The sequence below is a fragment of the Hymenobacter sp. genome, assembly GCF_036388155.1.
GTDB lineage: Bacteria > Bacteroidota > Bacteroidia > Cytophagales > Hymenobacteraceae > Hymenobacter.
Genome location: NZ_DASVSI010000098.1, coordinates 1 through 49,655 on the forward strand (window position 1 = coordinate 1; position 49,655 = coordinate 49,655).

The window sequence follows — 49,655 nt, forward strand, 5'->3', positions numbered from 1 at the left end:
CTCGCTCGGGGCGGTAATCAATGATTAGTGGTAGCACGCGAGATGTCTCGGCTGCGCTCGACACGACGTTTTGATTTAATAAAGTAACCCTTCCCGTGAAACACCAAGTTGCTCGTATCCACCCCGCCGACAACGTTCTGGTTGCCCTCGTCGACTTGCCCATTGGCACCGAAGTGCCTTGGGAAAATGGCTTTGTGACCACTGCCGAGCCTATTCCGGCCAAGCACAAGCTGGCGCCGCTGGGCTTGAGCCCCGGCCAGCCCGTGACGATGTACGGCGTGCTCGTCGGCAAAGCCAAAGAAGTTATTCGTCCCGGCGGCCGCCTCACCACGGCCAACATGCAGCACGCCACCAACAGCTACGACGAACACGCCCAGCAGCGTGCCGCGTGGCAAGCGCCCGACGTGAGCGCTTGGCAGCAACGGACCTTCATGGGCTACCACCGTGCCGACGGCCGCGTGGGTACCGCCAACTACTGGCTCGTTATCCCATTGGTGTTCTGCGAAAACCGCAACATTCAGGTGCTTCAGGACGCCTTGATAACCGACCTCGGCTACGCTCGCCGCAAGAACTACCAGCCCGAAACCCGCAAGCTGCTCAGCCTCATGCAGGCCGGTAAATCAGTCGAGGAAATTCTGAGCGCTGACCTGGAAGCTTCGGCTGACACCGCCAAAAGCCAACGTCCTTTCCCGAACGTGGACGGCATTCGCTTTCTCTCCCACGAAGGTGGCTGCGGCGGCATTCGCCAGGATGCCCAAACGCTCTGCGGCCTGTTGGCCGGCTACATCACGCACCCCAACGTGGCCGGCGCCACGGTGCTTAGCTTAGGCTGCCAAAACGCGCAGGCCACCATGCTGCAGGAGGAAATTGCGAAGCGCGACCCCAACTTCAGCAAGCCGCTCTACATTCTCGACCAGCAGCAGCTAGGTACCGAGGAAAACCTCATCAGCACGGCCCTGCGGCAGACGTTTGCCGGCCTGATGATTGCCAACCAAGCCCGGCGCGAACCCGCTCCGCTGCGGGCCCTCAACATTGGCTTGGAGTGCGGCGGCTCCGATGGGTTCTCTGGCATCTCGGCCAACCCGGCGTTGGGGCACGTGTCTGATATGGTAGTGGCCTTGGGTGGGTCGGTGATTTTGGCCGAGTTTCCGGAGCTGTGCGGCGTGGAGCAGGAACTGGTGGACCGCAGCGTGGAACCAGCCATTGCCGAACGGTTTAGCAGTCTGATGAAGGCCTATGGCGACAGCGCTGTGGCCGTGGGTTCGGGCTTCGACATGAACCCCTCCCCGGGCAACATCCGCGACGGCTTGATTACCGACGCCATGAAGTCGGCTGGTGCAGCCCGCAAGGGCGGTTCGTCGCCGGTAGTGGCCGTGCTTGATTACCCAGAACTGGTCACCAAGCCCGGCTTGAACCTGCTGTGCACACCCGGCAACGACGTGGAATCGACTACGGCCGAAGTGGGCTCGGGGGCCAATATCGTGCTGTTTACCACCGGCTTGGGCACGCCCACCGGCAACCCCATTGCGCCAGTGGTGAAAATTTCCAGCAACACGGCCCTGGCCAAGCGTATGCCCGACATCATCGACGTGAACACCGGAACGGTGATTGACGGCGAGGAAACCATTGAGCAGGCCGGCGAACGCATTCTGGACTATGTCATCCGGGTGGCCAGCGGCGAGGAAGTCGCCGCCGTGCGCCACGACCAAACCGACTTCATTCCGTGGAAGCGCGGCGTCAGTCTATAAGCGGCGTCAGTCTATAAGATTAAGATAATCACAAAGGAAAGTCATGTCGAGCGCAGCCGAGACATCTCGCTCGGGTCGTCTTCACGATTGGTTTACTACCACACGCGAGGTGTCTCGGCTGCGCTCGACATGACGGACTGATAATTATTTACGCAACCGTTTTCACTAATAAATAGCTAAATCAGGAGTCTGCATGAGAGTTTGGGTCCTTGCACGGACCTACCTTCGGCTCCTGAAAATGTAGCATTCATTGGGGTTCGCCCTGCATTCTTCGTTGACCATGAAGCCTTTCCTTTCCGACGACTTCCTGCTGCAGACGGCCACGGCTAGCACGCTCTACCACGAGTATGCCAAGCAGATGCCCATCATCGACTACCACAACCACCTGCTGCCCGACCAAATAGCGGAGGACAAGCAGTTCGAGAACATCACCCAAATCTGGCTCTACGGCGACCACTACAAGTGGCGCGCCATGCGGGCCAACGGCATCCCCGAGCGCTACATTACCGGCGATGCTTCGGACTGGGAGAAGTTCGAGAAGTGGGCCGAAACCGTGCCCTACACCCTGCGCAACCCGCTCTACCACTGGACGCACCTGGAGTTGCAGCGCTACTTCGGCATCACGGAGCTGCTGAACAAGGATAGCGCCCGCCGCATCTACGACGAGTGCAACGCCAAGCTGCAAACGCCCGAGTACTCGGTGCAGAGCTTGCTGAAAAAGATGAACGTGGAAACGCTCTGCACCACCGACGACCCGGCCGATTCCCTGGAACACCACCAGGCGCTGGCGGCTGCGGACTTCGGGGTGCGCGTGCTGCCCACCTTCCGGGCCGACAAGGCCATGGCTGTGGACGACGCACCCAGCTACAACGCCTACCTGGACAAGCTGGGCAAAGTAGCCGAGGTAGAAATTCGCACGTTTGCGGACTTGGAAACGGTGTTGCGCCGCCGGCACGACTTCTTTGCCAGCGTGGGCTGCCGGTTATCGGACCACGGCTTGGAGCAGATTTATGCGGCGCCTTACACCGCGGCTGAAATCGAAACCAGCTTCTCGAAAATCCGCGGCAGCAGCGAACTGACCAGCGTAGAGAATATGCAGTTCAAGTCGGCCATGCTGGTGCTGCTAGCTGAGATGGACTGGGAAAAGGGCTGGACGCAACAGTACCACATCGGCGCGCTGCGCAACAACAACTCGCGCATGCTGCGTGAACTGGGCCCCGACACGGGCTGGGACAGCATCGGCGACTTCCCGCAGGGCCGCGCCCTCTCCACCTTCCTCGACCGTCTCGACGGGCAGGATAAGCTGGCCAAAACCATCATTTACAACCTGAACCCCGCCGACAACGAGTTGATTGCCACGATGATTGGCAACTTCAATGACGGCTCGGTGGCGGGTAAAATTCAGTTCGGTTCCGGCTGGTGGTTCCTCGACCAGAAAGACGGCATGGAGAAGCAAATCAACGCGCTTTCGAACATGGGCCTGTTGAGCCGTTTCGTGGGCATGCTCACCGATTCGCGCAGCTTCTTGTCGTACCCGCGCCACGAGTATTTCCGCCGCGTGCTGTGCAACCTATTCGGCAACGACGTGGAAAATGGCGAACTGCCCGCCGACATGGAATTGCTCGGCCGCACCGTGCAAAACATCTGCTACGGCAACGCCAAGGAGTACTTTGGCTTCGGCAAAGTGGCCGAAGCAGCGGTTGTAACGGCGTAGTTGCTGAATGAAAATACCGTCATGCAGAGCGCAGCGAAGCATCTCGCGTGCTTCAAGTAATTAGTTTGCTCGAGCGAGATGCTTCGCTGCGCTCTGCATGACGGTCCAAATACCCAATCCACCTCATAGAATGAAGCAAGTTGTCACGTTCGGCGAAATCATGATGCGGCTTTCGCCGCCGCTGAATAATCGGTTCGCGCAAACCCAGCGCCTCGAAATCACCTACGGCGGCGGCGACGCCAACGTGGGTGCCTCGCTGGCCGGCTTGGGCGTGCCCGCCGCTCACGTTACTTGCTTTCCGGCCAACGACCTGGGCCACGCCGCGGCCCAGCACTTCCGCGCCCTGGGCGTGAACATGGACGCGACCGTTTTCCAGGGCGACCGCCTGGGGCTGTATTTCCTGGAAGTGGGAGCGGGGATGCGCCCCAGCAAGGTGGTGTACGACCGCGCTAACTCGGCCTTTGCTTATCTCGACCCGGCGGCCTTCAACTGGGATGAAATCCTGAAAGACGCCGGCTGGCTGCACTGGACGGGCATCACGCCCGCCGTATCGGCTGCTTCGGCTGAGGCCACGCGCCAGGCCATTGCCGCCGCGCGCCGCTTGGGCATCACCGTATCGGCCGATGTGAACTACCGCCGCAACCTGTGGCAGTACGGCCAAACGGCGCAGAGCGTAATGACAGAACTGGTGGCGGGCTGCGACGTGATTGTGTGTTCCGAGAACGACGCCGACGACTTGTTCGGCATCAAGCCCTTACCCGGCACTGACAACAAGTTCGTGTCGATGGCCCAGCAGGTAATGGCGCAATTTCCGCAGGTGAAGCAGGTCATCACCACCCGCCGCAAAACCCACAGCGCTTCGCACAACGGCCTGAAAGGCTTGTTCTACGACGGCCAACAGTTCCTCGAAACCATCACCTACGACATCAACCCCATCGTCGACCGCATTGGGGGCGGCGATGCGTTCATGGCCGGCTTCATCTACGGTTCGCTGGCCTACACCAGCCCCCAACAGGCCCTTACCTTCGGCGTGGCGGCTTCGGCCCTCAAGCACACCGTGCACGGCGACATCAACCTGGTCACCGTGCCCGAGGTGGAAGACATCATGCGCGGCAACACCAGCGGCCGCCTTTTACGCTAAGCTATTAAAAGAAAAGAACGTCATGCTGAGCGGAGTCGAAGCATCTCTACCTCAATACTAATTAATTACTTGTACTTGCGCGGTAGAGATGCTTCGACTGCGCTCAGCATGACGTTCTTCTTAATTTTTATTCTGATTAAAAGCAAATGCCCCGACATAACGCCACCGATACCCTTGCCACGCTGCTCCGCCACCCGGTGGTGCCGGTGTTTTACCACGCCGATGCGGCGTACACCCAGCGCATCCTGCAGGCGTGCTACACCGGCGGCATCCGCGTGTTTGAGTTTGTGAACCGTGGCGAGCGGGCGCTGGACGTGTTTCGGCAGCTGCAGGACTTTGTGCGCCAGCAGTGCCCCGACATGGTGCTCGGCATCGGCACCATTTACAAAGCCGCCGAAGCCGAGCTGTTCATTGCGGCGGGCGCCGAGTTTGTGGTGCAGCCGCTGGCCACTGCCGAAGTAGCCGCGGTTTGCAACGCCCACGACATTCCCTGGCTGCCTGGCGCCCTCACGCCCACCGAGATTTACAACGCCACCGAGATGGGCGCTGCGGTGGTGAAGATTTTCCCCGGCAATATTGTCGGCCCCGACTACGTGAAGGCCTTGCGCGGCCCCATGCCCCACGTCAAACTGATGGTGACGGGCGGCGTGGAGCCCACCCAAGAGAGTGTCAGCGCCTGGTTTGGCGCGGGCGTGAATGCGGTGGGCATGGGCTCGCAGCTCTTCAAGAATGCCGACGACACCGATGCCTTGGCCGCCCGCATTGGCGAGCTGATGCAGTTTGTGGACACGCTGAAAAAATAGTCGCCGCCGGTGCGTGCCCCGCGCCGCTGGTTAGTTTTTGAGTATTGCCCTGGTTTCAAATTCCCGAACTCGATGAACCCTACTTCCGCACAAGCGCCGCCCGATTCCCCGCTGGCCACGGCCAACGCCGTCATAGGCAAGTTTCGCTGGACCATCTGCGCTCTGGTGTTTTTTGCCACCACCATCAACTACCTCGACCGGGCGGTTATTTCGCTGCTGAAGCCCTACCTCGAAACGGAGTTTAAGTGGAATTCGGGCGACTACGCCAACATCGAAATTGCCTTTAAGCTGGCTTATGCCATCGGCATGGTGGGCGCCGGCCGCATCATCGACAAGCTGGGTACCAAGCTGGGCTACGCCCTCTCCACAGCGCTGTGGAGCATAGCAGCCATGGGCCACGCGCTGGTGAGCAGCACGATGGGTTTTGGCATTGCGCGCGGCTTTTTGGGCATCACCGAAGCCGGTAACTTTCCAGCGGCCATCAAAACCACGGCCGAGTGGTTTCCGCAGCGGGAGCGGGCCCTGGCCACAGGCATCTTCAACTCAGGCTCCAACGTGGGTGCCATTGTGGCGCCGCTCACCGTGCCGCTCATTGCCGAAAACATTGGCTGGAAATGGGCTTTTCTGATAACTGGCGCGCTGGGCTTTGTCTGGCTGGTGCTGTGGATGAAGTACTACGAAACGCCCGCCAAGCACGCGCGCCTGTCCAAGGCCGAGTTCGACTACATCAACGCTGACATTCCCGCGGGCCTGCCAGCCGAGGGCGTGACGGAAGAAAAACCAAAGGCTTCGTGGGTCACGCTGCTGGGATTCAAGCAAACCTGGGCCTTCGTGATTGGCAAATTCCTAACCGACCCCATCTGGTGGTTCTACCTGTTCTGGTTGCCTGATTTTCTGGGCAAGCAGTACAACCTCAAGGGCACGGACATTGCCCTGCCGGTGGCGGCGGTATACGTCCTGTCGAGCATTGGCAGCGTGGGCGGCGGCTACCTGCCGATGGGCTTCATCAAGCGCGGTATGCCCGCGTTTCAGGCCCGCAAAACAGCCATGCTCGTCATTGCTTGCTGCGTGTTCCCCATTGTGTTTGCGCAGTGGCTGGGCCAGATGAACATGTGGCTTGCGGTGTTCGTCATCGGCATTGCCGCAGCCGCGCACCAAGCCTGGAGCGCTAACATTTTCACCACCGTGTCGGACATGTTTCCGAAACGGGCCGTGGGCTCGGTTACTGGCATTGGCGGTTTTGCGGGAGGTATGGGCGGCATTGCCCTCACGGCGCTGGTGCAAAAGCGCATGTTTGTGCACTTCGAAAGCATTGGCCAACTCGACAAGGCCTACTACATCATGTTCTTCATCTGCGGCGGGGCCTACCTGCTGGCCTGGGTGCTGATGTTCACGCTGGTACCGCGCATGGAGCCCATCAAGCTCGACGACGAAAACTAACCTCTAACGAGTTGTCAGTTGTTGGTTGTTAGTTGTCAGGGCGTTCTCGCTAACAACTGACAACCAACAACTAACAACAACCCTTTCTCCGATGAAAAAACTGATGACCTTGGCCTTGCTGCTGGTGTTAGGCCTGGCCGCAGTGGCAAACTCACCCGCCGACGACAAAAACGCCAAAGCTGTAAAGGAAGTGGAAGCGCTGGAGCGCCAGCGCTTTGCGGCGCAGGTGAGTAAGGACTACGCCTTCCTGGAAAAAGTATTCGCCGACGACTTGGTGTACACGCACTCCAACGGCAAGCAGAACGACAAGAAGGAGTACATCCAGAGCATTCGCGACGGCAAAAGCGTGTACGACAAGATTGATGTGGAAAACATCAACGTGCGCGCCTACAACGACGGCAAAGCCGCCGTGGTCAACGGCCAGATTGTGATTTACCAGCCCAACAAGCCCGACGGTACGCCCAACATGGCGCACATCAAGTACGTGGTGGTGCAGGTGAAGAACAAGCAAGGCTGGCAGGTGGTGCTGTGGCAGTCGCAGAAACAAGCTTCCTGATGTGTAGCGCGGACTCTGTAAGTCCGCGCGAACAACACCCCAACGCCCCCGCGGACTCGCAGAGTCCGCGCTACATGTCCCACCCATGTCACAGACCACTGAAAATACCCTGGCCACGCCCGTTGGCACTACTCTGGAGCGCTACATCATGCGCAAGCAGAGCGAATTTGCTTACGCAACTGGCGAGTTGAGCCAACTGCTGCGCGACATTGCGCTAGCCGGCAAGATTGTGAACCGGGAGGTGAACCGCGCCGGTCTTTCCCGGATTACGGGCGCCATGGGCGGCGAGAACGTGCAGGGCGAGAAGCAGCAGAAGCTCGATGTAGAAGCCAACATTCGTTTCATCCGCGCGCTCACCAACGGCGGCGAAGCCTGTGCCGTGCTCTCCGAAGAAGACGAGGACATTATTCAAACCGGCAACAAGAACGGCAAGTACGTGGTGGCCATCGACCCGCTCGACGGCTCCTCCAACATCGACGTGAACGTGAGCATCGGCACGCTGTTCAGCATCTACCGCCGCGTGTCGCGCATTGGCGGGCCGGCGCGCAAAGAAGATTTTTTGCAGGGCGGCCGCGCCCAGGTGGCGGCGGGCTACGTGCTGTACGGGTCGAGCACCATGCTGGTGTACACTACGGGCCACGGCGTGACGGGCTTCACTTACGAAAACTCGTTGGGCGAATTCTTCCTCTCGCACCCCGACATCAAAATTCCGCGCCAAGGGCCGGTCTTTTCCTGCAACGAGGGCAATTGGTTTGACTACCCCGAGTTTGTGCGCACGTTTCTGATGACGTGCAAGGAGCGCCGCCTGACGGCCCGCTACGTGGGCTCGCTGGTAGCCGACTACCACCGCAACCTCTTCACCGGTGGCATTTACATGTACCCGCCTACCGTGGAAAAACCCGGCGGCAAGCTTCGCCTGCTCTACGAATGCTACCCGCTGGCCTTCCTGATTGAGCAAGCCGGCGGCATGGCCGTGACCGGGGCCGACGTGGTGCTCGACGTGCACCCCACGACCGACCTGCACCAACGCGCCCCGCTGTTTGTAGGCTCAGCCGATTTGGTGGAGGAACTCCAGGCAGTGGCTGCCCAGTAGAGTAGCAAATCGGCTGAGCCTCAATGAAAAGTTAGGCCATGTTGCCGAGACGCTATGAATGCCTCGCGACAGGAGCTTCCAGCAATTCGTTTTGCCAGAGCAATTGCTCGGTGGTGATGGGGTAGAGTACACCCTGACGAATGGTTTCAAACACGGCCTGAAACAACCCCAAGTAATTGCCAGGGGCTGCAGCGTCAGGCTGCGTAGTGAGGTTGCCATCGGGACCAGCTAGCGTGAGGCGGCCCTCTTGGCCGGGCGTCTCGCGGCCGTATTCAGGCGAGAGTGGCGACATACCTTGTAGCAGTTGGGTTTCCTGCGGGTCGGTGCGGTCTTTTTGGTAGCTGCCCAGGGTGCCATGTAGCACGTAGGCCGGGCCAGGCGCCGCCACAAGCAGGCTAGAAGTCAGCCAGACGTTTAGGCCAGCTGGATAACGCAGAAGCAGGGAGAAGAAATCGTCGACCTGACTGGCCGCCCGGTGCCGCCCGGTGGTTTTATGGACGCTGAGCGGCCGGCCAAATAAACTGATGGCTTGGTCTACCAGGTGCGGGCCCAAATCATAGAGCAGGCCACTGCCGGGCACAGGTTCCTCTTTAAACTTCTTGGAGTTGAGGGCCGGCTTGTAGCGGTCGAAGCGCATGTGCACCTCGATAAGTTGGCCAAGCTGGCCGCTCTCAATCACCCGGCGCACGGCGCCAAAATCGGTGTCCCACCGGCGATTCTGGTAGGCCAGCAAGTGCCGACCCATGTGGAGGGCAAAGCCCCACAGCTCTTGAGCCTGAGCCGCCGAAGTGGCCACCGGCTTTTCCAGCAGCACATGCTTGCCGGCACGCAGGGCTTGCTCGGCCAGTTCAAAATGCGTGTGGCTGGGCGTGTTCACCACCACAAGCTCGATGGCCGGGTCGGCCAGCAGGTCGGGCAGGCTGGCGTAGCTCCGAATACCAGGGTAGTCGCGCTGCATGCGCTGCTCGTTCCGCTCCAGCACGGCTTGCAATTCGAAGCCGGTGTGGGCCGTTAGAAAGGGGGCGTGAAAAAGCTTGCCCGACATGCCGTAGGCCAGCAATGCGGTACGAATGGGAGCGGTGGTCATGTGTCAAAATAACGGGTTGTGTCGTTGATGAATTAGTGTGTAGCCGTTTCAGAACCCTGAAACTGAACGGTTATTCACCCGGAAGCATTTGTCAATTGGGACAATACGAGGGTGACAAAAATGGCATTATCAAGAAAGTAATTGATTATCAGTGGATGTTTCGCACTTAGACAAATGGGGAGTAAATTACTTTTTTGATTCTGCCTAACTTGTACCGGTTTTTTAGCGCGCCGCGGGGCACTATCTTCCGCACCAAGCGTTTGCGTTGAAAAAGCAGCCCGTTGGGCAGCCTTTGCGTCGTTTTACTTCTACCACCGGCTAGCATTCGGCCAGCCAACCCATTACCTATATAATCGGGGCAGCTCGCAGTAGGCGGAGCAGGCCACCATTCCAGTTCAACTAGACTTTATGAAGCAATTAGTTCTCTTAACGGCGTGGGTAGGTATGTTCTTGGGTGACCAGCTGGCGGCTCAGGCGCAAACCAAAGCTCCGGCGCCGGGCGCGGCAGCACCCGCCGCCCCGCCGGCATACCGCGTGGGCAAGCTCTCGACCGACCCGGCCCAGTACATCGCCGACGTGCAGAGCATGATGGCCGCCACCAACAACGCCGCGGCCAAAGCCACCGCCGCGCGCCTAAAAGAACTATGGGCTTCCAATCGCCTCACCGCGTCGCAGCAGGCCCGCATCGTGGCGCTGTCGCAGGCAATGCTGGCAAAGAAATTCCGGCCCCGGCCGCACTTCGAAACCTTGTTTGGCGCCATTCTCGGTGGGGCCACCACGGCCAAGCTCAGCGACGCCCAGATGGACCAGTACCTCGACGTATTTGGCCAAACCCTGGAGAAAGAAGCTCCGCAAGAAACCGAGAAGTTTATGGCCAGCACCAACCGTTTCCTGAACGGTGGCTACCTCTACCGCTCGGGCTATAGCCGCCTGCGGGCCGTAGGCGGCACGGTGTCGTTTGCTTACTCGCCCATTGAGGCACCGGTTTCTAACCTAGAGTTTGGGGCACCGGCCCCCGCGCCGAAACCAGAACCTTTACCGGCCGCCAAACCTGCTGCCAAGCCAGTAGCCGCCAAAGCACCGGTGAAAGCAGCCCCCAAACCCGCTCCAAAGAAGAAAGCCAGCAGCAGCGGCTGGGACACGGCCGACCTGTGGTCGTCGCCCTCCGGGGGCGGCTGGGGCGACACCGACGACGGCTGGGGCGCGCCCGTGAAAAAGAAAGCACCCGCCAAAAAGCCCGTCGCGAAAGCCGTCGCCAAGCCTGCGCCCGCGGCCGCCAAGCCCGCCGAACCGGTGGTGAAGGCGTCTGATTTTGACGCGCCCACGGCCTCGTTTACGCCCTCGGCAGTGCCTTATGACGACTACCAGGCGCCGCCCGCTCGTGGTGCGGTGATGGTGATTAAGGACGCCGACTTGGTGGTGGCCACGGCCGGAGACTCGGTGGTGTTGAAAAAAGTGAGCGGCACAGCCGTGCCCAATTCGGGCCGGTTTTTGGCCACGGGCGGGCAACTGGCTTGGTCGGTGAAAGGCAACCCGGTAACGGCCGACATGACGGGGTTTGACTTTGACATGACCAAGCCCGAGTTCGCGGCCCAACCCGTGACGCTGACGTACCCGGCCGTGCTGGAAGCGCCCGTAAAAGGCGCGCTCAGCTACAAGAGCGTGCGCCGCAAGCCCAACGCCACCGACACGGGCTACCCGCGCTTCATCACCCTCACCAACGACGCCCGCATCAAAAATCTGGGCGAAAACATCAAATACCGCGGGGGCCTCTCGATGGCCGGCGGCAAGGTGCTAAGCGCGGCCCTCGACGGCTCGTTGTCCAACCTCACGGTGAGCCGCGACGGCAAGCCCAAGTTCAAGGCCGCGTCGCGGGCGTACGTGCTGGGCGACTCGCTCATCACGGCCAACCGCGCCGCCATCACCATTTACCAAGGGGCCAAGGATTCGGTGACGCACCCCGGCGCCCAACTCAAGTACGCCAAGGGCAAGCAGCAGCTCAAACTGTCGCGCGAGGAAGGCCTATACAAAAACACGCCTTATAGCGACTCGTACCACCAGATGGAAATCCGGACGGAGGCCCTGACCTGGAACCTGGCCCAGCCCACCATCGACTTCGCGGTATTGTCGTCGAAAAACCAGCAAACGGCTGATTTTGAGAGCAAGGAATTCTTTACCAACACCCGCTACCAACAGCTCAAGAGCATCAACCGGCTGCACCCCATGCAAATGCTGGTAGGCTACAGCCAAACGCACGGCGACGCCAAAACCATCAACGTGAGCGACTTGGCGGCGCAGCTCAAGACGTCGGAGCCCAACATGCGCAGCGCCATGGCCGGCTTGGCCCGCGACGGCTACGTGGCCTGGGCGCCCCAAACCGGCGAGGTGACCATCTTGCCCAAGGGCGCGCACTACGTGGCCTCGGCCCGTGACAAAAAGGACTACGACCACATCGCCATCAAGTCGCTCTCGGGCTCGGGCCGCAACGCTACCCTGAACCTGAACACCAACGAGTTGACGGTGCGCGGCGTGGAGCGTTTCAACTTCTCCGACGACTCGGCCACGGTGTTTGTGAAGCCGGACAGCGCCATCATCCGCATCCAGAAAAACCGCAACATCGATTTCAGCGGCACGGTGGTGGCTTCGGCCATGCGCTTCAAGGGCCGCGATTTTAAATTTGACTACGACGGCTTCTACGTCGACATGGCCAAGATTGACTCCATTGTTATTCGGAGCGAGGCCAAGGACGCCAAGGGCAAGCCCACTGGCAAAAAAGCCGACTTTGCCCTGACCAACAAGGGCAAGTTCTCGACGGGCCGCCTGTTCCTGAACGACCCCAAAAACAAGTCGGGCCGGAAGAAGAAGGGCCAGTACCCCGCTTTCGACTCCAAGAGCGGCGCCAACGTGTACTTCGGCAAGCAGGACGTGCTGGGCGGTGCCTACGACTCCACGATGGTGTTCGACATTCCGCCGTTCAAACTCGACTCGCTCAACGGCATCGGCAAGTCGGCCTCGGGCTTCGACGGCACGTTCCGCAGCGGCGGCATCATCCCCGACATCAAAACCAAGCTCACGGTGCAGGAAGACGGCTCACTGGGCTTCACCTACGACGTGCCCAAAGACGGCTTCCCGCTGTACAAGGGCCGCGGCCGGGTATACAATAAGGTAAAAATGGACGGCCGCGGCCTGCAAGCCGATGGCACCGTTAATTATCAGTCGGGCACGTTCACGTCAAACAGCTTCGTGTTCTACCGAGACTCGGTGGTGGCGGTGGGCAAGACCGGCGCCATTGCCGCGAAAAAGGCGGAAGGCGTGGACATCCCCAAAATGAGCCTGCCCGCGGGCTATGTCATGAACTGGGACGTGCGCCGCGATTCCATGTACCTGACCACGCCGCGCACCGGCGAGGCCATTCGCATGTACGCCACGGCCGACCAGAAAACCAAGACCGTTTCTTCGTACAACTTTAAAGGCACGGCCGTGCTGACGCCCAAAAACGCGGGCGGCGACGGCCGCCTCGACGGGCCGCAGTCGTTCATCAAGTCGCCCGCGTTTACGTTCAAGTCCGACAGCTACGCGGGGCGCAAGGCCACGATGAGCATCAAGTCGGCCGAGGCGAACAAGCCCGCTCTCACGGCCAACGACGTGGCGTTTGACTATGACTTGAAGCGCGGCTTTGCCGACTTCAAGCGCGAGCCCGGCAGCAAAGCCAGCATCGACCTGCCGTATTCGCGGTTCAAAACCACGCTGAGCGGCGGCCATTGGGACTTCAAAAAGAAGCAGGTGCAACTGCGCGTGGCGGCCAACGCCGACTCGACCAAGTCGTACTTCTACTCCACCAACCCCGACCAGCAGGGCCTGAAGTTTAAGGCATCGTCGGGCGTGTACGACCTGGCCAAGTACCGCATGCAGGTGGGTGGGGTGCCCTACATCGCCGCCGCCGACGCCTGGGTAATGCCTGACTCGGGCAAGGTCAGCATCGGGGCCAACGGCAAAATTCAGCGATTCAAAAACGCCACCGTTGTGCTCGATTCCCTGGCCAAGTTTCATCGTCTGGTGAAGGGCAACATCGAGGTGCTCTCCAAAGCCGCCTTCGCGGGCAATGCCGAGTACACTTTCAAAACCGCCCGCGATTCGGTGGCTTTGCGCTTCTCCAACTTCGAACCCGACCCGGCTGCGCTGCTGGCCAGCACCGACAAGGGCAAAGGCGTGCTGCGCCGGAAGAAAGACGAGTTTGGGTCCGGCACTGCTCCGGCGGGCCCGGCCACCGTGGCCACGGCCGTGGTCAATGCTACGTCTAAATTCCAGCTCACGCCCCGCATCGGCTACCGCGGCAACGTGCAACTGAACTCTCAGCGCCGGGGCTTTGCCTTCGACGGCGAAGTGCAGCTGCAGTTTGGTTCGGAGCGCAAGCTGGCCGAATGGGTGGCCGTGAAGGACTCCATCGACCCCAAGAACTTTAGCCTGAACCTGCAGGACATCAAGGCGGCCGATGGGGCCCCGCTGGTGACGGGCCTGTTCATGTCGGACCAGAGCAACAAGGTGTACCCGCTGTACGCCGCCACGCTGCCCAATTCTACCGACGTGGCCGTGTTTAAAGTGGACGGCAAGCTGCGCTACGACGACAAAAAGGGCCTGTACACCATTTCGCGCAACGACCCCACCGACGTGAACGCCTACGAGGGCTCGTCGCTCACGTACACCGACGCCACCAACTCGCTCAGTTTCCGTGGGCCGATGACGTTCATCAATTCCAATAAGGATTACAAGATGGTGGGCAGCGGCGTGGGCACCGCCACCCCCGACAGTGCCCGGTACGCCATCGACGCCTTGATGGGCATCGACATCAACATGCCGGTCAAGGCCATTGAGGTAATGGGCGCCGAGATGGCCAGCGTCACCAAAGGGTCGCCAGAGGCATTGGACGGCTCCACCAACGAGCTCTACAAGCTGGGGCAGTTCCTGGGCAACAAGGGCGTGGAGGCCTACACCATGCGCAAAGGCGCCGCCGACCCGCTCATGAAGCTCTCGCCCAAGCTGGCACACACCATCATGCTCAGCAAAGTGAACCTGCGCTGGAACGAGGAAAAGCGCGCCTGGTACTCGGTGGGCAAGCTCGGCATTGCCGGCATCGGCAAAACTCCTTTGAACGCCTTGATTGACGGCCACGTGGAAATCCGCCGCGAAAACTCCACCGACGTAGTGGAAATCTACCTTGAGCCCGAGCCCCAGACCTGGTATTACCTGAAGTACGCCAACAACCTGCTGCTGGCCAAGTCGCAAAGCGAGAAGTTCGACGCCGAGATTGGCAGCAAAGCCAAGGGCGACTACAACACCGCCACCAGCTACGGCGCCTTCCTGGGCGACTTCTCCGACGTCGATGCCTTCCGGTCGCATTTCCAGAAGGACTACCTGGGCAAGAGCGGCAAGCTAGCGGCCCGTCCGGCTGCGCCTGCGCCCAGCGGCTTCGACAGTGTTGAGAGCGGCAAGAAGAAGAAAAAGGGCAAAAACGAGGACGCCTTTGGCGCCGACGGCAGCGCCGACCCCGCCGCCGCGGCTGCTCCCGAGCCCACGAAGAAGAAGAAAAAGGCCAAGGCCAACGACCCCTTCGGTGATGGCACAATGGACGAGCCTGCCCCCGAGCCCGCCAAAACGGTAAAAGCCAAGGAAAAGGCTGCCGATGCACCCGCCCCCGCTACCGCCGCCGAGCCCGAGCCCAAAAAGGTGAAGACCAAGGAAAAGGCTGCCGACGAAGCACCGGCCTCCGAGCCGGCTCCTGCTGACGCCGGCCCTTCCAAAAAAGAGCTGGAGCGCCAAGCCAAAGAAGCCGAAAAGCAGAAAAAGGAGGACGAGAAAAAGGCCAAGGAGGAAGAGAAGCGCAAGAAAAAAGGTTCGGAAGACCCCTTCGGCGACAGCTAGAACCGCCGCTGGCCTGCGTCACTCAGAACGTCAAACAGGACGTCATGCTGGGCGCAGTCGAAGCATCTCGCCCGCAGTAGTAAACCAAGCATTAGGTTCACTACTGCGGGCGAGATGCTTCGACTGCGCCCAGCATGACGTTCTTTTGTTTCGTTAACGTTTATCTGGCACCGCATGAATTACCTCTATATCGCCCTCGCACTCGTTGCGGCTTACCTGCTTGGTTCCATTCCCACGGCGTTGTGGGTGGGGCGCCGCTTTTTCGGCCTGGCCGACATCCGGGAGCACGGCTCTGGCAACGCGGGCGCCACCAACACCTTCCGCGTGCTGGGCCCCAAAGCCGGTTCGGTGGTGCTGCTGATTGATGCGCTCAAGGGCTTTGTGGCGGCTTACTTCCTGCCCAATATTCTGTTGGCGCAAGGCGCCATTCCGGCCGAGCACGTGCTGTACTACCGCTTGGCCTGCGGGGTGCTGGCCATCGTGGGCCACATCTACCCGGTGTTCGCGGAGTTCCGGGGCGGCAAGGGCGTGGCCACCGTGCTGGGCATGATGCTGGGCGTGGCCCCCACCACGGTGGGGGTGTGCCTGCTGATTTTCATCGTGATGCTGCTTCTGTTTCGCTACGTGTCGTTGGCCAGCATGACGGCGGGCGTGGCTTTCGCGCTGTTGCAGCTTCTGCCCCAGTTTCGGCCGGCACAGCCCTTCATGGTGTACGTGGGCTTCGTGCTGGCCGCGCTGCTCGTGTACACCCACCGGGCCAACATCGGCCGCCTGCGTGCCGGGACGGAGAGCCGCGTGCCGCTGTTTGGGCGGAAGTAAACGAGCATAATCCCACCCTTTTATTGCAAAATGCCGTTGAGGTAGTCTTGGTTATGCGTTCAACCTTAGACTTCGCTCATGGTACGTCTGCTCGTCCTTCTGCTACTCGCCCTGCCCGCTGCCGCGCAGCAATCTAAAACGGCGCTGCCGGCCGAGCCCATGGGCTACCACTGGCAGCAGCTGCCCGAAGTGAAGGCCGCCATGCTGCTGCCCTACACCTGGAGTTACAAAGCCGATAGGAGCCCAGACGCGCAAGCGTACTTTCTGACGCGCGAAAGGATTATGCCGGGCAAGCAGTTCACCACGGGAATGTCGGTGAACGTGGTGCAGAAGATAAGCGCCAAATCCAAGCAGCGCGCGGCCGACTACGCCCAGGCGTTCAGCGCCCGCACCGGGCGCGGCGCCGGGCAGCAAGTGCTGGGCCAGGAAAACAAGGCCCAGGGCCCCTTGCGCATGTACGGCGTGCGCTACCGCGTAGCCAGCGACCCGGCCGGCCCCAAAATCATGCAGCAGTGGGCTATTGCCAACACCAGCACCGACACGTTCTACCTGCTGCTATTCGAGAGCCCCGAAAAAGACTGGGCCCAGGCCTGGAAGCTGGGCGAGACGATGATAACCCAGGTGCGGCTCGATGCCAACATGTAGCCGCGGCGCAGCTGCTTAGGCAATTGTGGTGGGTTATTTTTACGGTATGCGCCGTTTCTTATTTGCTTGGGTTGGGCTGATTTTGGCCACGGTAGTTGCGCAGCCAGTGGCTGCCCAGCGCTACGATGCTAAGCTGGCCACCTCGCCCGCTGGCTACAGCTGGCAGCCCTTGCCCAAGAACAAAGCTGCCGCCTTATTGCCCACCGGCTGGTACTACAAAGCCGAAGCCCAAAAAGGGGCCACCACCTACTACCTCACGCAGGAAGAAATAGGGGAGAGCGGCGAGTACCAAACGGGGCTGTCGCTGCAAGTGGTGCGCAAAGTTGCCGCCAAAACCAATCGCCGCGCCCCCGCCTACGCCGAATTCCTGATGCTGCGCACCGGCTTCGGCCCGGGCCAGCAGGTGCTGGACAAAACGGCTTCGGTGGAGGGGAAAATGCACCGGCGCGCCGTGCGCTACCGCGACGCCCCGCCCAACGCCGACGCCCGTGTAGTCTACCAAATGGCCCTGGCCAACGCCAAAACCGACACGCTCTACCTGCTCACCTTCGAGAGTCCCGAAAAAGATTGGGCCGAGGCTTGGAAACTGGGCGAGTTGATGGTGCGGGAGCTGGTGCTGGACTCGCGGCAGTAGCTGCCTGTGGCTAGGGCGGGCGGCCTACTCGCAGGCCCAGGCCCGGGCCAAGTCCACATCCGTGAACGACTGCAGCGTGAAAGGCATCTGTTGTTCGGCTGCTTCTTGGGCTTGGCCTATCAGCAGTTGATTGAGCGGGTCGAGGGCCTCGATGCGTGCAAACCGTTGCAAACCCACTTCAACCAACTTAGGCAGTATTTCGCTGGCAATCCACGCCAGGTCCACGGGCCGCACGGGGCCCAGCAGTCGGTCATCGGCTATCCAGCCGGTGATGCGGTGCTCACCGGCAAGGGCCACGCATTCTAGCGTGGCTTGGCGCAGGAGGGTGCTGCCCACAAAGCCCAGCCATTGGGCTTCGATGGCGCGCGAATTGCCCTCGTGCAGATATAGCTTCAAATAAGGGTAGGACGCCAAAAGCTGCATGCGGGAGCGTGAAGGCGGTGACAGGCGGGGCTGCATCTTTGGAACGGGCTTTGGGAAGTAAACGGGCCAAGTGGGAGTTGAGTTGGGGCACACCGCTCGCATCAGGTGGCCGCGCGTACTCATGCCGAGCAGACCCGTTGGCTGTACCATAGTAATATAGTGCTTTATTAGACACTGTAAGGCGTTTACCAGCTTTGTGTCCGGGGCAGTATTCCTGCAGCAAATAATTTATTTTGAGGCTTTTTTTCGTTGATTCGAGGTGCTTTCACTGCCAAAGCGCGAGTCTGATGCTTGAATTGTGGATATTGGTTTGACGCTTTACGGTGCTGTTTGCCGCCCGGGTACCTGCGAAGTACTGTTCTGTCACTGCCCGCTATTTTTACCGGTGCATTCCCAACCCCCTAACTCCCGCACTCCGCATGGCCCAGTACCTCGCCGATAACCAAACCCGCTTCCTCAACGAGCTCATGGACTGGCTCCGCATCCCGTCCGTTTCGGCCGACCCCAAGTTCAAAGACGACGTGTTGCGGGCCGCCGATTTCCTGAAAACCCGCCTCGAAGAAGCCGGGGTGAATAACGTGGAAACCTGCCCCACCGCCGGCAACCCCATCGTGTACGGCGACTATATCGTGGATGACAGCAAACCCACCGTGCTGGTCTACGGCCACTACGACGTGCAGCCCGCCGACCCCTACGAGCTGTGGACCTCGCCACCCTTCGAGCCGGTGATTAAGGACGGTCAACTCTACGCCCGCGGCGCCTGCGACGACAAGGGCCAGGTGTACATGCACGTCAAGGCCTTCGAAATGATGATGCGCGACGGCCAGGGCGGCGTGCCCTGCAACATCAAGTTCATGTTCGAGGGCGAGGAGGAAATTGGCTCCAACAACCTCGAAATCTTCGTGCGCGCCAACAAGGAGAAGCTCAAAGCCGACGTCATCCTCATCTCCGATACCGGCATGCTGGCCAACGACGTGCCCAGCATCGAGGTGGGCCTGCGCGGCCTGAGCTACCACGAAGTGACCGTGACCGGCCCCAACCGCGACCTGCACTCCGGCCTGTACGGCGGCGCCGTGCAAAACCCCATCAACGCCCTGTGCCAGATGATAGCCAGCCTGCACGACGAAAACGGCCACATCACCATCCCTGGCTTCTACGACAAGGTGGACGAGCTGAGCGCCGAAGAGCGCGCCGAAATGGCCAAAGCCCCGTTCTCGGAAGAAGAGTTCAAGCAAAGCATCGGCCTGCCCGCCAGCTACGGCGAAAAAGGCTACAGCAGCATGGAGCGCACCAGCATCCGGCCCACGCTCGACGTGAACGGCATCTGGGGCGGCTACACCGGCGAGGGGGCCAAAACCGTCATCGCCTCGCAGGCCCACGCCAAAATCTCCATGCGCCTGGTGCCCCACCAAACGTCGGCCGAAATCTCAGAGCTCTTCCAAAAGCACTTCCAACGCATTGCACCGGCCGGCGTCACGGTGGCCGTACACCCCCACCACGGCGGCGAGCCCGTGGTGACGCCCACCGACTCCGTGGCCTACAAAGCCGCGGCCGACGCCATGGAAACCACCTTCGGCAAGCGCCCAGTGCCCACGCGCGGCGGCGGCTCCATCCCCATCGTGGCCATGTTCAAGACGGAGCTGGGCCTCGATACCGTGCTGCTCGGCTTCGGCCTCGACTCGGACGCCATCCACTCGCCCAACGAGCATTTCGGCGTGTTCAACTTCCTCAAAGGCATCGAAACCATTCCGCATTTCTACCGCAACTACGCGGCGGCTCAATAGCTCGGGTTGCCGGTAAGAGGGCACCAAAAAGCCCGGCTTCTGGTTAGAAGCCGGGCTTTTCCTTTGGGCAAATCAATGAGTTTTAGTTACCGAACGTGTAGCCCACGTACAGTTGAAAGACGTTGTTGCGGGCTTTGGTCTGGATGCTCCGGCCGCTAACCACCTCCGATGCGTCCACATTGGACAGGCCGCCGTTGTAGCGCAAGCCCACCATGGGGCCGCTCTCCAGCTGGTAGCCCAAGCCGGCTACGTAGCCGAAGTCAACGTCGCCGTATTCGTCCTTGTTGGAGATGCTTCCCTCCATGCTGCCGCCCTCGGTTTTGGATTTGGCGCGCACCAGCACGCCCGCCTGCGGACCGGCTTCCACAAAAAACTGGCTGAACTTGGCCTTCACCAAGATGGGCAGCTCCACGTAGTGCAGGCTTTGTGTGCGCTGGAAGGTGGTGGTGCCGGCGCTCACTTCGGTTTTGGCGCCCTTAATGGAGTAAAGCAGCTCTGGCTGAATGGAAAACCGTTCACCCAAGGCAACATTGGCCACAAAACCGGCGTGAAAGCCAAAAAGATTGTCGCTGTTTTGGACGTCTTTGCCCACAAAGTTGCTGAGCGAAGCGCCGGCCTTGATGCCGAAGTGGTTGTCGTCCGAGCTTGGGGCAGCTTCTTGGGCGCGGGCGGTGCTGGCACAGGCAACGAGTACAGCGAGCATGAGAAAAACTTTTTGCACTACAAAGAGAATTAAGGAATTGAGCGTGTTTGGTGCAAAGCTACTTACTTCGGCCAAACCGCGACGGTAAGACGCCTTGATTGGGAGTGTTATTTTTTTATGTTGCTCCCTGTGAACCACCCAAAAAGCCGGTGCGCGTGGCGGAGCGACACGCCGGTTTCTAGCCCCCAAACGAGTAGGTGAGGTAGAGCTGAAACGCCTCGTTGCGGGAGCGGGCCTGAATGGTGGTATTGCCCACCGTAAATTTCTGCTGCACCTTGGTAATCCCGCCGTTGTAGCGCAGGCCGATGCCCAGGCCGCTTTTACGCTGGTATCCCAGACCGGCGAGGTAACCCAAATCAACATCGTTGTACCGCCCTTTGATATCCGTGGAGGCGCTGCCAACTTTCGACTTGGCTGCCGCCAGAATGCCCACTTGGGGGCCGGCTTCAAAAAAGAGCCCGTCGGCATTGACGTGAAATGCCAGTGGCACGTCCACGTAGTGGAGACGGTCAATTAGTTTTTCGTTGCTACCGGTTAGCGGTTGCGCGGCCCCTTTTTGCGAGTACAGCAGCTCCGGTTGGAAAGCCACCAGTTGGGTAATGCCAATGTTAGCGAATATGCCGGCGTGAAAGCCGAACTGCTTTTCATAAAAAGCGGCATCGGCGCCCACAAAATCAGTGAGCGAGCCCCCGGCTTTCAACCCCAACGAGACGTCGCTTTGCGCATGGGCCACCCCGCTGAGGCCACCAATAAGTAATAGGGAAAGAACAACTTTTTTCATTTTTGGAAAAGATATGTGCAGCCGCGAAATTACAAGGACTGCCTTGCCGAACCCCGGAGGGGTGGCGCAAGCCATGAAAAAGCCCGGTTTCCATGGCGGAAACCGGGCTTTTTAAAAGCTGGTTGCTTTAGCGAGAAAGCTGTTGCGAGGTAGCACAAACGCCGTCTTCTGCGGTTGCGCTGCGTCGTCGGCTACGTATCACAGGGCTTTACATCAGGCGTTGGGCAACGCGGCTAGCTGCCGCTGGGGAACGCAAAGCCTACTTGGAATTGAAACACCGAGTTGCGAATTTGATTGCCGCCCCCGGAAAGAACGGCGTCCCCGTCGTAGAGCTTGGTGATGCCGCCGTTGTAGCGGATGCCCACATTGGGGCCGCTCTCCAGCTGGTAGCCCACGCCCACGATGTACCCGAATTGCAGCTTGTTGAGCTGGCCCCGGCCGGTGAGGTCGGGGGTGGCCGAATTGTCGTACTTGGTTTTGTGCGCGAACAGGTAGCCCAGTTGCGGGCCCGCTTCAAAAACGAGGCCGGCGGCGTTCACGCGGGCCAACAGCGGCAAGTCGATGTTGTGAAACGTGGTCTTGGAGACGTCCTCAATCTGATAGCCGCGCTGGGAATACAGCAGCTCGGGGTGCAGCTGAAACAGTCCCCCAACGCCAAAAGTCGTCGTGGTCGTGAAGCCGGCCTGAAAACCGAAGCGGTTTTGCACGTTGCCTTGGAAGTCTTTGTCGTCGCCAGCCAAGGTAGCGGCTACCACGCCGACCTTGAGGCCGAAACGGGTTCCGGTGCCGGTGCCACCGGTGGCGGTTTGGGCCTGGGCGGTGGCGGTAGCACCGGCAAGCAAGCCGAGGAATAGAACAAGCTTTTTCATAGGTGGAAAGAAAGTGAGGGGGTGTAAAGGCTTCAATGTTGGCGAAAGCAGAAACTGCTTATAAACCGTCGACGTGCGGTGTCGGATTAAAGACGATAAATATGTGATTTTGTTTGCTTTAACCGTTGAGCTTTAATCCAAAAGCTGAGCTTTTGGGGCCGTTAAATACATGATTCAGTAGGGGCCCAGCCAATGGCCAAAGTGTGCGAAAATTATGCGGTTGCGGGACTCAGCGGGGAGCTTTTCGTCGCTGTTGGTTAGGTGAATGCTGCCGCAAAAAGAGAATGTTAAAGTCAAGGATTTTTCAGGATAGCCAGCAAGGCAAGCCCGTAAACGCAAAGCGCCGGCTACTGGGAAGTAGCCGGCGCTTTGCGTGTGAAAGACAGGGGAGGGCTTATTTGCCCAATGGCAACAGGTAGCCCACTTGCAGCGTGAAGGCGTTGTTGAACACCTTGGGCTCGTTGTCAGAATCTTTGGAGTCAATCAGCGAGTTGAAGCCTTGTGCGTAGCGCAGGCCCAAGCTCAAGCCGCCTTCCGTCTGGTAGCCAATGCCGGCCACCCCAGCAATGTCAAACTGCGAGAGGTCCGACTTGTCGGCGTCGCCGCGCGACACGCCGGTGTAGTCTTGGAAACCGCTGCTGGTTTCTACCTTATCCTTGGTGCCGTTGTTGTATTTGGTGGTGACCTGCTGCTCCACTTTCGAGCCAAACAGGTAGCTCACTTGCGGGCCTAGCTCAAAAAACAGGCCACCTGCGTTGATTTTGGCCAGAATTGGCAAATCGAGGTAGTGAAGCACGCGCTTTTGCTCAAGCTCCACTTCCGTTATCGGGCTCGATAGACCGGACTTTTGGGCCGAGTTGATTTCGTAGCCTTTGCGGTTATACAACAGTTCGGGGGCAATGGAGAAGAAGCCGTCGCTGCTCAGGGGGAAGCTAGTGCCGATGCCGACGTTGTAGCCGAGTTTGTAAGACCCTAATTCGGAGTTAAAGGTGGGGCCTGCTAGTTGCGATGCGTCGTCGCCGTTCAGGCTGGAATAAGTAGCGCCAACTTTTACACCGATGCGGAGACCGCCAGCATCTTGGGCCATGGCTACAGCAGAAGTACAAGCCAGTAAGCCGAGTGAAAGAACGAGCTTTTTCATGATAAAAAGTAGAATGGGAATAAAAAGAATATGGTAAATCCATATCTAGAGCGGTTTAACGGTGACAGCGCATTGGGGTTGCCAAAATTCTGTACGTTCAGGGCGCTTACTGGCGAGGTAAGAAGGGCTTTGCTGCTATTTTTGAGTTTCATACGCGCATTCATGGCCTTGTTATTTTATTTTAAAGAATATTGGCTGTTAATGGCATTGCTGCTTGTGGGAAGCGCCAAAAGCGCGTGGGCTCAGGAGCCATCGCCCCGCGCGCCGTGGGTGGTGGGGGCCTACGTGCAAGGCAGCATCATCATGGCGCATACCGAAGCCATTCAGCATTTGGCGGTTTCTCACCCCACCGGGTTCGAAGTCAACCTGCAGCGGCAGACCACCGGAGCGGCGCCGTGGCATGGCTGGTACAAATACCCCAAAATTGGCGTGGCGCTCACCTACTACGACTTTCGCAACCCGGTGCTGGGCTATGCGGTAGCGGCCAGCCCGTACATCAACAAGTCGTTCTCGCGCGGCCCCAAGCACGACTTTAGCTTCCGGCTGGGCGCGGGCCTGGCCTACCTCACCAACCCCTACAACCAGGACACCAACCACAAAAACACCATCGCCAGCTCGTCGCTCAACGCCACGCTGCAGCTGCGGTTTGAGTACGACTACGCCCTCACGCCGCACCTGGGCCTGCTGGCCGGGTTGGGCCTGAACCACTATTCCAACGGCGCCACCACCAAGCCCAACTTCGGCGTCAACCTGCCCTCGGTGGTGCTGGGCCTGAACTACCACGAGCAGCGCAACGCCCCGCAAGCCAACTCCAACGCCCCGGCGCCGGCCGATGTCGGCCAGATTTTCTACAACGTGAGCACCAGCCTGGGCTTCAAGCAGCGCACCGAGGCCGACCGGCGGAAGTACTTGGTCAACTCCGTCACGGCCGCGGTGGGCCGGCGCGTCAGCCGCAAATCCAACCTGCTGGCGGGCGTTGAGGGGTTTTACGACCGCAGCCTGAAGGCCACGCTCGAAGACACCACGCGCGCCGGCCTGCGGCAGCCCGACGTGAAGAAGGCGGGCGTGTTTGTGGGGCACGAGCTGCTGTTCGGGCGGCTGGCGTTTGTGTCGCACCTGGGGCTTTATGTGTACGCCCCGTACAAATCGAGCACCGCTTACTACGAGCGCCTGGGCCTGAAATACCACGTTACCGACCGGCTTTTTGGCGCCGTCGACCTCAAGATTCATCGCGGCGCGGCCGACGTCATCGAGTTCAAGGTGGGGGCCAAGCTGTGAAGTAGCCGAAACGTTTCATCCGCCTCGGGCAACGTTTGAGGCGGTGCGGGCAGAGTTTCAGCAGCTTTGTCGCGGCGGCATCGGGCGGGGGGCACCACCTTGCGGCGCGGTTCAACTTATCCCGCGCGCTGCCCCATGGAAACGTTTTTTCAACTCAACCGCTACCTGCACATTGCGGCAGGCTTCACGGGTTTTTTTGTGGCGCCGGTGGCCCTGCTGATGCGGAAGGGCGGCCCGGCCCATCGGCGCTGGGGCAAGGTGTTTTTCTGGGCAATGGTCGTGGCCGGCCTCACGGCGCTGGTAGGCGCGCAGCGTATCCACAGCCTGTTTTTGCTGCTGACGGCTGTTTTCAGCCTGTACATGGCCGGCTTCGGCTACCGCTCTCTCTACTTGAAGCCCTTGGCCTGGGACGCCAAAGTAGCCGCTTTCGACTGGGCCGTAGCGGCCGTGGGCCTGGCGGTGTTTGCGGGTACGGCCGTCTACAGCCTGATTAGCCGAAACGTTGCGGTGGGTGTTTTCGGGGGCTTGGGGGCCGCCACGGCGGCCCGGCAGCTGCAAGGGTATGCCAACGCGGGGCATTGGACCAAAAACCAGTGGCTGCTCAACCACATTTCGGGGTTCATGGCCTCGTACATCGCGGCCGTTTCGGCTTTCTCGGTCACCAGCCTGCAGTTCATTCCTTTCCCCTACAATTTTCTGTGGCCCACCCTGCTGGGCGTGCCCATCATCCGGTGGTGGCACCGGCGAGTGAAGCAGCCCAAAGCGGCAGCCGACATCCAACTAGCGCAGTGAGGCCACCAACTGCTCGTTGATGCGGCGCACCAGCGCGGGCCCTTCGTATACAAAGCCCGCCGTGTACGGCTGCACCAGCGTAGCGCCCGCGGCCAGCTTCTCTCGCGCATCAGCCGGCAAGTGAATGCCGCCCGCCCCAATGATGGGCAACGCCCTGCCCCGCGTCGAGGGCAAGCAAAGCCGGTTTGGCGAGGGCCTTTACGTGGGTGCTTACCCGGCCCAGCCCTCCCGGTCGAGGCTGCGGTATTGAATGGCTTCGGCCAGGTGCTGAATCTGAATTTCCTCGGTTCCGGCCAGGTCGGCAATGGTGCGGGCCACCTTCAGAATACGGTCGTAGGCGCGGGCCGACAGGCCGAGGCGCTCCATGGCCGTCTTCAGCAGCGTGCGCCCTTCCTCGCTGATTTGGCAAATGTCCTTCACCATTTGCGGCGGCATCATGGCGTTAGAATGAATGTCGGCATATTCCTTAAACCGCGTTTCCTGCACCTGGCGGGCTTTGTCGACGCGCGGCTGAATTTCGGCGCTGGTTTCGGCTTTGCGCGTGGCCGTCATCTGGTCGAAGGTGACGGGCGTTACCTCCACGTGCAGGTCGATGCGGTCGAGCAACGGGCCCGACACTTTATTTAAGTACTTTTGCACCACGCCAGGGCCGCACACGCATTCCTTCTCCGGGTGGTTGTAATAGCCACAGGGGCAAGGGTTCATGCTCGCAATGAGCATAAAGTTGGCCGGAAACTCGATGCTGACCTTCGCCCGCGAAATCGTGACGCGGCGCTCCTCCAGCGGCTGGCGCATTACCTCCAGCACGGTCCGCTTAAATTCCGGAAGCTCGTCCAAAAACAGCACGCCGTTGTGCGAGAGCGAGATTTCGCCGGGCTGGGGGTTGCCACCCCCGCCCACCAGCGCCACGTCCGAAATAGTGTGATGAGGCGCACGGAAGGGCCGGGTGCTGAGCAAGCCACCGCCCGCCAGCTTGCCGGCCACGGAGTGAATCTTGGTGGTTTCCAGCGCTTCTTGCATGCTCAACGGCGGCAGAATGCTGGGCAGGCGCTTGGCCAGCATGGTCTTGCCGGCACCGGGTGGCCCGACCATGATGACGTTGTGGCCGCCGGCGGCCGCGATTTCCAGCGCCCGTTTGATGTTTTCCTGGCCCTGCACGTCGGCGAAGTCGGCCGTGTACTTGTTCACCGCGTGTTGGAACAAGTCGCGGGTGTCCACTTTGGTGGGCGTGATGTCGAGCCGGCCCTCGAAAAAGTCGATGGCCTCCTGCATGCTGCCCACCGGAATCACGTCGAGGTTGTTGACGATGGCCGCTTCCTCGGCGTTTTCCTTGGGCAGGATGATGCCCTTGAACCCTTCCTTGCGGGCCTGAATGGCAATGGGCAACACGCCCCGAATGGGCCGCAAGTTGCCATCGAGCGACATTTCGCCCATGATGATGTACTCCGCCAGCCGGTCGGTGCTCAACTGCTGCGAGGCGTGCAAAATGCCCAACGCAATGGGCAAATCGTAGGCCGCACCTTCTTTGCGAATGTCGGCCGGCGCCATATTCACCACCACTTTGGTACGCGGCATGCGGTAGCCGCGCAGCTTCAGCGCCGCCTCAATCCGCTGCTGGCTTTCTTTGATGGCGTTGTCTGGCAAGCCCACCACGTAAAACAGCGTCCCGGCCGTGACCACTACTTCAATGGTAATGGTATAGGCGTTGACGCCCTGCACGGCCGAGCCGAAGGTTTTGGTGAGCATAAGAAGTACTCCACTGGCGCAGCGGAGGCTGGTTGAATGGGCGGTAGAAGAGATAAGCTCAGCAAATTAAGCCAGCGAGCCCGCCTGCTACCTAAGAAGCTGTTTGAGTTAACCAAAAATCATTTCAGACCGTCATGCTCATCTGGCGTCCGCGCAGTCGAAGCATCTCTACTGCAATAGTAAATGAATTACTACCACACGCGAGATGCGTCGACTGCGCGGACGCCAGATGAGCATGACCGTTTTTACTGATTTAATAGCTTCTAAGCGGCTCAGAAAATCCGCGTCTTCCAGCCCAAAAATCAGAGCACCAGTTTCTCAATCAGCAATATCAGGATGTGAATCACCTTGATGTGAATCTCTTGAATGCGGTCGGCGAAGCCAAAGTGCGGCACTCGAATCTCCACGTCGCTGAGGCCAGCCAGCTTGCCGCCGTCCTTGCCCGTGAGCGAAACCACCAACATGCCAGCCTCCTTGGCTGCTTCGGCGGCGCGCAAAATGTTGGGCGAATTGCCGCTGGTGCTGATGGCGAGCAGCACGTCGCCGGGCCGGCCCAAGGCCTGCACAAAGCGGCTGAACACGAACTCAAACCCGTAATCGTTGGCCACGCAGGTCATGTGTGAGGCTTCGGTGAGGGCGATGGCGGCCAGGGCGCGCCGGTCGCCCCGGTAGCGCCCGCTGAGCTCTTCGGCAAAGTGCTGGGCGTCGCAGAGGCTGCCGCCGTTGCCGCAGGTAAGGGCTTTGCCGCCGTTGCGGAGGCTGTGGCCAAACACTTCAGCGGCTTCGGCGATACGGGCCAGGTTGGCCGGGTCGGCCAGAAACCGGTCGAGCACCGCGCGGGCTTCGCTGAGTTCGGCGTGAATGAGGTCGGGGAGCAGGGGGGAGGCGTCGGGCACTGGGAGCGGGTGGGGCGAGAGCAAGCAGTGAGCAAGGCCACTAGGCCAGCGGCGGGCGCTCGGCGGGCGGAGTGTTGGTCAGGCTGGGGTCGCTCTGCGGGAAGGTGGGGTGGGGCAGGTGGTCGGAAGTCCGGTTTTCGGTTACGCTCACGGTGCCGGCGGCTTGGCTTTGGGTGGGTTGCACCGGCGCGGTTTCGTTGTTGATGAGGCGGCCGTCGATGGTGCGCGCAGTGGGCACGCCCACGGGCGGCACGGCCCGCTGCTGCTGGTCATACAGCTTGGCTTTGAGCTCGTTGATTTTGTTTTCTTGCTGGCTCACCGAGCGGCGCAGCAGCACGCTGTCGAGGTTTTCGGTTATCAGGTGCAGGGCCAGCAGGCCGGCCCCAATCAGGAAGAGGGTGTAGTAGAACTGCCGTTCCTGCTCCAGGGCCGAGAGGCCGGTGCCCATGCCCATAACCGAGGTGCGCACGGCTGGAGCGAGGACGAACAACACCGCCAGCAACAGGTAAACCATTACGGCGACGGTAACAATGCGTTTGAGGGCGAGCATGGCAAAACGGGGTAAATGGGTGAAGCAACCAGTACTGGAAATGGAATCAGCAAGAAACCGGCTGCAAAATAGCGGTTATTAGCCGAGCTAGCGGGCTTGCGTGACCGTGTCGGCCGCTGCTGCCGCCGCGCCGGCCGAGTCTGCTACAATCACCGTTGCGCCGTTGGCGCGTTGGGCGTCCTCGTTGGCCCGAATGGCCTCAACCAGGGCCTGCTGCCGGGCGGTGACATTTTCCATCATGATTTGCGAGGTTGGTTTCTGCTGGCTGCGATAATACTTGTAGCCGAAGCGCAAGCCGAGCATCACCAGGATTAGAAGGCCAAAGTAGCGAGAAGTTTTGGAGCTGAACATGCGTTAAAATAAGATGAGGTGCGGGTGTTCTTACACCAGCGCGGCGTTGGTTTGCATGGAACTCAGGCGTTGGTACACGCCGCCCTCGCGCCGCACCAACTCGTTGTGCGTGCCCCGTTCGGCAATGCGGCCGTGCTGCAGCACCACAATTTCGTCGGCGTGCTGCACGGTGCTCAGGCGGTGGGCAATGACGAGCGAGGTGCGGTTTTGCATCAGGCGCTGCAACGCCTCTTGTACGAGTTTTTCACTCTCGGTGTCGAGCGCCGACGTGGCTTCGTCCAGAATGAGGATGGGCGGGTTGCGCAAAATGGCGCGCGCAATGCTCAGCCGCTGCCGCTGCCCGCCCGACAAGCGCGAGCCCCGGTCGCCAATCATCGTTTGGTAGCCGTCGGCGCTGGCCATGATGAACTCGTGGGCGTTGGCAATGCGGGCGGCTTCCAGCACTTCGGCCTCGGTGGCCTGGGTGTTGAAGCGGATGTTGTTGAAAATGGTGTCGTTGAACAGAATGCTCTCTTGCGTCACGATGCCCATTTGGTCGCGCACCGAATGCAGCGTGCAGGCGCGCAGGTCGTGGCCGTCAATCAAAATCTGGCCGCCGCTGGGGTCGTAAAAGCGCGGCAGCAAGTCGGCCAGCGTGCTTTTGCCCCCGCCGCTGCCGCCCACCAGCGCCACGGTGCTGCCCTTGCGAATCTTGAGGTTGATGTCGTACAGCACCGGTTTATCACCGTAGCTGAAGGTGAGGTCGCGAAACTCGATTTCGTGTTCAAACGGCGGCAGTACCTTGGCGTCGGGCCGGTCGCGCACCGCCGGTTGGGTGTCGATGATGCTCAGCACCCGCTCGCCCGCCACCAGCCCGCGCTGAATGTTGCCGAAGGAGCTCGACAGGGCCTTGGCCGGCGTGAGCACCTGCGAAAACAGCACCACGTAGCCGATAAACGTTTCGCCGGTCAGGCTCGACTCGCCCCCCAGAATCAGCGTGCCGCCGAAGTACAGCAGCCCGGCCACCACGGCCACGCCCGCAAATTCGGAGAAGGGCGAGGCCAGGTCGCGGGTGTTGTCGATGCGCTGCGACGTGCGGGCGTACTGGTCGTTTTGGTCCTCAAACTTGCCTTTGATGTAGGCCTGGGCGTTGAAGGCCTTGATGACGCGGATGCCGCCCAAGGTCTCGTCAATCACCGACATCATCGAGCCCAAGGTGCTCTGGCTCACTTCGGCCTGCCGCCGCAGCCGCTTGGCTACCATCGCGATAACGCCCCCCGAAAGCGGTAATAAAATCAGGGTGAACAGCGTGAGCGGCACCGAGATGTAAAAAAGCAGCACAAAAAACGCAATGATTTTGAGCGGCTCCTGAATCACGGCGGTGAGCGTGTTCACCACCGACGTCTCCACTTCCTGCACGTCGCTGGTGAAGCGCGACATCAGGTCTCCCTTGCGCTCGCCGGCAAAGTACCCCAACTGCAATTCCACGATGCGGTAGTAGAGCGCCCGGCGCAGGTTGCGGACCACGCGGGCCCGTACCTGGGCCAGCAGCCGCAAGCTGAGGTAGCGAAACACGTTGCTGAGCAGTACCGATATCACGACGATGACGCACACAAAAGCCAGGGCGCCCATCTTGCCCTGCGCCGCCAGCACGTCGGCGAAGTAGAAGTTGAACGTGTCTTTAATCCAGTCCAGGCTGAGCTGGAACGCGGGCAGGTGGTCGGGCGCTTGCAGCGGCACCTTGTCCGTTTTGTCGAACAGCACCTTCAACAGCGGAATTATCAGGGTGAAGTTGGCCAAGCCAAAAAAGATGGCCAACAGCGTATACACTAAATACTGCGGCAGAAAGCTCGCAAACGGCCGGGCGTACTCTAAGATGCGGAGGTAGGTTTTCATGCGAGCCACAAAAATACGTCCCCGCTTCTGCGCACCTTCAGGCAACCTCTTAGCCGAGCTCACCGAGTCAGCCCAAGGAAGCGGTTCGTGGCCGTTTCAACTCACTTTTTTACCTGCCTATGAAACGGATAGAATTTCTACAGTTGTTCGGTTTTGGAGCCGCCATGGCCTTGAGTGGATGCTTGGGCAGCTGCTCCAGCAAAAAAGACGACCCGCAACCACCCGCCACCCCGCCTTCCGGCCCCGGTCCCAGCCCCACCACCGTCGATTTTACCCTCGACCTCGCGGACCCCGCCAACGCCCGCCTCAACGACCCTGCTTTTGGCTACGTCTACGGCGCCGGCGGCACGGTTATCGTCGCCAAAACCACCACCGGCAGCTACATAGCGCTGTCGGCTGCATGCACCCACCAAGGCACGGCGGTGCAGTTTCAGGCCGGCAGCAACAACTTCGCCTGCCCCACGCACGGCTCCCAATTCAACGCCAGCGGCGGCGTGGTCAACGGACCCGCGGCCAGCAGCCTGCGGGCCTACACCGTCACGCAAACGGGTACGATGCTGCGCATCAAGAGTTGATTTACAGGCGGTTTAAAATTCGTGGAGCCGCTGCGCGATGTTCCACCGCAAGGCTAGCGAGGCATATACTTCGTTGCCGTTCAGGTCGGGCGTGCGCGAATAGGTTTGATTGCGGGCAATGAGCTTCGCGTCCAGAAACAGGTTCAGGCGCGGCTGATAGGTGGCCGTGAAGTCGGCGTGCAGCAGGCGACTTCGGTTGCCTTGGCCCACTTGGTTGCCGTATTCCTGCACGCGGGTGTTGTAGGACTTCAGCACGTTGCCGCCGTAGTTCTCAAAGGGGGCGTCGGTGTTCACCACATCCAAGCCTTGCTCGGAGTAAAACGCCTTGCCCACCAGCATCAGGCGGGGCAGGGGCTGGTAGCTCAGCACGCCCAGAAACTCGGCTACGTTGGCGCCCATGGGGTGGGCCAGGGGCTGCTGGTAGTGCTGGTAGCTGGTGTAAATGTCTTCGTGCTGGTACATGAAGGGGCGGATGTAGTTAAACTCCACCTGCAAATCCAGATTGCGCAGGCCGGCCACGTCGATGTACTTGCCCCCCAGCTGGAACGACTGCTTGTTGGCCCACCACCCATTGCCCGCCCGTATCTCGCTAATCTTGAACTCATCAAGCACCAGCTGGCCGTACAGCTGTGCCGTGCGCAGGATGTTCCACTTGAAATCCAAGCCCAGAATGGCGTTGTCAGCCGAACCCGTTTGTTGCTCAACGGCCCGGTAAAAAATGAGCGGGTTCAGGTACTGCAGCTCGAAGCCGCGCCGCTGGCTGCCGGGAATGTACCGGCCCAAGCTGTCCAGCTTGGCCTTGCGGCCCCCCAGAATGGTATTCTCAAACACCCCAATGTTTAGGTTCGGCGTCACATCGAAGCTGAGGTGGTGGAAGGCCATGTACTTCTTGGGGTACACGTCGTCGGTGGGGCTGCCAGCAGAGTCATATGTGCGGCTAGCAGTAAGCTCCGCAAACAGGTTCTGGTAGTTGAGCTTCCAGACGCGGGTATTCGCCTTCAGGAAGAAATACGGCGCGCTGTAGTCCGACAGGATGAGCGAGCGGTAGCCGTTGCCGATGAAGTTGCGGTCGTGGGCCAGCTGCAGGTTGATGTGCTTGGTGGCCGCGTAGGTGATGCCGCCCCGCGCCGAAAAGAAGTCGTACTGGCTGCCGCCAATGATTTTGTAGTCCTTCCAGTACCCCTCGTGCGGCACAATCCGGTCGCGCCGAATCTGGTCCTGCACGTACTGAGGCACCGCCTGCTGGTTGTCGGCCAGGAAGGTATAGAAACCCAGTTTCTCATCAATTACGCCCTCCAGCTGCACACCCCGCGTGTTCACGTACCGCAAGCCGCTGATTTCGCTGTCCCGGCCGGCCTGCAACAGCAGCACCGGGTTCACCCGAAGGAGAAAATCTTTGGTTTCGACGCTGTATAAGTCGGTCTGATTGCGATAGAAATACGAGAGAATGGGCGAGCGGCTGGTGTTCATGGCCGCACCGCGGTCGCTGTTCATCCAGTTGTCTTTCAGCAAGTATTGGGCGTTGAACCGGTCCGCGCGCGAGAGGCTGCCCCGGGCGGTGCTGGCGCTGTCAGGCGAGAGCATGCGCTCGCCCAGGCGGGCTACCGCGGCCCGGGTGTAGGGCCGCGCGCTGGTGTGCGGGTCGCGCAACGAGTCGGAGCCGAACTTGATGGCGTAACGGTCAATCAACCGGTAGATGTCGGCGTCGAGCGGGACGTAGTTGGCGCCCTGCGTTGTCTTGGCCGGGTCGCGCTTGATTGTGGGCTCCGGTGCCAACGGCTGGTCGAAAACCATCCAGGGAGATTTTTCCGCGGGTGCCGGCGTCGCGGGGGGCGTGGGTTCCGCAGGCGCGGGCGTGGTGGGCTCCGGTGGCGTGGTGGGTACGGTCTGGGCCGCCAAGGGCCGCAGTAACAATACCATAGCGGAAAGCAGCAGCAGAGCTTTATGCATAAATACAAATAGTCATCATAAAAATCGAAGTCACTCGACCGGCCACCACGCGGGTGGGCCAATTTCTCAACAAACCTACGCAGCAGGCCGTTGGCAGCGATAAGTGAGGGCGTGCAGCGCGCAAGCAACGGCCAAGAGCGGAGTGCCGCCCAGCACGGCACCGGCCGGCCAAAATCCCGCTGGTTTCTTGGCCGATGGGGGTTTTTGTGCCAACTTCGGGGCCATTGCCGGGTTGGTTTGCCTGGTTCCACTTCCTTTCCGACTAGCCGCATGGCCCAGAATCCACTTCCTTCCGCCTCACCCGACTCGGTGGTGCCTGCGGCCACTACCGACGTCGTCGATGCCCTGGCCCACGTGCACGTGGTGTGCGCCGAGCCCAGCATCGCCAACCATTTCCTGGCCGAGCTGCGCGACAAAGAAGTGCAGAAAGACAGCCTGCGTTTCCGGCGCAACCTGCAGCGGCTGGGCGAAATCATTGCCTACCGCATCAGCGCGCACCTGAGCTACACCGACCAAGTGATTCAAACGCCGCTGGCCGAAACCACTGGCAAACTGCTCCACGACTTTCCCATTCTGGCCACGGTGCTGCGCGCCGGCTTGCCGTTTCACCAAGGCTTCCTCAACTATTTCGACCAGTCGCCCAGCGCCTTCGTTGCCGCCTACCGCATCGAGGGCACGGCGCAAGTGCAGGTGCAAGTAGACTACCTCTCGGCCCCCAGCCTCGACGAGCGGGTGCTCATTCTGGCCGACCCTATGCTGGCCTCGGGCAAAAGCCTGGTGCAAACCTACCGCGCCATGCTGCGCTTTGGCACGCCGCGGCAGGTGCACATTGCCGCCGTCATTGCTTCGCCCGAGGGGCTGGCCTACGTGGCCCGCGAAATTCCGGAAGCCAACCTGTGGGTGGCGGCCATCGACGAGCGCCTCAACGAGCAAGCCTACATCGTGCCCGGCCTGGGCGACGCCGGCGACCTTTCCTACGGCAGCAAACTGTAGCAGCGGGGTACTCGCCCGCGCCAGTTGGGCCCTGTGGTGCCCGCAATAGCAAGCAGTTTTTGAACTAGGGCTCCCTAAACGTGGTATCTTTGTCGGGCGTCCACCCCGCGTTGTTGCCCACTCCCCACCGCCTGTTTTTTCTGTCTCGTTTTGGTCCACCCCGCCGTTAAATGCGCGTCCGTGTTTTTGCTGAGCACGGTCAAGTTTTTGGGCGGCCCGCTGGCCGGGACTTCCATGGGGCTGCATTTCTGGCCTACCCTGGGCCTCACCGTGGCGGGCATGATGACGAGCGTGTTCATCTTCTCTGGCATCGGCCGTGTCTGGATGCAGCACCGCCAGAAACAGCGCCGTCTGCGCCGGGAGCCCATCTTCACGAAACGCTCGCGCAACATCATCAAGGTATTTCGCAAGTTTGGGATGGGCGGCATTGCCTTTCTGACCCCAGTGCTCCTGTCGCCCATTGGCGGCACCGTCATTGCCACGCTGTTGGGCGTGCCCCGGCATCGCATCCTGCTGCACATGTTCCTGAGCGCCGTGTTCTGGGGGTCGGCCCTCACCTTCGCGAGTATTCACTTCGGGCACATGCTCAAGCACTAGCACCCTCTTTCAAATCATAAAGCCCGGGCCCACTGCAGTTGATGCAGTGGGCCCGGGCTTTATTACGTAGTGAAACCAGCCTTTAACGGCGCTTGCGCGCCTTGATGGCCTTCACGCCTGGGGCCGAACCGCCTTTTTTGCCTACGTTGGCTTTCGAGCCCTTGGTGCTCTTCTTCTTGCCTTCCACAAAAGGCTTACCGGTGCGCTTATCAATGGTCACGCCCGGTTTAATCCATTCCTTTTTCTCGTGGAAAGCACCCTTGAAGGTAGGGTCCAGCTTTTTGCGGCGCTCGTCCAGTTCGCGGCCCATTTTCTGTTGCTCTTCAAACGGGGTTTCCTCAACCTTCACTTGTTCGGGCAAAGGCAGCACCTCGATGGTCTGGTTGATGAGCTGCTCAATCTCCGAGATGTGCACCATCTCCGCTTCGTTGGCGAAGGTGATGGCGGCGCCCGTTTGTTGGGCCCGGCCGGTGCGCCCGATGCGGTGCACGTAGTCGTCGTGCACAATGGGCACGTCGAAATTGATGACGTGCGTCACCTGCGGCACGTCGATGCCGCGCGCCGCCACGTCCGTGGCCACCAGGTAGCGCACCTCTCCGGCCCGGAAGGCGTCCATGCTGTTGATGCGGGCGTTCTGGCCCTTGTTGCCGTGAATCACGCGCACCTCGCCTGCGGGCGCCTTGCGCTCCAGGAAGTGCGCCACCTGGTCGGCGTGCTCTTTGGTGCGGCAGAAGAGCAGCACGCGCGTCATGGTTTCGGCGTCGCGGTGCAGCAGGAAGTTCAGCAGGTTGATTTTGGTGAGCAGGTTGGGCGCCTGGTACAGCGTCTGCGTTACCGTAGAAGCCGTTTTGGCCGGTGGACTCACTTCCACGCGCACCGGAAATTCCAGAAATTCCTCGCTCAGCTGCGTCACCCGCTCCGGCATGGTGGCCGAGAACAGCACGTTCTGGCGCTTGCGCGGAATCACTTCCAAGATGCGCCGAATCTGGGGCATAAAGCCCATGTCCATCATCTTGTCGGCCTCGTCCAGCACAAAGGTTTTGAGGTCGCGCAGCACCAGGGCGCCTTTCAGGTAAATTTCCATGAGGCGGCCCGGCGTGGCAATGAGCACGTCCACGCCTTCGGCAATGGTTTCAATCTGGGTTTTCGGCCCCAAGCCGCCGTAAATGGCGAAGATTCGGAGGTCGGTGTGCGTGGCCAGCGCTTTCAAATGGGTTTCAATCTGAATGGCCAGCTCGCGGGTAGGCGCCAGCACCAAGGCCCGTGGGTTTTTGCCCTGTGCGTATTTCGCTTTCATCAGCAAGGGCAGGCCAAAAGCGGCCGTTTTGCCGGTGCCGGTTTGGGCAATGCCCAGCACGTCGTGCCCGGCCAGCAACAGCGGAATCGTCTGCTGCTGCACCGGCGTGGGCTCAGTGAAGCCGGCGTCCGCCACGGCGGAGAGAAGTTGTTTGTTGAGCTTGAAATCGTTGAACGACGGGGTGGTATTGGGTTCCATTCCGCAAAGGTCGGCTTTTTGGCGCGGGTAGCATTTGATGTAAAGCAAAAACAACGTCATGCCGAGCGCAGCCGAGGCATCTCGCTTGGGTCGGCCTCACGATTGAGTTAGTAGTGGCACGCGTTAGTAGTGGCACGCGAGATGTCTCGGCTGCGCTCGGCATGACCTTTTACCGTTCTGAACCGCAAGCCAGAACTTTTTTTGCCCGTTTCCGCTTCTTTTTCTATCTTTGCCCCACCAAAACAAACACGGTAGATATAGCTCAGCTGGTTAGAGCGTCGGATTGTGATTCCGAAGGTCGTGGGTTCGAGCCCCATTATTTACCCACAAAAAGTAAGTCCCCGGAGAATTATCCGGGGACTTTTTTGTTGCTTACTTTAATTCCGCTTTAATACGGCATTCACGCATCTGTTCTCTCACCACACTTTAGCTACATGAGTCTTCTCGTCATCGGCAGCGTCGCGTTCGACGCCATCGAAACGCCTTTCGGCAAAACCGACAAAATCATCGGCGGTGCCGCTACCTTCATCAGCCTGTCGGCTTCTTATTCGGTGAAGCTCGTGAAGCTGGTGGCCGTTGTCGGCGAAGATTTTCCCCAGTCCGACATCATGCTGCTCGAAGAGCACGGCGTGGACGTGGAAGGCCTGCAAGTGAAGCAGGGTGAAAAGTCGTTTTTCTGGTCGGGCAAGTACTCGCAGGACCTCAATTCGCGCGAAACCCTGGTGACGGAGCTGAACGTGCTGGCCGATTTTGACCCCATCATCCCCGACGCCTACCAGGACTGCAAGTACCTCATGCTCGGCAACCTGGCCCCGCAGGTGCAGCGCCTCGTCATTCAGCGCCTCGTAAACCGGCCCAAGCTGATTGTGATGGACACCATGAACTTCTGGATGGACATTGCCCTGGAAGACCTCATTGCGACCATTGAAATGGTGGACGTGCTGAGCATCAACGACGAAGAAGCCCGCCAGCTCTCGGGCGAGTACTCGCTGGTGAAGGCCGCCAAGAAAATCATGGGCATGGGCCCGAAGTTTCTCATCATCAAGAAAGGCGAGCACGGTGCCCTGCTTTTCCACAAGAATAAGGTGTTCTTCGCGCCGGCCTTGCCGCTGGAAGAAGTGTTCGACCCCACCGGTGCCGGCGACACGTTCGCGGGCGGTTTCATCGGCCACCTGGCGGCTACCGACGACATCAGCTTCGAGAACATGAAGCGGGCCGTCATTCATGGCTCGGCCATGGCCTCGTTCTGCGTAGAGAAATTCGGGACCGAGCGCCTGCTCAACCTCACCCCCGAGGAAGTAGAAGCGCGCGAAGCCCAGTTTGCCGAGTTGGTGAAGGTCGTGCCGGCCGTAGCCGTGGCCAACGTGTCGGCCGTTTAGCCGCCCCAAAGCACAACTCTTTTGGCTTGGCGTGGGTAAAAGGAACATCATTCCACCTTTTGCCTTCCACGCCATGTCTGATACGAAAAACCTCCTGCCCGACGAGAAACCTTCAGTAGTGCCTTACGAAAACGAAAAGCACAAGAAGACGAAGACGCCCAAGGTGGACTCGAATACCACCCAAAATCCGAACCAGAACCACATCAGCGTAGAAGGCAACAACACCATGGGTGCCTCGCCTGGCGGTAAAAGCGCTCATGCGCATAAAATCCCGCAGAATAAGCCCCGCAGCAACCCGCAAGGCAACCAGCCGATGTCAGTTGATAGAAGCCAGAAAGGCCCCGGCCGTAAAGCCGACTAGTTCCTGAAGCGAAAAAAGCCCCGCCAATTCAATTGGCGGGGCTTTTTTGTGCATAAACAATTTCTCTAGAAATCCCAGCCCAGCCACTTGCCGAAGCCTTCCCGTTGCGCTGGCCCGGCCTTATCAAGCTTGCGCACCGCGTACCGTTGCCCAAAGCTGACGCCGGGCATGGCCTTCAGGCTCACTGTTAGCAGGCGGCTTTGGCGGAAGACACTGACTTCGTACTCCCCGGCCGCGTCGTTGAACAGCGACTGCAGGTTCATGTCCACGCGCCGGCCATTCACGGCTATTATCTCGTCGTCGATGGTCAGGGCCGCGGCAGCCGGCGAATTGGGCCAGATGGCGCTTACCTCCGTCCGCTCGTTCTTCACCACCGTCCGGAAACCAAACACGCTTTCCGAGGCCGAACCGTTTTCGCCCACCAGCAGCTCGCAGCCCACCGTGTGTAGCACCTTATCCAGCGACTCCGTCAGCGGCGCGGTCCCGTAAATGAACTTATCGAAATACGCGTGCATGTCGCGCCCGGCTACCTCGTTCACCAGCCGGATGTAGTCGGCTTCGGTGTAGCCGATGCCGGTTTTGCCGAATTCCTCATACAGCCGCCGCATCACGTCGTCGAGGCTGCGGGCATGGCCGGAAAGCTGCCGCAAGGTCAAGTCCAGAATCAGGGCGGCCAGAGCGCCCTTGTGGTAGACGGACACCTTGCGGTCGGGCACACCCGACTTATAGCCATCCAGCCACAGGTCCATGCTGGCGTCGGCCAACGAGAGGTTTTCGCTGCCCGCATCATCAAAATGCTTGCGCAACACCGTGTTCAACTCTTCAAAGTATTGCTCTGGCGTGTGCACGCGGCTGCGGGCCAGCAGGTACTCGCCGTAATAAGTCGTGATTCCCTCGGCAATGAAACAGGTGCGGAAGTAGTTCTCACGGCTGTAATCATAGGGCTGCATCTCCGCTGGCCGGATGCTCTTGATGTTCCAGGTATGGAACAGCTCGTGGCAACTCACGCCCAGCAGCTCCTTATATAAGCCTTCGCTCATGATGAGCTCGGCCGGGCCTAGCACAATCACCGTGGAGTTATGGTGCTCCACGCCGTGGTAGTGCTTGTAGGGCAAGAACTGGTTCAGGAAATGGTAGTCCGCCACCGGAAAGCCTCCGAACATCTCCAGTTGTACCTCCGAAAATGCTTTGAAATCAGCCAGCAGTTGCGGCCAGTTCACGTCTGCTTCGCCCTGCACCCACACGTGGAATGGCAGCCCGCCCGCCTCGTATTCCTGATGCACCAGCGTGGGGCTGGCAATGAGCGGAGCATCGGCCAGCTGGTCGAAATTCTGCGCCGCCAGCACGTTTGGGCTGGTTTGGGGCAGCCCGCAGGCAATCTGCCAGCCTCGGGGAATGGCCAAGGTCAACTCGCAGGCTTCTTCCTGGCGGCCCTCCACGTACATCAGCGCCTGTACCGGGTTCAGGTACAGCTGCGACTCATCGAGCCAGGAACCGCCCGCGTCCATCTGGTGGGCGTAGAAGTTGTAGCGCACTACTACCGTGCGGCCGGCTGCGTTCGGTACCGCCCACCGGTCTTTGGTGAGCTTGCGGTAGGGGAGGGGCTGGTCGGAAGCCGCGTCAAAAAACTCGACTTTTTGAATCTTCTGCGCGAAGTTTTGCAGCTCGTACCGGCCTGGCCGCCACGCTGGCAGCTGCAGTTCCAGCGGCTCCGCCACGTCGGTGGCTACGTCCATCGTTATTTCAATTTGCAGGTAGAAAGTGAGCGGGTTTGCGTAGGAAACGCGGTAGTGAATCATCGCTGGGAATGGTTAAAAGTGCCTAAAGCTAGTAGCAGTACGCCCACGCCAGCTAAAAGTGGCTGAGGCCCTTGCCTTTTCCAGACAAAGCCCGTACCTTTGCCGGCCCAACTCGAAACTAGAAAACTAGACATACCATGAAACGTACCTATCAGCCTTCGAAGCGTAAGCGTGTCAACAAGCACGGTTTCCGTCTCCGCATGGAAACCGCCAACGGCCGTAACGTGCTGGCCCGTCGCCGCGCTAAAGGCCGCAAGCGCCTTACTGTATCCGACGAAGGCAAGCACAAGCGCTAGAATCCTAGCTGTTAGCCATTAGCTAATAGCTGTTAGCTAACCGCCAACAATGCAACCACCACAATCACCGGGCATGCCCTCTCCCTCGGAGACGGGTCCGGGTGGTGAGGCCACCGGAGGCGCGCCCCCACGGCGCTATACCTTCCCGAAAGAGGAACACCTGTGTCGCAAGAAGCTCATCGAAGAGCTTTTTGGCAAGCAGGGTTCCTCTTTTGGCGTTTACCCCTTGCGCGTGGTGTGGGTGAAAACCGAAGCGCCGACCGCTGCGCCGCCGCAGGTGCTCATTAGCGTGAGCAAGCGAACCTTCAAGCGGGCCGTCGACCGCAACCGGATAAAGCGGCTCATTCGGGAGGCTTATCGGCTCAATAAATATCGGTTGCTTGAGCAACCAACCGGGCATCAAGTCGCTCTTCTGGGTATTATCTTCACGGGTAAGGAAAAAAGTCCGCTTGCTTTGGTGGAAAAAAAATTAATTTCCGCAATCCAACGTTTGACAAGCGCGCCGGCAGACTCATCCGCTCCAGCGCCCGCCCCGTAGATTCGCCCATACGCCACCCGTATTCTATGACTATCCGCAAAAAGCTACTCGCGACCCTGGCCTTGAGCACGCTGGGTTTGGTTTCCTTCCGGGCTGCATCCGACAACGAGCGGTATTTCGAAATTGCCAAGAACTTGGACATTTTCGCCACGCTTTTCAAGGAGGTGAACACCTATTACGTGGACGAAGTGACGCCCGCTAAGCTGGTGAAAACGGGCATCGACGCCATGCTGCGCTCGCTCGACCCCTATACCAACTACATTCCGGAGGACGACATCGAGGACTTCCGCACCATGACCACCGGCCAGTACGGCGGCATTGGCGCCTCGGTGGTGAAGCGCAACGGCAAAACCGTGGTGCAAACCGCCTACGAAGGCTACCCGGCCCAAAAAGCAGGCTTGCTTCCCGGCGATGAAATCCTCGACATCAACGGGGTAATGGTGGATAAGAAGTCGAACTCCGACATCAGCAAACTCCTCAAGGGCCAAGCTAATTCCATCGTGAAGCTCATGGTGACGCGCTATGGCCAGGACAAACCCATCCAAATCGACATCACCCGCGACAAGATTCAGGTCGATAACGTGCCCTACACCGGCATGATTTCCGGCGACGTGGGCTATTTCCAACTCGGCGGCTTCACCGTCGATGCCGGCCGCGAGGTGCGGGCCGCCGTGACCAAACTCAAGGAGCAGGGTGCGAAGAAAATCGTGTTCGACATCCGCGACAACCCCGGCGGCTTGCTGAACGAGGCAGTGAACATTTCCAACCTCTTCATCGACAAAGGCCTTGACGTGGTGAGCACGAAAGGCAAAGTGACGGAGTGGAACAAGACCTATAAGGCCCTCGACCAGCCCCTCGATACCCAAATTCCGGTGGCTATTATTACCAGCAACCGTTCGGCTTCGGCCTCGGAAATCGTATCGGGCGTGTTGCAGGACTACGACCGGGCGGTGCTGGTGGGCGAGCGCACCTTCGGCAAAGGGCTTGTGCAGGCCACGCGCCCGCTCAGCTACAACTCGCAGTTGAAGGTGACCACCGCCAAATACTACATCCCCAGCGGCCGCTGCATTCAGGAAATCGACTATGCTCACCGCGCCGAAGACGGCTCGCTCGGCAAATTTCCCGATTCGTTGCGCACTGCTTTCAAAACGACTGCCGGCCGTGTGGTATACGATGGTGGCGGCGTAGCCCCCGATATTGAAGTGCAGGACCGCGAAATTGCGGACATCACCCGCGTGCTGCTGCAGAAAAGCTATTTGTTCGACTATGCCACTCGCTACCGGGCCGAGCACCCCAGCATTCCGGCCGCCCGCGCTTTCAAGCTCTCCGATGCGGACTACCAGAAGTTCGTGGGCTACCTGCAGGGAAAGAACATCAGCTACAGCACCGACGCTGAGAAATCCCTCACCGAGCTCAGCAAAAAGGTGAAGGAGGAGAAACACTACGACGACGTGAAAGCCGAGCTCGAAGCCATCCGCAAGAAAGTGACCGTGAACAAAGCCAACGACTTGCAGCGCTTCAAGCCCGAAATCAAGGAGTTGCTAGAGCAGGAAATTGTGTCGCGCTACTACTTCGAGAAGGGCCGCACCGAAGCCGGCTTCGACGACGACCCCAACATCATCGCCGCCGTGGCCGTGCTGAACGACCCGAACCGCTACGCCGCCCTGCTGAAGCCCTCAGGCCAAGCCGCCAGCGCCCGCAAGTCGGCTGGGACGAAGTAGATTGCCGCATGAAATGGCAATCCGCTTTACTGATTGTTTCCTGCGGTCTATTCCTAGCATGTTCTCAACAGCCAAAAGTTGAGAAAGCAAAAGCGAACGGTGTCAATCCATTAGCTTGGATTGACACCGTTCGCTTTAATAGCAAGTTGACCCAGGCTCAATGGCAGCAAGTATACTTTGTTCGCAACAACGAAGAAGACTATGAAAAACTAACTGACACCGCACGGATTGCATTGCGGTTTTCTTGGTGGCGGGCATTTCATCGTTACGTTGTTGTACGTGTTGAAAACCGTCCGGAAATTCGTGATTCTAGCGGAGTGCGTAATCTATACGAAGAGTGGTTTGCTCTTTATAAAGAAAATATCCAACGCTTGAATCATGATTGCCCCGTTCAGAAAGACGGTAAGTGCTTCGGAAAGCCACTTCCATTTTTGCACCAGCAAAACGTCGTTCTACTAAAGGAGAACGTAGTCCCGCATGTCGTTAGGGAATTAAACGCAATAGGGTTCTGGCAAATGAAACCTGTTTATAAATCCCCACCGCATACAGATGGTTCAAGCTGGACCTTAGAGGTGTTTTATAAAGGCAAATACAAGGCGGTGACCACTGATATGCCCAATGAGCCATTTAAAAAGCTTTGCTTAGAAACGGTGAAAATGAGTGGTTATAAGCTGAAACCAGAAGAAATTTACTAGTGCTTCTCCTCTCCCTCGAAACCTCTTCCCCCGTCTGCTCGGTGGCCCTTCACAGCATCGCCGACGGTTCCCTCATCGGCCAGTCCGAGCTGCGGCTAGACAAGTCGCACTCCACGCACCTTACCATTTTGATTGAGCAATTGCTCGAAAACGCCGGCTACCAGTTGGCCGACCTTGCCGCCGTAGCCGTGAGTGACGGGCCCGGGTCCTACACCGGCCTGCGCATTGGCGGGGCCGCGGCCAAGGGCCTGTGCTTCGCGCTAGATATTCCGCTGGTGGCCGTGAGCACGCTCAAAGCCTTGGCGGCGCAGGTGGCGGCCGTCACGGCGCGGCCCGAAAACTACCTGTATTGCCCCATGCTGGACGCCCGACGCACGGAAGTGTACGCCGCCATATATGCCCCCGACGGGCAGGAAGTGCTGGCACCCACGCCGCTGCTGCTCGACGCCGACACGCTGGCCGAACAATTGGCCCACCGTTCCGTGTTATTCTTCGGGCACGGTGCCGCCAAGTTTCAGGCGTTGCTGGGAGAAAATTCCAACGCTGGTTTCCTGGCGGGCATCGAGCCATCGGCAGTAGCAGTAGGTCAATTGGCCGTTGCCGCCTACCATCGGCAGGAATTCCAGGACGTGGCGTACTACGAGCCATTTTATTTGAAAGAAGTATACACCACGACGCCGAAAAAGTAGCGTGGACTCTGTGAGTCCGCGCCGGAACCGCGCCGCATTCACATTCATCAATAAATACGCGGACTCGCAGAGTCCACGCTACAGTATGGAACCTCTCTTCGTCAACCGCGTCGCCAATAGCGGCCTTGTTACCATAAACCTGGAAGAGTTCATTCATCCCGGCGAGCGGGTGGTGTACGACATCAAAGACAACCTCTTTCACGGCCTCATGCTGCGCGAAAAGGATTTCCGTGAGTTTATCAAAACCAACGACTGGACGCAGTACGACGGCAAAAACGTGGCTATCATCTGCTCGGCCGATGCCATTGTGCCCACCTGGGCCTACATGCTGCTCGCCACAAAGCTCCAAAACCACGCGCACCGTTACGTATTCGGCAACGTAGACGCGCTGGAGCAGTCACTTTTTGAAGAAGCCATTGCGGCCATCGATGCCGAAGAATACCGCGACGCCAAAGTGGTGGTGAAAGGCTGCGGCGACAAGCCCGTCCCCACCTTCGCCTACGTGGCCATCATGCAAAAGCTGCTGCCCGTCACGAGCAGCATCATGTATGGGGAGCCGTGCAGCACCGTACCGCTCTACAAAAAGCCGAAAGCTGTAGCACAATAGCAAAAATTGTATAGAAAGCCCGTCACGCTGAGCGGAGCCGAAGCATCTCTCCCGTCTGTCATCCTGAGCACAGCGAAGGACCTTATCAAGTCAGAACCAATCTTTCTAGCGTGAAAAGATGCTTCCTTCGTCAGCATGACAGCCGAAACGGAAGAGATGCTTCAGCTCCGCTCAGCATGACGGGCTTTTTACGCTGAATTCCTCGGGTAACTCGTTCGCATCTTTGCACCATGCCTGAGCTTACCCGAATGCCCTACAAAATCACCTTCCTTGCCGGTACCTCCATTGTCATCGCCAACATGGTGGGCACGGGCATATTTACCAGCTTGGGGTTTCAAGTGCTGGGCATCCAGAGCGGCTTTGCCTTGCTGATGTTGTGGCTGGTCGGGGGCCTCATTGCCCTGTGCGGCGCCGTGTGCTACGGCGAATTGGCGGCAGCCATGCCTCGTTCGGGGGGCGAGTACCACTACCTGAGCCAGATATACCACCCTGCGATGGGGTTTTTGTCGGGCTGGGTTTCGGCCACGGTTGGCTTTGCAGCTCCCACGGCTTTGGCGGCGTTGGCGCTGGGCACTTATGCTAAAAGCGTGTGGCCGGGCCTGCACCCCGAGTGGCTTTCCGTCACTGTGCTACTGCTCTTGACGTTGGTGCACGGCACCAGTACCCGCGCCGGCAGTCGTCTGCAAGTCATCATCACCGCGCTTAAAGTAGCCGTGCTGGTTGTTTTCATCGGCGCCGGGATGGCAATAGGAGAGGGACAGCCGCTGAGCTTTGCCCTCGATGCCGCTGGCTGGCGCGCTCTGCTCAGTCCTGCATTTGCGGTGTCGCTCGTGTACGTGAGCTACGCTTACTCGGGCTGGAACGCCGCGGTATACGTTACCGGCGAAATCGAGAATCCTAAGCGCAACCTGTCGCGCATTCTGCTGGCGGGCACGGCCGTGGTACTCCTATTATATGTAGGGTTGAATTATGTGTTTCTGCGCTCCACGCCCTTGGCTGGCCTGAAAGGGCAGGTGGAAGTTGGCTTCGTAGCGGCCACTTCGCTGTTTGGCCCGGTTGGGGGCCGGCTGATGGGCGGCGTTATTGCCGGCCTGCTCGTTTCCACCATCAGCTCTATGGTATTCGCCGGCCCGCGCATTGTGCAGACCATGGGCGAGGACATTCCGGCCCTGCGTTTCCTGGCGCCCAAAAGCCGAGCCGGCATTCCTGTGCGAGCCTTGGCGCTGCAAACATTTATCACGCTCCTGTTTATTATAAAGCCCAAGTTTCAGGAAGTGCTGGTCTACGCCGGTTTCGTGCTGAACCTGTTTACTTTCCTCACTGTGTTGGGCTTGTTTGTCTTGCGTTGGCGCCAGCCCAACCTGCCGCGGCCCTACCGTGCTTGGGGCTACCCTTTCACGCCGCTTATTTTCCTGGGCCTCAGCGGCTGGACCCTGGCTTTCATCCTGAGTGAAAAGCCCAGGGAGTCGCTGTATGGCTTGGCCACGCTAGCAGTTGGGGCCGTTGTCTACTTTCTCACCACGCGCATCACCGCAGTTCAACCGGTTCCAAGAGGCTAATAATGCCCCGCCGTAACTTGCGTTGATAATTCAGGCATTGCCAGTGCAAGCCATTCGTTTTCCACTCTTCCTTATATAATGCACCTCCGCACTGTTGCGCTTCGGCTTTTGCCAGCCATTCTGCTCCTGCTCACCGCCTGCTCCGAGTCCACCACCAAAACAGAAACCGCTTCGACAAAGGAAGAAACGATGGCCACCACGGCCGATGCCATCGACTCTACCAAGTCCGAGGCCCCGCAGCCGACAGGTGCCGCCAGCCGTGCCAATCCAGTTCCTACGCCCTCCGCTGCGCCAGACACGGCCTACGCCCACGACGTGGCCATGTTCCTTGGGGGACAGCCACCCAGCCAACAGAGCAAGCTCACCGCCCTCGCGGCTCAGCCAGCTTGGCAAGCTTTCGCTCTGGACCAGGATAAAAGTTGGGCCAAGTACCGTTCCACCCATACCACCAGCATGACCAAATGGGCCAATGCGGAGTTGGACGAAGTGCACCGCAACAGTCCCACCATCTTCTATCCTTTCAGCGGCCCCGACTTCTTGAACGTTTTTACGATGTTCCCCACCAGTCAGACCTATGTGCTGATGGGGCTGGAGCCCGTCGGCAGCGTGCCGGCTCGCGCTTCGCTCGAGAATCCCAAGTTATTTCCTGCGGTAAAAGCTTCGCTGTGGTCGGTGCTCAACTTCAGCTTCTTTCGCACCAACGACATGGCTGTCGACCTGAAATCAGTCGAGCTTGACGGCGCCCTGCCACTTATGATGCTGTTTGCCGCCCGCACCGGCAACCAAGTCACCGCCATACGTCCGGTGAAGCTTGACGCCGCCGGCCAGCTCCAAGATGCCACTGCCATCGATACCACCCAGGCCGCAACTGCTAAATCTGTTCCTGGTGTTGAGATGAAATTGCGCGGCCCCGACGGCCAAGCCAAGACTGTTTACTATTTCTCCGCCGACCTCAGCGACTGGAAGCTGAAAAGCAATAGCGCCCCTTTAGCATTTGTGCGTACACTTGGCCCCCTCACCACGTATGTGAAGTCGGCCACCTACCTCATGCACAAAACGTATTTCAACCAAGTACGTCGCGTGGTGCTTCGTCGCAGCCGCTACATCCTGCAAGACGATTCCGGCATTGCCATGAAGTACTTTCAAAAGGGCGCCTGGCAGTTCAACCACTACGGCACGTACAAACGCCCCATCAATCTTTTTGCCAAGCATTACCAACCGGAGCTCACCCTCGCCTACCGCGACACGGTTAACCGCCCCAAGCCATTGCCTTTCGGTACCGGCTACAATTGGCGCCAAACCGACTCCAATTTGCTCCTCGCACGCCGGCTCATTCCTCTAGCCGATTAATTATCCCAACAAAACAGCCTCACAGGGCCGTGGTGGCAACACTACGGCCCTTTTTACTTCTATTCGCTATGGTATCGCTCAACATCAGCCGCTCTCGACGTTACTATATACTGGTAGCGGCCTTGGCAATGGCCGCAGCTTCACTAGCCGGTAACGCGCTACCTAAGCTGCAACGCACGCTTTCGCAAGTGAATATCACAGCGAATAGCAAGTCCGAGGATTCTGCCTTGCTCGATTCCCTGATTCGCACGCACCCCTTACTGACGCGCATCGCAACCAATCCTAAGTACGAAGTCCAGGTTATATATACTCAAATCAATCGCGACGCAAAGAATCACCCCAGTTTCATTAGCCACACCTACCACCTCAACCCTCGGCAGTACTTCAACCCCGCTAGCTTAGTTAAGCTGCCCGTCGCTGCCTTATCCCTCGAAAAGCTCAATGCACTGAGCAAACCGGGAGTCACTCGCCGCACTATAATGGCCCACGGTGCCGCCTACCGCTGCCAAACCCCCGTCCGATTCGCCGTACCCCCCGACTCTGACCAGACTGCCACGGTTGGGAATTATATCAAGCGCATGCTTCTCGTGAGCGATAATCTAGCGTACAACCGGCTTTACGAATTTTTAGGCCAACGTCCGCTCAACAGTCGCCTTGCCCAGTTAGGGTATCCTAGTGCGCGCATCACTCGCCGTTTCGCGCCCTGCGACACAGCCGCCAACCGTTACACCAATCCCATCAGCTTTCACACCCTCCAGGGGGACACCATATATAAGGAGTCCGCTAAAGTAAATCCGCAACCCTTTTTTAACCCCCTTGGTCGCATCCTAAAAGGCAAGAGCTACCAAGCTGGGGGGCGCATCATCCACGAGCCCTACGATTTCACCACTGCCAACTACCTCTCATTGGCTGATATCACCTCATTGCTGCAAAGCATCATCTTTCCCAATTCGGTGCCCGAACACCAACGCCTGAGCCTGCAGCCAACCGATTACGCCTTCTTGCGCCAATACCTGCACATGACTCCACATCAGTCAGGCTACCGTCCCTATGCTTCCACCCGCTATTTCGGCGCCTACAAGAAGTATCTGTACTACGGGCGCAGTGAAGAATCACCTGCCCAATCCGACCTGCACATCTATAATGTAGTCGGCATGTCGCACGGCTACCTCGCCGATGTCGCCTACTTCGCCGATTCCCTCCACCAGTCCGAATTCCTCCTCAGCGCCGTCCTCTACGTCAACCACGACGGCATCATCAACGACGGTGCCTACGAATACGAGTCCATCGGCCTGCCCTTCCTCGCCCAATTAGGCCAGTCCATCCAGCGCTACGAAGCCCAACGCCCCCGCCAATTCCATCCCAACCTCACCGAATTATTCGCTCCCGAGCCAATTCGCTAAAAAAGTAAAATTCCTTTCCCATCATAAGTCCTTGATTCAGAAATCGACCCCGCCCAAAACTGCCCTCCTACCCACCAATCCACACAAAAATCTTTGCGCTACCCTTTGCCATTTCAAAAAGACCCACTACTTTTGCAATCCCAAATCGTCAAACGGACAGCGGGTCTTCAAAAGCAACAACTCTCGAAGAAATCTTGAAAGCTACGGAACTTCACGAAGCATTTGCTTGTCTTACGTCTCGTGCTGCCTAAGCAAAGTCCTAGAAAAGAAATTTTCAAAAATCCTTGCGAAAGTCGAAAAAAGCCCCGTATCTTTGCACCCCGCTTCGATAGGAGGCAGAAAGGCTTGAAAAGCGGAAAGAAGAAAAGTCTAAAATTTTTCTTCAAAAGCTTGACAAATCGAAAAGTCTTCTTACCTTTGCACCCCGCTTCAATGGGAAGCGAAACGACTTCGAAAGCAAAACAGAAAAGCCTAAAAATTTTTCTTCAAAAGCTTGATAAGTTAAAAAGTCTTCTTACCTTTGCGCTCCCAAATCGAAAGAAGGGAAACAAAAAGAAAGGAGAATCTGGCCGCTAGGCCACTTTGCTACCTCAAATGGAGGTAGCAAACGTTCTTTGAATGACTGGAAAAGACAAATGGTAAGGTTTGTATTTAAGCAATTAAGACAAACCGACAACAAACGTAACATTGAGTTGAGCTCGTCAAATACGAGTCGGATTAGCACTCGACATCAGCTCATCTTCGGGTGAGTGTAGGAATTTTTACAATGGAGAGTTTGATCTTGGCTCAGGATGAACGCTAGCGGCAGGCCTAATACATGCAAGTCGAACGGTCGTAGCAATACGATAGTGGCGCACGGG

The 49,655-nt window shown here is 59.2% G+C and carries 44 protein-coding genes, 1 tRNA gene and 1 rRNA gene; 31 read left to right on the plus strand and 15 right to left on the minus strand.

The window, feature by feature from the left end:
• The first annotated feature begins 95 nt into the window (after positions 1–95).
• The 7 genes from VF629_RS13235 (at position 96) to fbp (ending at position 8,495) form a co-directional block, all read left to right on the plus strand.
• Positions 96–1,748, plus strand: coding sequence for an altronate dehydratase family protein (locus VF629_RS13235; protein ID WP_331058963.1), 1,653 nt, complete (start codon positions 96–98; stop codon positions 1,746–1,748).
• 280 nt (positions 1,749–2,028) lie between these two features.
• Positions 2,029–3,462 (plus strand): glucuronate isomerase, encoded by a 1,434-nt coding sequence (gene uxaC, locus VF629_RS13240; RefSeq protein ID WP_331058964.1) that lies wholly within the window; start codon positions 2,029–2,031, stop codon positions 3,460–3,462.
• A gap of 130 nt (positions 3,463–3,592) precedes the next feature.
• A complete protein-coding gene (locus VF629_RS13245; protein WP_331058965.1) occupies positions 3,593–4,603 on the plus strand; it encodes a sugar kinase in 1,011 nt (336 codons plus the stop codon).
• Positions 4,604–4,749: 146 nt separating this feature from the next.
• Positions 4,750–5,406 (plus strand): bifunctional 4-hydroxy-2-oxoglutarate aldolase/2-dehydro-3-deoxy-phosphogluconate aldolase, encoded by a 657-nt coding sequence (locus VF629_RS13250; RefSeq protein ID WP_331058966.1) that lies wholly within the window; start codon positions 4,750–4,752, stop codon positions 5,404–5,406.
• A gap of 72 nt (positions 5,407–5,478) precedes the next feature.
• Complete coding sequence (locus VF629_RS13255; protein ID WP_331058967.1) at positions 5,479–6,846, plus strand: MFS transporter; 1,368 nt, start codon at positions 5,479–5,481, stop codon at positions 6,844–6,846.
• A 91-nt stretch (positions 6,847–6,937) separates the two neighbouring features.
• Positions 6,938–7,402 carry a nuclear transport factor 2 family protein gene (locus VF629_RS13260; protein WP_331058968.1) on the plus strand — a complete coding sequence of 155 codons (465 nt, stop codon included), beginning with the start codon at positions 6,938–6,940 and terminating at the stop codon, positions 7,400–7,402.
• 85 nt (positions 7,403–7,487) lie between these two features.
• Complete coding sequence (fbp, locus tag VF629_RS13265; protein ID WP_331058969.1) at positions 7,488–8,495, plus strand: class 1 fructose-bisphosphatase; 1,008 nt, start codon at positions 7,488–7,490, stop codon at positions 8,493–8,495.
• 52 nt (positions 8,496–8,547) lie between these two features.
• Here fbp and VF629_RS13270 read toward each other — a convergent pair whose 3' ends face one another.
• Entirely contained in the window at positions 8,548–9,582 is a 1,035-nt protein-coding gene (locus tag VF629_RS13270) for a Gfo/Idh/MocA family protein (RefSeq protein WP_331058970.1), read from the minus strand.
• 408 nt (positions 9,583–9,990) lie between these two features.
• On the opposite strand from VF629_RS13270, the gene VF629_RS13275 reads away from it, so the two are divergent.
• The 4 genes from VF629_RS13275 to VF629_RS13290 all read left to right on the plus strand — a co-directional run bounded on the left by VF629_RS13275 (position 9,991) and on the right by VF629_RS13290 (position 17,599).
• Entirely contained in the window at positions 9,991–15,501 is a 5,511-nt protein-coding gene (locus tag VF629_RS13275) for a hypothetical protein (RefSeq protein WP_331058971.1), read from the plus strand.
• A gap of 174 nt (positions 15,502–15,675) precedes the next feature.
• Complete coding sequence (gene plsY, locus VF629_RS13280) at positions 15,676–16,320, plus strand: glycerol-3-phosphate 1-O-acyltransferase PlsY (protein WP_331058972.1); 645 nt, start codon at positions 15,676–15,678, stop codon at positions 16,318–16,320.
• Between the two features lie 78 nt (positions 16,321–16,398).
• Entirely contained in the window at positions 16,399–16,965 is a 567-nt protein-coding gene (locus VF629_RS13285; protein WP_331058973.1) for a hypothetical protein, read from the plus strand.
• Positions 16,966–17,011: 46 nt separating this feature from the next.
• Positions 17,012–17,599, plus strand: a complete 588-nt coding sequence (locus VF629_RS13290) for a hypothetical protein (protein ID WP_331058974.1) — start codon at positions 17,012–17,014, stop codon at positions 17,597–17,599.
• Between the two features lie 24 nt (positions 17,600–17,623).
• Here the strand turns inward: VF629_RS13290 and VF629_RS13295 are convergent, their stop codons facing one another.
• A complete protein-coding gene (locus tag VF629_RS13295) occupies positions 17,624–18,022 on the minus strand; it encodes a hypothetical protein (protein WP_331058975.1) in 399 nt (132 codons plus the stop codon).
• Positions 18,023–18,441: 419 nt separating this feature from the next.
• Between VF629_RS13295 and VF629_RS13300 the strand changes: the two genes are divergently transcribed.
• Positions 18,442–19,806: a dipeptidase gene (locus VF629_RS13300; RefSeq protein WP_331058976.1), complete on the plus strand. Its 1,365-nt coding sequence runs from the start codon at positions 18,442–18,444 to the stop codon at positions 19,804–19,806.
• A gap of 82 nt (positions 19,807–19,888) precedes the next feature.
• Here VF629_RS13300 and VF629_RS13305 read toward each other — a convergent pair whose 3' ends face one another.
• The 4 genes from VF629_RS13305 to VF629_RS13320 all read right to left on the minus strand — a co-directional run bounded on the left by VF629_RS13305 (position 19,889) and on the right by VF629_RS13320 (position 23,300).
• On the minus strand, positions 19,889–20,509 hold the full coding sequence (locus tag VF629_RS13305; protein ID WP_331058977.1) for a porin family protein: 621 nt from the start codon (positions 20,507–20,509) through the stop codon (positions 19,889–19,891).
• A 178-nt stretch (positions 20,510–20,687) separates the two neighbouring features.
• Positions 20,688–21,290: a porin family protein gene (locus VF629_RS13310; RefSeq protein ID WP_331058978.1), complete on the minus strand. Its 603-nt coding sequence runs from the start codon at positions 21,288–21,290 to the stop codon at positions 20,688–20,690.
• Positions 21,291–21,523: 233 nt separating this feature from the next.
• On the minus strand, positions 21,524–22,159 hold the full coding sequence (locus VF629_RS13315; RefSeq protein ID WP_331058979.1) for a porin family protein: 636 nt from the start codon (positions 22,157–22,159) through the stop codon (positions 21,524–21,526).
• A 394-nt stretch (positions 22,160–22,553) separates the two neighbouring features.
• The gene (locus tag VF629_RS13320; protein WP_331058980.1) at positions 22,554–23,300 is read right to left on the minus strand and encodes a porin family protein; all 747 of its coding nucleotides are present in this window, start codon (positions 23,298–23,300) and stop codon (positions 22,554–22,556) included.
• A 201-nt stretch (positions 23,301–23,501) separates the two neighbouring features.
• On the opposite strand from VF629_RS13320, the gene VF629_RS13325 reads away from it, so the two are divergent.
• Both VF629_RS13325 and VF629_RS13330 read left to right on the plus strand, forming a co-directional pair.
• Entirely contained in the window at positions 23,502–24,578 is a 1,077-nt protein-coding gene (locus VF629_RS13325) for an acyloxyacyl hydrolase (RefSeq protein ID WP_331058981.1), read from the plus strand.
• 135 nt (positions 24,579–24,713) lie between these two features.
• Positions 24,714–25,370, plus strand: coding sequence for a hypothetical protein (locus VF629_RS13330; protein WP_331058982.1), 657 nt, complete (start codon positions 24,714–24,716; stop codon positions 25,368–25,370).
• Here VF629_RS13330 and VF629_RS13335 read toward each other — a convergent pair.
• The 6 genes from VF629_RS13335 to VF629_RS13360 all read right to left on the minus strand — a co-directional run bounded on the left by VF629_RS13335 (position 25,359) and on the right by VF629_RS13360 (position 30,788).
• Complete coding sequence (locus VF629_RS13335) at positions 25,359–25,544, minus strand: hypothetical protein (protein WP_331058983.1); 186 nt, start codon at positions 25,542–25,544, stop codon at positions 25,359–25,361. The two genes, VF629_RS13330 and VF629_RS13335, sit on opposite strands and share 12 nt — an antisense overlap.
• A gap of 36 nt (positions 25,545–25,580) precedes the next feature.
• Positions 25,581–27,116 carry a YifB family Mg chelatase-like AAA ATPase gene (locus VF629_RS13340; RefSeq protein WP_331058984.1) on the minus strand — a complete coding sequence of 512 codons (1,536 nt, stop codon included), beginning with the start codon at positions 27,114–27,116 and terminating at the stop codon, positions 25,581–25,583.
• A gap of 302 nt (positions 27,117–27,418) precedes the next feature.
• Positions 27,419–28,012 carry a D-sedoheptulose 7-phosphate isomerase gene (lpcA, locus tag VF629_RS13345; protein ID WP_331058985.1) on the minus strand — a complete coding sequence of 198 codons (594 nt, stop codon included), beginning with the start codon at positions 28,010–28,012 and terminating at the stop codon, positions 27,419–27,421.
• Between the two features lie 40 nt (positions 28,013–28,052).
• Complete coding sequence (locus tag VF629_RS13350; protein ID WP_331058986.1) at positions 28,053–28,562, minus strand: hypothetical protein; 510 nt, start codon at positions 28,560–28,562, stop codon at positions 28,053–28,055.
• Between the two features lie 87 nt (positions 28,563–28,649).
• Complete coding sequence (locus VF629_RS13355) at positions 28,650–28,913, minus strand: hypothetical protein (protein ID WP_331058987.1); 264 nt, start codon at positions 28,911–28,913, stop codon at positions 28,650–28,652.
• A gap of 30 nt (positions 28,914–28,943) precedes the next feature.
• A complete protein-coding gene (locus tag VF629_RS13360) occupies positions 28,944–30,788 on the minus strand; it encodes an ABC transporter ATP-binding protein (RefSeq protein ID WP_331058988.1) in 1,845 nt (614 codons plus the stop codon).
• A 119-nt stretch (positions 30,789–30,907) separates the two neighbouring features.
• Here VF629_RS13360 and VF629_RS13365 point away from each other — a divergent pair, with 119 nt between their 5' ends.
• Entirely contained in the window at positions 30,908–31,363 is a 456-nt protein-coding gene (locus VF629_RS13365) for a Rieske (2Fe-2S) protein (RefSeq protein ID WP_331058989.1), read from the plus strand.
• 12 nt (positions 31,364–31,375) lie between these two features.
• Here VF629_RS13365 and VF629_RS13370 read toward each other — a convergent pair whose 3' ends face one another.
• Positions 31,376–33,283, minus strand: coding sequence for a capsule assembly Wzi family protein (locus VF629_RS13370; RefSeq protein ID WP_331058990.1), 1,908 nt, complete (start codon positions 33,281–33,283; stop codon positions 31,376–31,378).
• 300 nt (positions 33,284–33,583) lie between these two features.
• Here VF629_RS13370 and upp point away from each other — a divergent pair, with 300 nt between their 5' ends.
• Entirely contained in the window at positions 33,584–34,306 is a 723-nt protein-coding gene (gene upp, locus VF629_RS13375; RefSeq protein WP_331058991.1) for a uracil phosphoribosyltransferase, read from the plus strand.
• Between the two features lie 150 nt (positions 34,307–34,456).
• Positions 34,457–34,903 (plus strand): hypothetical protein, encoded by a 447-nt coding sequence (locus VF629_RS13380; protein WP_331058992.1) that lies wholly within the window; start codon positions 34,457–34,459, stop codon positions 34,901–34,903.
• An 82-nt stretch (positions 34,904–34,985) separates the two neighbouring features.
• Here VF629_RS13380 and VF629_RS13385 read toward each other — a convergent pair whose 3' ends face one another.
• Complete coding sequence (locus VF629_RS13385) at positions 34,986–36,398, minus strand: DEAD/DEAH box helicase (RefSeq protein ID WP_331058993.1); 1,413 nt, start codon at positions 36,396–36,398, stop codon at positions 34,986–34,988.
• Between the two features lie 251 nt (positions 36,399–36,649).
• Here VF629_RS13385 and VF629_RS13390 point away from each other — a divergent pair.
• The 3 genes from VF629_RS13390 (at position 36,650) to VF629_RS13400 (ending at position 38,138) form a co-directional block, all read left to right on the plus strand.
• Positions 36,650–36,723 (plus strand) — tRNA-His (locus VF629_RS13390).
• A gap of 109 nt (positions 36,724–36,832) precedes the next feature.
• Positions 36,833–37,777: a PfkB family carbohydrate kinase gene (locus VF629_RS13395; protein WP_331058994.1), complete on the plus strand. Its 945-nt coding sequence runs from the start codon at positions 36,833–36,835 to the stop codon at positions 37,775–37,777.
• A 73-nt stretch (positions 37,778–37,850) separates the two neighbouring features.
• Positions 37,851–38,138, plus strand: a complete 288-nt coding sequence (locus tag VF629_RS13400; protein ID WP_331058995.1) for a hypothetical protein — start codon at positions 37,851–37,853, stop codon at positions 38,136–38,138.
• Positions 38,139–38,203: 65 nt separating this feature from the next.
• Here VF629_RS13400 and VF629_RS13405 read toward each other — a convergent pair whose 3' ends face one another.
• Positions 38,204–39,937, minus strand: coding sequence for a M61 family peptidase (locus tag VF629_RS13405; RefSeq protein WP_331058996.1), 1,734 nt, complete (start codon positions 39,935–39,937; stop codon positions 38,204–38,206).
• 137 nt (positions 39,938–40,074) lie between these two features.
• On the opposite strand from VF629_RS13405, the gene rpmH reads away from it, so the two are divergent.
• The 11 genes from rpmH to VF629_RS13460 form a co-directional block, all read left to right on the plus strand.
• A complete protein-coding gene (gene rpmH / locus VF629_RS13410; protein WP_046246180.1) occupies positions 40,075–40,233 on the plus strand; it encodes a 50S ribosomal protein L34 in 159 nt (52 codons plus the stop codon).
• 73 nt (positions 40,234–40,306) lie between these two features.
• Positions 40,307–40,771 carry a ribonuclease P protein component gene (rnpA, locus tag VF629_RS13415; protein ID WP_331058997.1) on the plus strand — a complete coding sequence of 155 codons (465 nt, stop codon included), beginning with the start codon at positions 40,307–40,309 and terminating at the stop codon, positions 40,769–40,771.
• A 26-nt stretch (positions 40,772–40,797) separates the two neighbouring features.
• Positions 40,798–42,492 carry a S41 family peptidase gene (locus VF629_RS13420; protein ID WP_331058998.1) on the plus strand — a complete coding sequence of 565 codons (1,695 nt, stop codon included), beginning with the start codon at positions 40,798–40,800 and terminating at the stop codon, positions 42,490–42,492.
• 8 nt (positions 42,493–42,500) lie between these two features.
• On the plus strand, positions 42,501–43,187 hold the full coding sequence (locus VF629_RS13425) for a hypothetical protein (protein ID WP_331058999.1): 687 nt from the start codon (positions 42,501–42,503) through the stop codon (positions 43,185–43,187).
• Positions 43,187–43,876 (plus strand): tRNA (adenosine(37)-N6)-threonylcarbamoyltransferase complex dimerization subunit type 1 TsaB, encoded by a 690-nt coding sequence (gene tsaB / locus VF629_RS13430; RefSeq protein WP_331059000.1) that lies wholly within the window; start codon positions 43,187–43,189, stop codon positions 43,874–43,876. The genes VF629_RS13425 and tsaB overlap by 1 nt, the downstream gene beginning before the upstream one ends.
• Before the next feature lie 85 nt (positions 43,877–43,961).
• Positions 43,962–44,483, plus strand: a complete 522-nt coding sequence (locus tag VF629_RS13435) for a DUF2480 family protein (RefSeq protein ID WP_331059001.1) — start codon at positions 43,962–43,964, stop codon at positions 44,481–44,483.
• Between the two features lie 230 nt (positions 44,484–44,713).
• On the plus strand, positions 44,714–46,042 hold the full coding sequence (locus VF629_RS13440) for an APC family permease (protein ID WP_331059002.1): 1,329 nt from the start codon (positions 44,714–44,716) through the stop codon (positions 46,040–46,042).
• 78 nt (positions 46,043–46,120) lie between these two features.
• Positions 46,121–47,392 (plus strand): hypothetical protein, encoded by a 1,272-nt coding sequence (locus VF629_RS13445; protein ID WP_331059003.1) that lies wholly within the window; start codon positions 46,121–46,123, stop codon positions 47,390–47,392.
• A 128-nt stretch (positions 47,393–47,520) separates the two neighbouring features.
• On the plus strand, positions 47,521–48,795 hold the full coding sequence (locus tag VF629_RS13450; RefSeq protein ID WP_331059005.1) for a serine hydrolase: 1,275 nt from the start codon (positions 47,521–47,523) through the stop codon (positions 48,793–48,795).
• A gap of 240 nt (positions 48,796–49,035) precedes the next feature.
• Positions 49,036–49,371 carry a hypothetical protein gene (locus tag VF629_RS13455; protein ID WP_331059004.1) on the plus strand — a complete coding sequence of 112 codons (336 nt, stop codon included), beginning with the start codon at positions 49,036–49,038 and terminating at the stop codon, positions 49,369–49,371.
• A 187-nt stretch (positions 49,372–49,558) separates the two neighbouring features.
• Positions 49,559–49,655: ribosomal RNA gene (locus VF629_RS13460) — 16S ribosomal RNA — on the plus strand; the annotation flags it as partial.

What these genes read in the sequence shown, in the direction of transcription:
- uxaC (WP_331058964.1), top strand. Translation starts at nt 2,029, where the DNA reads ATGAAGCCTTTCCTTTCCGACGACTTCCTGCTGCAGACGGCCACGGCT.
- VF629_RS13245 (WP_331058965.1), top strand. Translation starts at nt 3,593, where the DNA reads ATGAAGCAAGTTGTCACGTTCGGCGAAATCATGATGCGGCTTTCGCCG.
- VF629_RS13250 (WP_331058966.1), top strand. Translation starts at nt 4,750, where the DNA reads ATGCCCCGACATAACGCCACCGATACCCTTGCCACGCTGCTCCGCCAC.
- VF629_RS13255 (WP_331058967.1), top strand. Translation starts at nt 5,479, where the DNA reads ATGAACCCTACTTCCGCACAAGCGCCGCCCGATTCCCCGCTGGCCACG.
- VF629_RS13260 (WP_331058968.1), top strand. Translation starts at nt 6,938, where the DNA reads ATGAAAAAACTGATGACCTTGGCCTTGCTGCTGGTGTTAGGCCTGGCC.
- fbp (WP_331058969.1), top strand. Translation starts at nt 7,488, where the DNA reads ATGTCACAGACCACTGAAAATACCCTGGCCACGCCCGTTGGCACTACT.
- VF629_RS13270 (WP_331058970.1), bottom strand. Translation starts at nt 9,582, where the DNA reads ATGACCACCGCTCCCATTCGTACCGCATTGCTGGCCTACGGCATGTCG.
- VF629_RS13275 (WP_331058971.1), top strand. Translation starts at nt 9,991, where the DNA reads ATGAAGCAATTAGTTCTCTTAACGGCGTGGGTAGGTATGTTCTTGGGT.
- plsY (WP_331058972.1), top strand. Translation starts at nt 15,676, where the DNA reads ATGAATTACCTCTATATCGCCCTCGCACTCGTTGCGGCTTACCTGCTT.
- VF629_RS13285 (WP_331058973.1), top strand. Translation starts at nt 16,399, where the DNA reads ATGGTACGTCTGCTCGTCCTTCTGCTACTCGCCCTGCCCGCTGCCGCG.
- VF629_RS13290 (WP_331058974.1), top strand. Translation starts at nt 17,012, where the DNA reads ATGCGCCGTTTCTTATTTGCTTGGGTTGGGCTGATTTTGGCCACGGTA.
- VF629_RS13295 (WP_331058975.1), bottom strand. Translation starts at nt 18,022, where the DNA reads ATGCAGCTTTTGGCGTCCTACCCTTATTTGAAGCTATATCTGCACGAG.
- VF629_RS13300 (WP_331058976.1), top strand. Translation starts at nt 18,442, where the DNA reads ATGGCCCAGTACCTCGCCGATAACCAAACCCGCTTCCTCAACGAGCTC.
- VF629_RS13305 (WP_331058977.1), bottom strand. Translation starts at nt 20,509, where the DNA reads ATGCTCGCTGTACTCGTTGCCTGTGCCAGCACCGCCCGCGCCCAAGAA.
- VF629_RS13310 (WP_331058978.1), bottom strand. Translation starts at nt 21,290, where the DNA reads ATGAAAAAAGTTGTTCTTTCCCTATTACTTATTGGTGGCCTCAGCGGG.
- VF629_RS13315 (WP_331058979.1), bottom strand. Translation starts at nt 22,159, where the DNA reads ATGAAAAAGCTTGTTCTATTCCTCGGCTTGCTTGCCGGTGCTACCGCC.
- VF629_RS13320 (WP_331058980.1), bottom strand. Translation starts at nt 23,300, where the DNA reads ATGAAAAAGCTCGTTCTTTCACTCGGCTTACTGGCTTGTACTTCTGCT.
- VF629_RS13325 (WP_331058981.1), top strand. Translation starts at nt 23,502, where the DNA reads ATGGCATTGCTGCTTGTGGGAAGCGCCAAAAGCGCGTGGGCTCAGGAG.
- VF629_RS13330 (WP_331058982.1), top strand. Translation starts at nt 24,714, where the DNA reads ATGGAAACGTTTTTTCAACTCAACCGCTACCTGCACATTGCGGCAGGC.
- VF629_RS13340 (WP_331058984.1), bottom strand. Translation starts at nt 27,116, where the DNA reads ATGCTCACCAAAACCTTCGGCTCGGCCGTGCAGGGCGTCAACGCCTAT.
- VF629_RS13350 (WP_331058986.1), bottom strand. Translation starts at nt 28,562, where the DNA reads ATGCTCGCCCTCAAACGCATTGTTACCGTCGCCGTAATGGTTTACCTG.
- VF629_RS13355 (WP_331058987.1), bottom strand. Translation starts at nt 28,913, where the DNA reads ATGTTCAGCTCCAAAACTTCTCGCTACTTTGGCCTTCTAATCCTGGTG.
- VF629_RS13360 (WP_331058988.1), bottom strand. Translation starts at nt 30,788, where the DNA reads ATGAAAACCTACCTCCGCATCTTAGAGTACGCCCGGCCGTTTGCGAGC.
- VF629_RS13365 (WP_331058989.1), top strand. Translation starts at nt 30,908, where the DNA reads ATGAAACGGATAGAATTTCTACAGTTGTTCGGTTTTGGAGCCGCCATG.
- VF629_RS13370 (WP_331058990.1), bottom strand. Translation starts at nt 33,283, where the DNA reads ATGGTATTGTTACTGCGGCCCTTGGCGGCCCAGACCGTACCCACCACG.
- upp (WP_331058991.1), top strand. Translation starts at nt 33,584, where the DNA reads ATGGCCCAGAATCCACTTCCTTCCGCCTCACCCGACTCGGTGGTGCCT.
- VF629_RS13385 (WP_331058993.1), bottom strand. Translation starts at nt 36,398, where the DNA reads ATGGAACCCAATACCACCCCGTCGTTCAACGATTTCAAGCTCAACAAA.
- VF629_RS13395 (WP_331058994.1), top strand. Translation starts at nt 36,833, where the DNA reads ATGAGTCTTCTCGTCATCGGCAGCGTCGCGTTCGACGCCATCGAAACG.
- VF629_RS13400 (WP_331058995.1), top strand. Translation starts at nt 37,851, where the DNA reads ATGTCTGATACGAAAAACCTCCTGCCCGACGAGAAACCTTCAGTAGTG.
- VF629_RS13405 (WP_331058996.1), bottom strand. Translation starts at nt 39,937, where the DNA reads ATGATTCACTACCGCGTTTCCTACGCAAACCCGCTCACTTTCTACCTG.
- rpmH (WP_046246180.1), top strand. Translation starts at nt 40,075, where the DNA reads ATGAAACGTACCTATCAGCCTTCGAAGCGTAAGCGTGTCAACAAGCAC.
- rnpA (WP_331058997.1), top strand. Translation starts at nt 40,307, where the DNA reads ATGCCCTCTCCCTCGGAGACGGGTCCGGGTGGTGAGGCCACCGGAGGC.
- VF629_RS13420 (WP_331058998.1), top strand. Translation starts at nt 40,798, where the DNA reads ATGACTATCCGCAAAAAGCTACTCGCGACCCTGGCCTTGAGCACGCTG.
- VF629_RS13425 (WP_331058999.1), top strand. Translation starts at nt 42,501, where the DNA reads ATGAAATGGCAATCCGCTTTACTGATTGTTTCCTGCGGTCTATTCCTA.
- VF629_RS13435 (WP_331059001.1), top strand. Translation starts at nt 43,962, where the DNA reads ATGGAACCTCTCTTCGTCAACCGCGTCGCCAATAGCGGCCTTGTTACC.
- VF629_RS13440 (WP_331059002.1), top strand. Translation starts at nt 44,714, where the DNA reads ATGCCTGAGCTTACCCGAATGCCCTACAAAATCACCTTCCTTGCCGGT.
- VF629_RS13445 (WP_331059003.1), top strand. Translation starts at nt 46,121, where the DNA reads ATGCACCTCCGCACTGTTGCGCTTCGGCTTTTGCCAGCCATTCTGCTC.
- VF629_RS13450 (WP_331059005.1), top strand. Translation starts at nt 47,521, where the DNA reads ATGGCCGCAGCTTCACTAGCCGGTAACGCGCTACCTAAGCTGCAACGC.